The following is a 55132-nucleotide window of genomic DNA, read 5'->3' as shown; positions in this document are numbered from 1 at the left end:
CGCGGTCGACCGGCTTAAGGGGTTGAAAATGCGCGGATTATACGGTGCTGTGCGGCGATCTGGACGTCAAAAAGGCGGGGCGCATTCAAATTGCTGCGGCAGGCCGCTCACCGGGTGAGCAAAGGCGACCTGGGCCGCGTGCAGGAGCAGGCGCTCGGCCCGTTCGTAAGCGATCCCGCCATAGAGGTCGTCGCCCAGGATCGGGTGGCCGAGCGACATCATGTGCACACGCAACTGGTGCGAGCGGCCGGTCACCGGCTCAAGCTCGACCCGGGTGGTCTGGGTGGCGGGCGAACGCTCAAGCACGCGGTAGCGGGTGAGCGAGGGCTTGCCTCGCTCAAAGTCGACCATTTGCCGGGGGCGGTTTGGCCAGTCGCAGATCATCGGCAGGTCAATTTCGCCGACATCCTGCTCAACGATGCCCTGCACGACGGCGATATAGCGCTTGTCCACAGCCCGTTCGCGGAACAGCATCGAGAAGTGGCGCTGCATGGCCTCGCCCCGCGCCAGGATCAGCAGACCGGAGGTGGACATGTCGAGGCGATGCACGATGAGTGCTTCGGGATGGGTCTCCTGCACCCGGTGGATCAGGCAATCGTGCTTGTCCTCGCCGCGCCCGGGTACGGAGAGCAGGCCGGCGGGCTTGTCGGTGATCAGGAAAGCGTCGTCGGTGTATAGGACGGTGGAGCCGGTGGCCGGGGGCGGCGCGTAAACAGTCATCTCGGGAGGGCCCGGCGGTCGACCGGTGCAGAAAGGCAAAAATCCGCTTGCCAGAGGGCCTGCGGATCATGTACTGTACGGATATACAGTATTTGTACTGGGGATCAGACCACACTATACCGTGTCCGGGCCCCGAATGACGAATCAGGCAATTTCTATACCATCCGTGGCCCCTGTGCCATAATCCGCTCAAATTTTCGAGGACTCCCCCATGGACGACAACAAGGCAAAAGCGCTGGCAGCGGCGCTGCAACAGATCGAAAAGCAATTCGGCAAGGGCTCCATCATGAAGATGGGCGAAGCCGATGTCGAACAGGGCCTGCAGGTCGTGTCGACCGGCTCGCTCGGCCTGGACATCGCGCTTGGCGTCGGCGGCCTGCCGCGTGGCCGTGTGGTCGAAATCTACGGCCCGGAATCCTCCGGCAAGACCACCCTCTGTCTGCAAGTCGTTGCCGAAATGCAGAAACAGGGCGGTGTGGCGGCCTTCATCGATGCAGAACACGCGCTTGACCCCTCCTACGCCCAGAAACTGGGCGTCAATGTCGGCGAACTCCTGATCTCCCAGCCCGATACCGGCGAGCAGGCACTTGAAATCGCCGACATGCTGGTGCGTTCCGGCTCGGTCGACATCATCATCGTGGACTCGGTGGCTGCCCTCACCCCGCGCGCCGAAATCGAAGGCGAAATGGGCGACCAGATGGTCGGCCTGCATGCCCGCCTGATGTCCCAGGCCCTGCGCAAGCTGACCGCGAACATCAAGAAGACCAACACCCTGGTCATCTTCATCAACCAGATCCGCATGAAGATCGGCGTCATGTTCGGCTCCCCGGAAACCACCACCGGTGGTAACGCGCTCAAGTTCTACGCTTCCGTGCGTATGGACATCCGCCGTATCGGCGGCATCAAGAAGGGCGACGAGGTGATCGGCAACGAAACCAAGGTCAAGGTCGTCAAGAACAAGGTCTCGCCCCCGTTCCGTGAAGCGATTTTCGACATCCTGTACGGCGAGGGCATCTCCCGCGAAGGCGAAATCATCGAAATGGGCGTGGCTCACAAGCTGATCGACAAGTCGGGTGCCTGGTACTCCTACAAAGGCGAAAAGATCGGCCAGGGCAAGGACAATGTCCGTGAATTCCTGAAGGCCAATCCGGCCATCGCGCAGGAAGTCGAAGCCGGCATTCGCGAAGCCGCTGCAGTGACCGTGATCAAGCCGACCAAGGCTGCCGCTGCCGATGCCTGACCTCCGGGTCAAGGCGCTGCAACTCCTGACCCGGCGAGATCACAGCCGGGCGGAGCTGCACAAGAAACTGGCCCCGTTGGCCGAATCCGAGGACGCGCTGGAAGCCGTCCTCGATGCCTTGCAGGCGGAGCGCCTGCTCTCCGATTCCCGCTTTGCCAGCCAGCGCGCCAGCCAGCGCGGCAGCCGCTACGGCAATGCCCGTCTGCGTCAGGAACTGCGTCAGCAAGGCGTCAATGACGAAGACATTACCGAGGCACTCGATGGCGCGGGTGAAGAGGTGGAGCGCTGCCGTCAGGTGTGGGCCAAAAAATACGGTCGACCGCCGGAAAGTGCGGAAGAACGTGCCAAACAGCTCCGTTTCCTGCAATATCGCGGCTTTTCCGGCGACAGCATTCGCCGGGTGATCAGCGGAGCAGATGAATGAGCATTGCCGATAATGCCGCGACCCTGTCGGCCAACAACCTGAAAAAGCGCTACAAGGCGCGTACCGTCGTCGAAGATGTGTCCTTCCAGGTCCGCTCCGGCGAGGTCGTTGGCTTGCTCGGCCCCAACGGTGCCGGCAAAACCACCTGCTTCTACATGATCGTCGGTCTGGTGGCGGCCGATGGGGGCGAAGTCCAGCTCGACGACAGCCGTCTGACCCATCTGCCCATGCATGCGCGGGCCCGCCAGGGCGTCTCCTATCTGCCGCAGGAAGCCTCCGTCTTCCGCAAGCTCAATGTCGAAGACAACATCCGGGCCATCCTGGAGTTGCAAAACCTGTCCGCCAAGGACACCGACGAGCGTCTGGAAAACCTGCTGGCCGAACTGCACATCGCCCATGTCCGGCACGTCAATGCGGCGGCTCTCTCCGGTGGCGAGCGCCGTCGCTGCGAAATCGCGCGGGCCCTGGCCACCAACCCGCGCTTCATCCTGCTCGACGAACCGTTTGCCGGGGTCGACCCGATTGCCGTGCTGGAAATCCAGAAAATCATCCGTTTCCTGAAGGAGCGGGGCATCGGCGTTCTGATCACCGACCATAACGTACGCGAAACCCTGGGGATCTGCGACCACGCCTACATCATCAACGCCGGTCGCGTGCTGGCGTCTGGACGGCCGAACGAAATCGTCGATAATGAAAGCGTCCGCAAGGTTTACCTCGGCGAGCATTTCAAACTTTGATCCCTCCCCTCGCCTGACACCGACCCATCGATGAAACCTGCTCTCCAGCTCAAACTGTCCCAGCATCTGGCGCTGACGCCCCAGTTGCAGCAGTCGATCAAGCTGTTGCAGCTGTCCACCATCGAGATGAAGCAGGAAATCGAACGCTACCTGCTCGAAAATCCGATGCTGGAACGGGAAGACGATGGCGAGCTCGGCTTTGCCGGTGCCCAGCAGTTTGATGCCCCGGCTAACCGCGAGCAGGAAGCCGAACGGAGCGAGACACCGCCGGCCGGTGAAGAGCGGGAAAGCCTGCCGGAAGGCATGGGCGAAGTCGATGATGATCGTTGGACCAGCGATGCCGGCACCTATTCCGGGGCCGGTCGTGATGAGGACGATGACAGCGACGCCCACGACATTCATGCCGCCACGGTCAGCCTGCGCGACCATCTGGGCTGGCAGTTGGGCATGACTCAACTCTCGGAGCGCGACCGCAGTCTGGTGCGTTTTCTGATCGAAGCGCTGGACGACGACGGTTACCTTTCTGCCTCGCTCGAGGAACTGCTCGAAACCCTGCCGCCGGAATATGAAATCGAGCTTGAAGAGCTCGAAATCGCGCTGCGTCACATCCAGAATTTCGATCCGACCGGTATCGGCGCGCGTACGCCGGCCGAATGCCTGCGCCTGCAGTTGCTGGCCCGGCGCGATGAGCCGGCCTGTGATCTGGCCTTGGTCATCGTCGACAAGCATCTCGAATTGCTGGCAGGCCGTGATTTTGCCCGTCTGAAGAAGTTGACCGGCTGTGACGACGAGACCTTGAAGGCGGCCCACGCCTTGATCGTCAGTCTCGATCCGCGCCCCGGTGCGCCCTATGCCCAGGTCGAAGCCCGCTACATCACGCCGGATGTGATCGTGAAGAAGCTCAAGGGCAAATGGACCGCCTACATCAATCCGGATGCCTATCCGCGGTTGCGCATCAATCGCCTGTACGCCGAAATCCTGGCCAAGCAGCGTCGTGGCAACGGCAACATGACGGCGCAGCTCCAGGAAGCCCGCTGGCTGATCAAGAACGTCCAGCAGCGCTTCGATACCATTCACCGCGTGACCCAGGCCATTGTCGATCGTCAGCGCCAGTTCTTCGAACATGGCGAGGTTGCCATGCGTCCGCTGGTGCTGCGCGAGATTGCCGATATCCTCGGCCTGCACGAGTCGACCGTATCGCGCGTGACGAGTCAGAAATACATGGCGACGCCGCGCGGCATCTTCGAATTGAAGTATTTCTTCGGCAGCCATGTCGCCACCGATACCGGGGGCGCTTGTTCTGCAACCGCTATCCGGGCGCTGATCAAACAGCTGATCGCTGCGGAAGATGGCAAGAAGCCCTTGTCGGATAGTCAAATATCCGAAATACTAGGCCAACAGGGGATCGTTGTAGCGCGACGCACGGTAGCCAAATACCGCGAGTCCTTGAACATTCCGCCTGTTAATTTACGCAAGACCCTGTAGTGAGAGGAGAATTAAATGAATCTGCAGATCGCTGGTCATCACATCGAAGTCACGCCGGCTTTGCGCGAATATGTCGAAAACAAGCTCGACCCCGTTATTCGCCACTTTGACAAAGTTACCGGGGTGAACGTCGTTCTCTCCGTCGAAAAGCTGAAGCAGAAGGCGGAAGTGACCGTGCACGTACCGGGTAAGGACATGCATGTCGAAGAATCCGGTGACGATCTCTATGCTGCGATCGATGCCATGTTTGACAAGCTGGACCGTCAGGTTCAGAAGTACAAGCAGAAGGTGCAGGATCACCACCGCGGCGAAAAGGCCGCCCACCACATGGCTGACTAACAGCCGCCAGGCCGCGTTTCCTTTCGGAAATGCGGCCTTTGTGTTTCTTCGTAGCCCATGAATCCGTTGTCCAATCTCCTGTCGGTCTCCCAGGTTCTCCTTGATCTGGAAGCCGGTAGCAAGAAACGCGTCTTCGAACAGGCAGGTATCCTGTTTGAAACGCATCTCGGCATTGCCCGTTCGGTCATTTTCGACAGCCTGTTTGCCCGCGAAAAGCTGGGCTCCACCGGGCTGGGCCAGGGTATTGCCATCCCGCATGGCCGTATCAAGGGCCTGAAGCAGGCTGCTGGCGCCTTCATCCGTCTGCCAGCCCCGATTCCCTTTGATTCACCCGATGGCCGACCGGTCAATCTGCTTTTCGTCCTGCTGGTGCCGGAACAGGCGACCGAGCAGCATCTGCAGATTCTGTCCGAACTCGCTCAGCGCTTTTCCGATCGTGCCTTCCGTGACGCCTTGGCCGCAGCACCGGATGCCGACTCCATCGTGGCCCTTTTTTCCTGATTGACCTGCGTGCGCCATATTCGTCTCGTCCAGCTTTACGAGGACAACCGCGAAAAGCTCCTGCTCAACTGGATGCAGGGGCATGAATCCGACCGCAAGATCGAACTGCGGCACGCCAATATCTACGGTGCCGATGTCGTCGGGCACATCAACATCATCCACCCGGAACGTTTACAAGTCTTGGGCCAGGCCGAGTATGACTGGGCCTTGCGCATTGGCGAACGGCGCTTCGGACAGATGTTCAGCGACCTGCTTGCAGCGCAACCGCCGGCGGTGATCGTCGCAGACGGTATCGCTCCGCCGGAGTCCCTGGTCGAGGCATGCCGCCTCTCCAATACGCCCCTCCTCTATTCTCCGAAGCCGGCATCGGCCGTCATCGATCTGCTGCGTATTTACCTGTCGGCGCGCTTGGCGGATACGGTCAGTCTGCACGGTGTGTTCATGGACGTCTTGGGCATGGGCGTTCTGATCACGGGTGATTCCGGCGTCGGCAAGTCCGAGTTGGCGCTGGAGCTGATTTCCCGTGGTCATGGTCTGGTCGCAGACGATGTCGTCGAAATGGCCCGGATTGCCCCGACGACCATCGAGGGGCGCTGCCCGGGCATGTTGCGTGACTTCTTGGAAGTCCGTGGCCTGGGCCTGTTGAATATCCGCACCATCTTCGGCGAGACGGCGTCACGTCGGAAGATGAAGCTGAAACTCATCGTTCACCTGCAAAAAACCGTGGCCGGCAGCGATGCGCCGCGTTTGCCGCTGGATGCCCAAACCCAGGAAGTCCTCGGTGTCCCGGTCCGCAAGGTGGTCATACCGGTGGCGGCCGGTCGCAACCTGGCGGTGCTGCTGGAAGCGGCGGTACGCAATACCATCCTGCAATTGCGTGGCATCGACAGCATGCAGGACTTCATGGACCGTCAGCAGCGCATGATGCTTGACGAAGAAGGCTGATTTACCGATAGTCCTGTCGTTCCATCACCCAATTTCAGGAGATCTGTCATGAAGAAACTGCTCGTTTTGTTGGCAATGGCTGTGGCAACTTCGGCATCCTACGCAGCGGATGATTGTGCAGCCCGTGCTGCTGAGAAAAAGCTGGCCGGTGCGGCCAAGAACAGCTTCATGAAGAAGTGTGAGAAGGATGCGATGGGGCCGGCAGGTCAGGCCTGTGAAGCCAAAGCCAAGGAAAAGAAGCTGGCCGGCGCGGCCAAGAACAGCTTCATGAAGAAGTGTGTTGCGGATGCCAGCTGATTTCTGCTGACAGCGCGATGCCAAGACTGGCCACCTGCGGGTGGCCGGTTTCGTTTACGCCCTAACGGATTTCGAATTCCGCACCTTCGACTTCCGGATCGTGATGCGAGGTGCCGAAAGACAGGGTTCCCCGTCCGGTGAGAATATGCCGGTCACGCCGCAGCACGATCTCCGGTTGGCTGCGATAGCGGATGAAGCAGCCATTGGTGCTGGTGTCGATCAACTCGATGCCATGTTCGTGCCATTCGAGGCGCGCATGCATGCGTGAACTCTTGCGGTCGTTGAGGCGAAGCTGGCAACTTGGATCACGCCCGATGGTCAGCACCGGCTGATCGGCATCGATGGTGAACAGCTGCCCTTCGAAGAGCAAGGTCATGCGCCGTTCCCCCTCACTGGTCGTGGCGGGCGGCAGGGGAAGCCAAGGCAGCTGGAAGAGATGCAGCAACTGCTGGTCATCGCGAACCGTTCGCTGCAGGGGGTCGGGTTCGTTGCGCACAAGAGAATGAGCAGGCAGGTGCGCGATCAGTGCCGGGCTGCAAAGAATCTGGTCGCGTCGGGCCATGCCGGCGATACGGGCGGCACAGAGGACGGTGCTGCCGCTCGGTCCATGCGGGGTCATCTCCGTGCCGCCCACGTGCATGCCGACGCGGATACCAAATTGCACGCCTTTGAGCGGCGGGAGATCGGCAATGCGCTGCTGCATTTCAAGGGCTGCCTGGCAGGCATCCTCGGCTTCATCAAAGATCGCCAGCACTTCGTCACCGACCTGATGGGTGATGCTCCCGCCCATCCCCTCGATGACATTACGAATCCGCTTCAGGCAACGGTCGATACCGTGACCCAGGGTGGACTCGTCCAGCCGCTCGTATAGCCGCGCGCTGCCGGCAACGTCGGCAAACAGGATGGCGCAGGTGCGAGGCGTGGCGGTCATGGCGGCGGCAGATTTATCCCATCAGGTTAATCGGGATGGTACCGGACATTGGCATGTCTTCGCGATCAAAAGCAATATCCCCCTCTTCGACCTCGGTGTCGAGCGTGAGGTTGCGGAAGTCGAAGAGGGCGTTGTCGCCCAGGTGGGAGGGCACCACGTTCTGCATGGCGGTGAACACCGATTCCGTACGGCCGGGGAAGCGCTTGTCCCACTCCGCCATCATTTCCTTGATCTTCTGGCGCTGCAGGTTTTCCTGGGAGCCGCAGAGGTTGCACGGAATGATCGGAAACTCCATGCCGCGCGCGTATTTGGCGATATCGGCTTCCGCGCAGTAGGCGAGCGGACGGATGACCACATGGGCTTTGTCGTCGGTCACCAGCTTGGGCGGCATGGCCTTGATCTTGCCGCCGAACAGCATGTTCAGGAAAAGCGTGTGCACCATGTCATCGCGATGGTGGCCGAGGGCGATCTTGTTGCAGCCCAGTTCCTTCGCCGTCTTGTAAATGATGCCGCGGCGCAGGCGGGAGCACAGGGAGCAGGTGGTCTTGCCTTCCGGGATCTTCTCCTTGACGATGGAGTAGGTGTCCGCTTCAACGATCCGGAAGTCGATGCCCAGTCCGCCCAGGTACTGCGGCAGTACGTGTTCGGGGAAGCCCGGCTGCTTCTGATCCAGGTTCATCGCAATCAGGCGGAACTTCACGGGGGCGCGCTTTTGCAGCGCCATCAGCATGTCGAGCAGCGTGTAGGAATCCTTGCCGCCGGACAGGCAGACCAGAATGGAATCCCCCTCCTCGATCATGTTGTAGTCGCCAATGGCTTTGCCAACGCGGCCTTCGAGGAGTTTGCGGAGCTTCAGGAGGGTATTGGAGTGGGTCATGATGCGGATTCGCCGTGTTTTCGGCGGTCGACCGGAAAAAACGGCAAGTTTACCGTGTTTGCGCGGGCTAAAATTGACCTTTTTCCCGAAGCGCACCGATGTCCCTGCCCGACGCCACCCCCGACGCCCTTGCCCACAGTGCCCGTTTGACCGATCTGCTTCGGCGTGAGATCGCCGGCAACGGCGGCTGGCTGCCCTTCTCCCGTTTCATGGAAGGCCTGCTCTATGCGCCGGGCCTGGGCTATTACACGGCAGGGGCGCGCAAGTTTGGTGCGGCGGGCGATTTCGTCACGGCCCCGGGTATGACCGGCCTGTTTGGCCAGGCGCTGGCGCAACAGGTGGCGCAGGTGATGGCGGTATCGGTGCCGAGCGTGCTTGAGATTGGCGCCGGAACCGGACGACTGGCAGCCGACCTGTTGCTCGAACTGGAGCGTCTGGGGCAATTGCCGACCGAGTATTGCATCCTGGATCTGTCGGCCGATCTGCGTGAACGTCAGCAGGCGACGATCGCCGCGGCAGCGCCCCATTTGCTGGCCCGTGTGCGCTGGCTGGATGCGTTGCCGACCCGCTTCAGCGGCGTTGTCGTGGCCAATGAGCTGCTCGATGCCATGCCGGCGGACATCGTGGCCTGGCAGGAAACGGGTATCGCTGTGCGCGGCGTTGGGCTGGATGATGCTGGCGGATTCGTTTGGGCGGATCGTCCGGCCAGTGGCACCCTGCTGGCGGCCGCTGAAGAAATCGGCGCGCAGTGCCAGCTTCCGCCGGGTTTCGAGAGCGAGATCAGCCTGGCCGTGCGGGCCTGGGCGGCCGAATGGGGGCATCGTCTCGATTGCGGTGCCCTGCTGCTCATCGACTATGGTTTTCCGCGCCGGGAGTTTTACCATCCGCAGCGCGGCCGCGGTACGCTGATGTGTCACTACCGGCACCATGCGCATCCCGATCCCTTCTATCTGCCGGGCCTGCAGGATGTCACGGTGCATGTCGATTTCACGGCCGTCATTGCCGCCGCGCACGCCAGCGGCCTCGAATTGCTGGGCTACACGAATCAAGGCCAATTTCTGATCAACTGCGGCATTCTCGACTGCCTGGCCCAGATTCCGGTCGATACGCCGGATTACCTGCGCGCCTCGGCGGCCGTCGGCAAACTCCTGATGCCGCACGAGATGGGCGAACTGTTCAAGGTCATGGCCCTGGGTCGAGGGATTGAGACCAGCTTGCTGGGCTTCACGATGGGCGATCGCTGCGGTCGACTGTAAAAAGCCGGCCAATTTGCCTAAACCGGGTTTCCTGCCTAAAGTGAAAGCATCAACGCACGCAAGGACGCATCATGGACATCGCATCTGTTGGCAGCCTCAGTTCTGCCCTCTCACAAGCCCAGACCGGCGATGCGGTGGGCACGCTGGTCATGAAGAAGGCCCTGGACCAGCAGGCTCAGACAGCGCAGCAGTTGATTGATGCGCTGCCCAAGGTGCCGAGTAATCCGCCGAATCTCGGCAACAGCGTCGATATCAAGGTCTGACGCGCCTTACGCGCGCTGACTGGCAGGTAGCGTATCCAGCCAGTCCTTCAAGGTGGCCGCGACCAGCGGCCATTCTTTTTCGTGGGTCACGGCGTGACCCATCTCGCGGAAAATGTGTGCCGTCTTGCCGTAGGTCTGAGCGGCTGTCTGGACCAGAAAAGCGGGGACCAGCACATCGTGTTCGGCACCAAGAATGAGCATCGGCGGGCGATGCATGGCGGCCAGGTTGGGCAGGTTGAACATGGACATGTCCCAGAGCGCCCGATGCGATTCGGTCTGCATCTGGGTCAGCCAGGTGGCGAGCATGGTTTCATCGACCTCGCCGGCAAACAGGGCTTCGCGCAGGATTTCCGTGTCTGCGTAATTGCCGGCCATGATGCGGTTGATGTCCATGAACAGCTGCGGCTTCTGGAACAGCAGGTGGAACTGGGCGGCAATCAGGCCTTGCGGCGGCACCGAGCAGAGCAGGACGACACCGGCGGCGTGATGACGTTCCAGATATTTCTGAACGACAAAGCCGCCCATCGAGTGGCCAACCAGGACTGGCAGGCTGTCCAGCGTGGCGACGACGCGGTGCAGGTCGTCGACATAGTCGGCAATGGAGTGCCAGTCGATGCGGTCACGCCCGGCGCTGCCGCCATGGCCGCGCAAGGACAGGGCATGACAGGTATAGCCGGCCTGAGCAAGCCAGGGCATGAAGGTTTCCGTCCACATCCAGCCGCCGGCAAAGGCACCATGCACGAAAACAAGCGGCGGCTGGCCGTTGGGTTTGGCTGGATGGCAGGAAAAGACTTCGAGGCCGTCGATGGACTGCGTGGTGATCCGTGGTGTCATGGCGTTGGGGCGTGTTCTAATGGGTGTTTTTGGAAACGGGCCTGTGCATGCTGAAGTGGATCCTGACCCTGGTGATCGCCATTTTCGTGCTCGGCATGTTGAGCCCCCATCTGGCGCGCTTCATTCGTTTTGGACAATTGCCGGGTGATCTGGCCTGCCGGTTCAAGGGGCGTACCTATTATTTTCCCTTTGTCTCGGTCATTCTGTTTTCACTGCTGCTCTGGCTCATCGGCCGGCTGATTTAGCGCCGTCCGCACGGCGGTGATCCGGGCCTCACGGATGCGTTCCGGAATACGCCCGCGCTCTGTGGTGGATGCCGCGATTTTGCCTGCATCGACGCCGTTGACCGCCGCCAGGGCCTGACGCACCAGTGCGGGAGTCTCGTAAGCCTTGTTTTCCCAGCCCAGGCGCCCGGTGTAATCGCAGCGGCAAGCTTCCAGTAACTGTTCGAAGCGCGCTGGCCGGCGCAGGGCATCCGATTTTTCGAAGAGATCGACCAGGGTGGCCGCCCGCAGGGTATCCGCCCGATGAATCAAGCCGTGGTAGCGGGCCATGATCAAGGCCAGGTCGCGGCAGTCGTTGGGCACGCGCAGGCGGGCGCAGAGTGCCGTGCAGGCGGTGACGCTGCGTTCTTCATGGCCGAGGTGACGGGGCAGGATATCGGCGGGTGTGGTGGCCTTGCCGAGATCGTGCGTCAGGCCGGCGAAGCGCACGGGCAGGTCATAGCCATACTGAGCCGACTGATCGATCACCATCAGGGTGTGGATACCGGCGTCGATTTCCGGGTGATAGTCGGCCCGCTGCGGGACGCCGAACAGGGCATCGACTTCCGGCAACAGGCGGGCCAGGGCCCCGCACTCACGCAGCACGCTGATCATGCGCGACGGGCGGGTTTCCATCAGACCTTTGGCCAGTTCCTGCCAGACCCGCTCCGGGACCAGATGATCGACTTCGCCACACGCGACCATCTGGCGCATCAGGACCAGGGTTTCCGGGGCGACCGAAAAATCATGGAAGCGTGCGGCAAAGCGTGCCAGGCGCAGGATGCGGACCGGGTCTTCTGCAAAGGCCGGTCCGACATGGCGGAGGATTTTGCCCGCTAGATCGCGTTGACCGTCGAATGGGTCGACGATGCGTCCATCCGCGCCTTTGGCCATCGCGTTGATGGTCAGGTCGCGGCGGGCGAGGTCCTCGTCCAGCGTGACATCGGGGGCCGTATGGAAAACGAAGCCGTGGTAGCCATGCCCGGATTTGCGCTCGGTTCGGGCGAGCGCATATTCCTCATGGGTCTGCGGATGCAGGAAGACCGGAAAGTCCTTGCCGACCGGGCGATAGCCCGCGGCCAGCATGGCGTCCGGCGTGGCGCCGACGACGACATAGTCGCGGTCGGCGCTGTCACGGCCGAGCAGTTCGTCACGGACGGCGCCGCCGACGGTGTAGATCTGCACGACCGTTGCCCGGGGCGCTTAGCGCCCGGCGCGGAAGCGGAAGCTGTCCAGCTTGCCCTTCGGCGTGCTGCGTCCCACGTAGCTCGGCGCAATGGATTCCAGCGCCGTCGGACGCCAGTTGGCCGGTGCCAGGTTGGCGTTATCGGCCACGCTGTCGACCTGCATGGAGCGCAGGTTGTCCGGCGACAGGACGGGGCTCGGTGCCAGCCAGGCCAGACCGGCCTGCAGGTACGCCCAGCCTTCGGAGAGGGCGATGATGCGGGCCTTGCTGCCGCTCAGTTCGGCGGTGTAATCGACCAGCTCGCGCAGGGTGTAGGTCTTCGGGCCGACGAGTTCGTAAGTCTGACCGACGGTGGCGGCATTGAACAGCGCATCGACGAAGGCATCGGCCACGTCGGCGGCCCACACTGGCTGGAAGCGGGCATGACCGAAGCCGAGCGGGAAGACCGGCAGCTTCTTCAGGGCGCTGGCGAACAGCGACAGGAAGGAATCACCCAGACCGAAGATCACGGACGGGCGGAAGATGGTCACATCCAGAGCGCCCTGAGCGGCCTGCACGAGGGCTTCACCATCACCCTTGGAGCACAGGTACTCGGACGGACCGTTGCTGTCGGCCTTGAGGGCGCTCATGTGCACCAGGCGACGCACGCCGGTGGCCTTGCAGGCGGCGATGATCTTCTTCGGCAGTTCGACGTGGGCCTGAGCGAAATCGTCGCTGTACGGCAGCTTGACGTCGCGGCTGTGCAGGATGCCGACCAGATTGATCACGGCATCGTGACGGCCAACCAGCTCGGTCAGCGTGTCCGGGCAATGGATGTTGGCTTCGATCATCTCGACGCCCGGCTGGATGATCAGCGCCTTCGTGCGCTCGCGGCGGCGGGTCGGGATGGTGACCTCGATGCCACGTTGCGACAGTCGATTGGCGATGTAGGTACCGATGAAACCGCTACCCCCCAGCAACAAGACCTTCTTGATGTCCATGTGGAACCCCGGAAACTTTTATTCGAAAAACTTGAATTTTAAGGCAAATCGGCGTCCTTGGGCGTATCGGACGTGCGCGCCGCGACGACACCCAGGCGAGCCTTGAGCGAATCCGGCTTGCCGTTGAACAGGGCCGAGTAATAAACCGCGTTGCTGAGCACCTTCTTCACGTAGTCCCGCGTTTCGGAGAAGGGGATGGTTTCAGCGTAGATTGCGCCCTCCAGTGCCCAGTCGGCGCGCCATTTGCGGGCGCGACCGGGGCCCGCGTTGTAGGCCGCCGAGGCCAGGACCGGATGGTTATCGAGGTTTTCCAGGACCAGGCGCATGTAGCTGGTGCCAAGCAGCACATTGGTTTGCGTATCGTGCACCTGGCTGTGGTCGTAGTTTTTCAGGCCGATCTTTTTGGCTACCCATTTGGCGGTCGCCGGCATCAGTTGCATCAGGCCGGAGGCGCCCACAGTCGACTTGGCGCTGGTGATGAAGCGGCTTTCCTGGCGCATCAGGCCATAGACCCAGGCGTCGTCGACGGACTGATGGCGTGCCGCAGGCCGGACCTGTTCGCCGTAAGGGGCGAGGAAGCGCAGGGTGTAGTCGTGCTCGTTCTTGGTCCGGTCGGCGGTATTGATGGCGCGGTCCCAGATCTGGTTGGACTTGGCCAGTTGCGCGGCGGCCAGCAATTCGCGGTCGTTCATGCCGCGCAAGGCCCAGTTCCATTCGCGGACGGCTTCGGTTCGCATGTCGAGGCGGAAAAAGGCGAGTGCCCGCCGCAAAGCCGGATTGTCGCGGGCGGCGCGCTGTTCTTCGTTGCTGGGGGCGCTTGCCTTGGGCGGCGGCATGATGGCGCGGCCCAGTTCCTCATCGGCCAGGTTGCCGTAGAAATTGGCCTGGCCGGCGATTTTCTCGAACAGGGCATCGGCATCCGTGGTGCGACCGCCGGCCTTGTGGGCGCGGCCCAGCCAGTAGATCCATTCCGGCTGGCTGGCCAGCGCCGGCGGCATGGCTTCGATGGTGCGATGGACCACGCCCCATTCCTGATTGCGCAGGGCGGCCCGGACTTTCCATTGGGCAGCATCGTCGGAGAGCGGCGTCTTGCCGGCAGCGGCATACCAGGAAAGCGTTTCCGAGAGATGTTTCTTGGCGCCTTGAAGGGCAATCTGGCTCCAGGCCCACTGGCGCTCGCTGTCCTTGAGCTGGCCCTTGATCCGCTCCAGGATCTCGGCAGTGGCGCGAGGATCGCTGGCGGCCTGACGGGCCAGGGCGAAGGCGGTCAGTTCGCGTCCGGCGCGGGTGGCAGCCCAGTTGCTGCCGAGTTTGGCTAGATAGCTGGCCGGGCTGCTGGTGGCCTGTTCAAAGCTGCGGCCATCCGGAGCCTGGGCATCCGGCAGATAGGCCAGCGTGCTGCGGGCCTGGGCCGGGCGGTTGATTTCAATCTGCTTGCGGGCGCGGGTCCAGACATCATCGACGGACAGGCGCTGGGCATTGACCACGGCATCGAGCACCGGGCGGCAGGGTTCCGGGGTTTCCAGCTGGGTCGCCCAGAGCTTTTCTGCTTCATCGAGGACGCTGCGATCGTCGCGGGCCAGGCGGGCCTGCTGGGCGTAGCAGCTGACATCGGGTTCCGGCGCCAGCAGGCGGGGGTATTCCGTGTCGATTTCATTCCATGCCGCGCGCTTACCCAGCCAGCGGACCCAGTCGGCACGCAGCTTTTCGGCGACGTAGGTCTTGTCGTTGCGCTCGAGGAAGGCGCGCAGGCTGGCGCTGTCGCCCTGGTCCATCCACATGCGCAGGCGGTAGTTTTCGGCGTAGGGGGCCAGCTCGTGGTTGCCGAGCTGGCTGGTGGCCCGCTCCAGCTTGTTGCGGTCCCCTGCGCGGAAGGCATCGCGGGCCAGGAGGAAGGCCGTGTCGCGGCTGTCCTGAGCCAGGGTGGAGAACGAGGGCAGGGTCAGCAACAGACCCAGGCAGAGAACGCGATACTTCATGCTAGATTAGACCAATGACACATCTGGACGAGGATAACACGGCCTGGCGACAGGCGATGCGGCGCGAGATGGTGGCCCGGCGGGCCGCCCTCGCTGCGGCGGTGCATGCCGAGGTGTCGGCGCAGATCGTCGCCCATCTGCTGGTCAGCCTGCCCCGCCCTGCCTGTGTGGCCGTGTGCTGGCCGATCAAGCATGAGCCGGACGTGCGGGCCGTGCTCGCACCGTGGGCCCGCGCCGGTACGCTGGCCGCCTTGCCGGTGGTGGTCGAGGCGGCGCAGCCCCTGGCCTTTCGTGCCTGGACAGCAGAGACGACCCTGCAGCCGGATCGCTACGGCATCCCGACCCCGATCGATGGGCCGTTTGTGATCCCGGACCTGATACTCCTGCCCCTGAACGGTTTTGATGCAGCGGGCTATCGCCTGGGTTATGGCGGCGGTTTCTTCGATCGCACCCTGGCGGCCTTGTCGCCGCGCCCGCTCGCCGTGGGGGTGGGCTTCGAGATCAACCGCCTGCCCTCGATCCGGCCCGAGGCGCACGATCAGCGGCTGGACTGGCTGGTCACCGAGGCCGGCGCAGTCCGCATCGCCTGAGTCAGCTGTTGCGGCGCAGGGCGTAAAGCCCGAGCGCAGCACAGACGCCGCTCAGCGCGGCGAGGATGCTCTGGCGAAAATCGAACAGGCCGGTGCGTAGCGCCAGTTCAAAGGCGTAACCGTGCTGCAGGGTGAGCACCAGGCTGGCTACGAACAGGGCGAAGGCTGCAGCCCGGTGACGACCCCCCTTGCGGGTGGCGATGTCGAAGGCCTGGCCGGCTGCGATGGCCTGCCCGAAGAGGGCCGTGACCAGTGCAAACAAGCTCCACAGGTAGGCGTTCATGCGAGTGTGCTCATGCGGTGGCGGCGCGCCAGGCAATTTCCAGACGTTGCAGGGCGAGGTCCAGGGTGGCCTCGGTGCAGCCGAAATTGAGGCGTAGCCAACCCGGTGCGCCGAAATCCGCCCCGTCGGACAAACCGAGGCCGTGTGCCTCGAAATGGGCGTGCGGGTTGGGCAGATTCAATGCGCGCACATCGAGCCAGGCCAGGTACGTGGCTTCCAGCGGGCTCATTTTGATGCCCGGCAGGCGGTCGACCGTCGCCTGGATGCGGTCGCGATGGCGGCGCAGGGTGGCGATCAGTTCCCGGTGCCAATCGTCGCTGTCCCGGTAGGCGGCTTCGCAGGCCACCATGCCGAGCACGTTGACGTGCGGGATGATGCCGTCCATGACGCGCAGGAAGCGCCGGCGCAGGGCCGGATCGGGAATGACGGCGAAGGCGCAACCGAGACCAGGGATGTTGAAGGTCTTCGAGGGCGCCATCAGGGTGATGGTGCGCCGGGCCATGGCCGGGGACAGGCTGGCAAACGGGATGTGTCGCTGCCCTTCTTCCAGTACCAGGCCGCAATGAATCTCGTCGGAACACACCAGCAGGTCATGGGTTTCGGCCAGTTCGGCCAGGCGTTCGAGCTCCGGGCGCGACCAGCAGCGGCCCACCGGATTGTGCGGATGGCAGAGCATCAACAGGCGTTCACCCGCTGCCGTAGCGGGGGTCGGCTCGCCGACGGTCAACGCCGCGTTCAGGGCCGAAAAGTCCCAGTGCCAGCGGTGCTCCGCATCGCACACCAGATCGACCCGGCGCAAGGTCCGGCCGGCATGGCGCGGGGCGCTGAAAAAGGGCGGATAGACCGGGCCGGCGGTCAGCACCTCGCCTTGTCCGAGGCGGCAGGCGAGGTTGAACCCCGTCACGAGGCCGGGCAGCCAGACAATCCAGTCCGGCTCAATGGCCCAGTCGTAATGACGCTGCAGGTGATCGCGGACGGCCGCATTGGCAGCGGGCGAGCTTTGCCCGTAGCCGAAGACGCCATGGGCGACACGTGCCTGCAAGGCCGCCAGGACGGCCGGCGGGGCGGCGAAATCCATGTCCGCCACCCAGAGCGGCAGGATGTCGCGACCGGCGTACTTCCCCCATTTGATGGAGTCCGTGCCCTGCCGGTCGATCGGATCGGTGAACGATGACACCCGGCTCAGACCTCGAGATGCTGGTAGAGGGCGGTCGACAGGTAGCGTTCGCCGAAGGAGGGAATGATCACGACGATCAGCTTGCCGGCGTTTTCCGGGCGCTTGGCCAGTTCGAGTGCGGCGAAGGTGGCGGCGCCCGAGGAAATGCCGACGAGCAGGCCTTCTTCGGTGGCCATGGCGCGGGCGGTGGCGAAAGCGTCGTCGTTCTTGACGCGGATCACCTCGTCGTAGACGCCGGTGTTGAGCACGCCTGGCACGAAGCCGGCGCCGATGCCCTGGATCGGGTGCGGCCCCTTCTGGCCGCCGGAGAGGACCGGCGAGGCATCCGGCTCGACAGCCACGACCTGCACGCCCGGCTTTTTCGCCTTGAGCACTTCACCGACCCCGGTCACGGTACCGCCCGTGCCGACGCCGGCCACGAAGATATCGACCTGACCGTCGGTGTCGCGCCAGATTTCCTCGGCCGTCGTGTTGCGGTGGATTTCCGGATTGGCCGGGTTTTCGAACTGCTGCGGAATGAAATACTTGGCATCGCTCTCGGCCAGTGCCTTGGCCTTGGCGATGGCGCCGCCCATGCCTTCCGGACCCGGGGTGAGGATCAGTTCGGCACCATAGGCTTTCAAGAGCAGCTTGCGCTCACGGCTCATGGTTTCCGGCATCACGAACGCGGCCTTGATGCCGCGCGCGGCGCAGACCATGGCGAGGCCGATGCCCGTGTTGCCGGAGGTGGGCTCCAGCACCACGGTGTCCGGACCGATCTTGCCGGCGGCGATGGCGGCGTCGAGCATGGCCACGGCGATGCGATCCTTGACGCTGTGCCCCGGGTTGAAGAACTCCAGCTTGGCGACGACGCGGGCGCCGGTGCCTTCGGGCAGGCGGTTGATCTGGACAAGCGGGGTGTTGCCGACGAGTTCGGTGATGTTCTGAGCGATTTTCATGGTCGTGATGTCAGGGAATGAATGAAGTGCATTGTAGGGGAGTCAGAGCCGGCTGTGGGTGGTGCGGCAGCGTGATTCGGGCCGACCGATGAGCGGGCCGCAGGCGAGCCGGAAGCCGGCCTGGCGGAAGATGGCCAGATCTCCAGCGTGCAGGAGGCCGTTTGCGAGCCGTCTGGGAAGTGCTTGGGTGTTGCCCGCTGCACTTGCCCCGGCATCATGCACGACCTGATCGATGGGCACCCCGGCAGGGTATGGCCAGGGGGCGGAAATGCGGTAGCCCCGCTGTCGATAGTTGGCGAGCGCCTGCTGCACGGCGGGGGCGCTCAGATCGCTGCCGCGGACATCGAGCAGGATGTCTTCCGGTGCCAGGCCGCAGCGTTTGAGGATGGCTTCGAAAACCAGGCCATGGTCCTGGCGCACGGCGCTCAAGTGGCGCGGATGCACGGCGAGTTGCAGGAAGCCCCCCGCCCATTGGCGCTGGGCCAGGAAATTCAGGGCGTGGAGGGTGCGGCTCAGACGATCGAACTGAACCACGGCAGCGTCGGTTTCGAGCCGTGCGTAGGCGTCGACCGTCGGCACCGCTTGGCCGTCCGCATCGTGGGCGCTCAGGTGGGCGATATGCCCGACGATCTGCTCACGCTCGAGATCGGCCACCGGCTCGAACAGCGAGTGCAGGTGCAGGCCGCCAAACCAGGCGGCGACGTGGTCGCCTGTCTGGTAGAGGCTGCCCTCACCGGCCAGGCCGGTGAGATTGACGTGATGGATCAGGTCTTCGACCGGCATGGCAGGGTCCTTATTTCTTGAGATAAATCTGGTCGAAGGTGGCGCCATCGGCAAAATGGGCCTTCTGGGCCTGCTGCCAGCCGCCGAAGGTGTCGTCGATGGTCACCAGCTTGAGCTTGGGGAACTGCTTGGCGTAGGCTGCGGCTACCTTCGGGTGGGTCGGGCGGTAGTAGTGGCGGGCAGCGATCTGCTGGCCTTCTTCGGAATACAGATAGTCGAGATAGGCCTGTGCCGTCAGGCGCGTGCCGCGTTTTTCGACCACCTTGTCGATGACGGCGACCGGCGGTTCGGCGAGGATGGAGAGGCTGGGGTAGATGAGTTCGAATTTGTCCTTGCCCAACTCGTTGACCGCCAGCATGGCCTCGTTTTCCCAGGCAATCAGCACATCGCCCAGGCCGCGCTCGACGAAGGTCGTGGTGGCGCCCCGGGCGCCGGTATCGAGCACAGGCACGTTGCGGAAAATGCTGGCCAGGAAATCCTTGGCTTTTTGTTCGTTGCCGCCCGGTTGCTTCAATGCCCAGGCCCAGGCCGCCAGGTAGTTCCAGCGGGCACCGCCTGAGGTCTTTGGATTCGGCGTGATGACGCCGACGCCGGGTTTGGCGAGATCGCCCCAATCCTTGATGGCCTTGGGATTGCCCTTGCGGACCAGGAAGACGATGGTCGAGGTGTAGGGCGAGGCATTGTTCGGGAAACGTTTCTGCCAGTCGGCCGGGATCAGCTTCTTTTCGGCCAGGGCGTCGATGTCGTAGCCCAGGGCCAGCGTCACGACATCGGCCTCGAGGCCATCGGCCACCGAGCGCGCCTGTTTGCCGGAACCGCCATGCGACTGACGGACTTTGACATCCTGCCCGGTCTTGGCCTGCCAGTGCTTGTTGAAGGCGGCGTTGAAGTCCTTGTACAGCTCGCGCGTCGGGTCGTAGGAGACGTTGAGGAGCGTGGTTTGGGCGAGGGCCTGACCGAGGCCGAGGGCGGCGGTCAACGCGGTGATCAGGGCAATTTTGCGCATCATGTTCTCCAAAGGCGGCAACGAGAAGGGATGCGTGCAGTCTAGGAAAATCGAGTTATTCGGTAAAAGAATTGATTTTCACAAATTAATTTCCAAAAAGAATAACAGGCCTTGACTTGCCGCAAAGTGCTGCGGCATCAGCGGCGTAGAGTGAAGCCATGACGCCGTATTGTTGGCGGATCGTGATCAAGGAGGTCGCATCATGGCTGAATACATGAAAGCAGCGGTCGTCCATGCCTTCGGGCAGCCGCTGGTGATTGAATCTGTCCCCGTTCCCGAGGTGCCGCCCGGCCAGATTCTCGTCAAGATCGAAGCATCCGGCGTGTGTCACACCGACCTGCATGCCGCAGAAGGGGATTGGCCGGTCAAGCCGCCCCTGCCCTTCATTCCCGGCCACGAAGGCGTGGGCTATGTCGCCAAGGTCGGGGCCGGTGTGACCTGGGTCAAGGAGGGCGACCGCGTTGGCGTGCCCTGGCTGCATACGGCCTGCGGTCACTGCGAACATTGCATCACCGGCTGGGAAACCCTGTGCGACAGCCAGCAGATGACCGGCTACTCGGTGAATGGCGGCTATGCCGAATATGTCCTGGCCGATCCCGCTTATGTTGGCAAATTGCCGGACAGCCTGGCTTTCGAACCGGCGGCGCCGGTCCTGTGTGCCGGCGTCACCGTCTATAAGGGTCTCAAAGTGCTCGATTGCAAGCCGGGCGACTGGGTGGTGATCTCCGGCATTGGCGGCCTCGGTCACATGGCGGTGCAATACGCCAAGGCCATGGGCTTTCACGTGATCGCCGTCGATGTGACACCGGAAAAACTGGCGCTGGCGCGCAGTCTGGGGGCGGATGAGACGATCAATGCCCTGACCGATGATCCGGTGCAACAGGTGCAGAAGCAGATTCGCGGCGCGCATGGCGTGCTGGTGACGGCCGTTTCGCGGGCGGCATTCAACCAGGGCGTGGGCATGCTGCACAAGCGGGGGACGATGTCCCTGGTCGGCTTGCCGCCGGGCGGTTTCGAACTGCCGATTTTCGACGTGGTGCTGAACGCCAAGACCGTGCGGGGCTCCATCGTCGGGACGCGCAAGGATTTGCAGGAGTCGCTGATGTTTGCCGGTGAAGGCAAGGTGCAGGCGCACTACAGCATGGATCGCCTGGATAACATCAACGCCATTTTCGACCGCATGCGGGCGGGCGGCATCGATGGCCGGATTGTCGTGACCGTGTAGACGGATTGAGGGCCTGGGCGACGGTCGACCGCCGCCCAGGCCCCAAAATGGACTCCGGATGGTGCGGGCCCGGCCCGCGACAGATCAGCCGAGGAAGAGCTGGTACGCCGGGTTGGCGTTCTCGTCCCAGTAGGCGTAGCCCAGATCGTCGAGGAACTGGCGGAAGGCCGCCATGTCGTGCTCGGGCACCTGCATGCCGACCAGCACGCGACCGTAGTCGGCGCCGTGGTTGCGGTAGTGGAAGAGGCTGATGTTCCAGCCGGCACTCATGCGGTTCAGGAAATTCATCAGCGCACCCGGGCGTTCCGGGAATTCGAAACGGTAGATCAGCTCCTTCAGGCCGCTGGCCGGTTCGCCGCAGGCGCGCGGGGCATGCCCGCCGACCAGATGGCGCACATGGTTCTTGGCCATTTCGTCATCGGTCAGGTCGATGGTCGGGTAGCCGTGCTTTTGCAGGCTATCGACCAGCTTGTGCGTTTCCTTGCGGTCGGCAACCTGAATGCCGACAAAGATGTGTGCCGCGCGGTCGTCGTGGTAGCGGTAGTTGAATTCGGTGATGTTCCGGTTGCCGATCAGGGACAGGAACTTCTTGTAGGCACCCGGCTTTTCCGGCAGCGTGGCGGCAAAGACGGCCTCGCGCTGTTCGCCGATTTCGGCCCGTTCGGCGACGAAGCGCAGGCGGTCGAAGTTCATGTTGGCACCGGAGGTCACCGCTACCAGATTCTTGTCCTTCAGCTTGTGCTGACGGGCGTATTCCTTGGCCCCGGCAACGGCCAGCGCGCCCGACGGTTCGAGAATGGAACGGGTGTCTTCGAAGACATCCTTGATCGCGGCGCAGATGGCATCCGTATCGACCAGGATCACCTCATCGAGGAATTCCTTGCAGACCCGGAAGGTCTCTTCACCGACCATCTTGACCGCCGTACCGTCTGCAAACAGGCCGACCTGCTCCAGACGCACGCGTTTGCCTGCCGCCAGGGACTGACGCATTGCATCGGCATCGAAAGTCTCGACGCCGATGACCTTGATTTCCGGACGCAGGCGCTTGATGTAGGCCGCGACCCCCGCCGCCAGACCGCCGCCGCCGATGGCGCAGAAGACGGCATGAATCGGCCCGTTGTGGCGGGCGTGCTGGCGCAGGACTTCGAGGGCGACCGTGCCCTGGCCGGCGATCACTTCCGGATCGTCGAAGGGATGGACGAAGGTCAGCTTCTCGGATTTTTCCAGCTCCAGCGCTTTTGCATACGCGTCGTCGTAGGAGGTACCGGCCAGGACGACCTCACCGCCCCGGCGGCGCACGGCTTCGATCTTGATCGCCGGGGTGGTTTCCGGCATCACGATGACGGCGCGGCAGCCGATCTTGCTGGCCGAGAGGGCGACGCCTTGCGCGTGATTGCCGGCGGACGCACAGATCACGCCGCGCTTGAGCTTCTCGGCCGAGAGGCTGGCAATCTTGTTGTAAGCGCCCCGCAGCTTGAAGGAAAACACCGGCTGCATGTCCTCGCGCTTCAGCCAAATCTTGTTGTGCACGCGGGTCGAAAGGTTGGCGGCCAGGTCGAGCGGCGTTTCGACCGCCACATCATAGACCTGGGCATTCAGGACTTTTTCGAGATAATCCGGGTGCATCGTGCTGGCTCAACGTGAGGAAAAAAGGAGATTCTACGGGTGGAGTGGCTAAACGTCACGGCAGAACAAGGACTTGCCGGCCTGGTTTTGGCCAGTTTTCTCGCGTCGACCGTCCTGCCGGTCAGTTCGGAAGCATTGCTCTGGGCATTTCTCAGTCAGCATCCGGAACAGGTGAGCAGCGCCCTGTTGCTGGCGACGCTGGGCAACACGGCGGGCGGCATGGTCTCCTGGGCCTGTGGCCGCTACATGCCCCGCTGGCGGCGACTCGAGACCTTGCCTTACAAGGCACCGCTTGAACGTTGGGGGAGTGCTGCCCTGCTGCTTTCCTGGGTGCCCCTTGTCGGCGATGCCTTGTGCGTGGGCGCCGGCTGGCTGCGCCTGCATTGGCTGCCCTGCGCCGTGTTCATGCTGCTCGGCAAGGCCGCCCGTTACTGGCTGATCGCCCAGGCTGCCTTGCCGGCCTGATCAGCCCTTGCGCCGGACGTTGCGGACCAGGCGTTCGCGGATCAGCGGGGCCATGCGCGCCCCGGCCTGCTGCCCGGCCGCAATCAGGACCTTGCGGGCATTGAAATCGGTGCTCGGGATATGACCGATGGGCGGGCGGATGACCAGATCGGCCTGCGCCACATCGTGGGTGCGCAGCGATTGGCCCATGATCTCGAAAGAACGGAGGAGCAATCCATAGAGGCCCGGTGTGGCGCCCGGATTGGTTTCCGGGGTGGCGATATCGACCGCAACGATCAGTTCGGCCCCCGCCTTGCGGGCGGTTTGGACGGGGATCGGGCTGACCAGCCCGCCGTCCAGATATTCCCGCTGCCCATCGCTGGCCGGAATGAACACGCCCGGAATGGCACAGGAGGCCCGGACGGCAAAGCCGGTATCGCCGCGCGAGAAGGTGCTCATCTCGCCGCTCGGAAATTGTGTGGCGACGGCAATGAAACGGGTCGGCAGGGCTTCGATCGGGCGGTTTTGCACCTGACGATTGACGAAGTCCTGCAGGCTGCGGCCGGTGACCATGCCACGGGCGCCGGTGCCGGCCACCAGGTCGATGATCTCCTCGTCGCGCACCTTCAGGGCCAGGTCTTCCATCTGATTGCCGGTAAAGCCGGCGGCCCAGAGGGCGCCGATCAGCGAGCCGGCGCTGCAGCCGACGATGACGTCGGGGCGGAGTCCGGCTGCTTCGATGGCCTTGATCACGCCAATGTGGGCAAAGCCACGGGCCGAACCGCCGCCCAGGACAACGCCCAGGGTCGGCTTGCTGCCGCCTTCATGTTGCGCCAGGCCGACTGTCGGCAGCACGGCCGCGCCCAGCCCGGCCAGCAGGAGATGGCGTCGTTGATCGTTCATGACGGCTCGCGCTTCAGTTTGGCTTCCAGTTGATCGCGCAATTTGTCGAAAGCGGCTTCAAATGCGTTGGCCGGCTCGCCGCGCGTCAGGTTTTCCACTGTTTCGCCCAGGATGATCAGTTCGACACGGCGGTTGAGTTTGCGACCGAGCTCGCTGTCGTTCGGTGCAATCGGCTTCTCCTCGCCCAGGCCGGTCACCTGGGTGCGCTCTTTCGGCAGACCGCGGGCCAGCAGCGCATCGCGCACGACCGTTGCGCGCTTTTCCGACAGGGCCTTGTTGGCGGCGGCGCTGCCGACGCTGTCCGTGTGGCCTTCGAGCGCGACGTTATGCGTGGTCTTGTCCTTCAGAAGTTGCACAACACGGTCGAGGTAGGGGCCGGATTCGGTGGTGTTCAGGTCTGCCTTGCCGAAATCGAAGAGGACATTGTCGGGCAGCCAGATCATCACGCCGCGCTCGGTTTGGGCAATGGCCAGGCGGACGGCGGGGGGCGGCTCAGCCGGCTTGGGCGCGCTGGCACAGGCGGTGAGCAGCAGGGCGCTGGCTAGCAGGCTGGTAAAACGCAGGAAAAGAGAGCGGGTTGCAAGCATGAAAATCACCTGTTGGTGGGAAAACGCACGGGAGTGCCGACAGTAAAGCCTGTTTTTTGCGCTGTAAAGTCAATGTTTGTAAGGAATGAACCTTTCCTGAGGGCTTCCGGTCTACCCGGCCCCGCGTGTTGCGCCGCAATACGGTAAAATTCACCTTTTGACAGATCCCGGCTGCTGCCATGACTGCCCGCCTGCGCGAAATCCCCTACAACTACACCTCGTTTTCCGATCGTGAGATCGTCATCCGTCTGCTCGGCGCCGATAACTGGGCCGTGCTCGATGAGCTGCGCGCCGAGCGCGTCACCGGTCGCTCCGCCCGCATGCTGTACGAGGTCCTGGGCGACATCTGGGTCGTGCAGCGCAACCCGTATCTGGAAGACGATCTGCTGCACAACCGCGATCGCCGCGAAGCCTTGGTGACGGCCCTGCGCCATCGCCTGCGCGAAGTGGAAAAGCGCCGCGCCGAAAGCGAAGGCGAAGATGCGGAGCGCGCGGCCAAGGTCAAGCGCCTGGTCGATGCGGCACAGCAGGCTGTTAACCGCTTCGAAGCCCGCTTTGGCGAAACCCTGGATTTGCGCCGCAAGGTGCAGAAGGTCCTCGGCAAGCATACGCGCAAGGACAACATCGCCTTCGACGGCCTGGCCCGCGTTTCGCACGTGACCGATGCCACCGACTGGCGCGTCGAATATCCCTTCGTGGTTCTCTATCCGGATACCGAGGAAGAAATCGGCCATCTGGTGCGCGGCTGTATCGAAGCCGGCCTGACCATCATCCCGCGTGGGGGCGGTACCGGCTATACCGGCGGCGCCGTGCCGCTGACGCCCTACTCTGCCGTGATCAACACGGAAAAGCTGATCGACATGAGCCCGGTCGAGAATGTCGTTCTCCCGGGGCATACGGAAGCCTACGCCACCATCCGTACGGGTGCCGGCGTGGTCACCGACCGTGTCTCCGAAGCCGCCTCGCTGGCCGGCCGCGTCTTTGCCGTCGACCCGACCTCGGCCTCGGCCTCCTGTATCGGCGGCAACATTGCGATGAACGCCGGTGGCAAGAAGGCCGTGCTGTGGGGAACCGCGCTCGACAACCTGGCCTGGTGGAAGATGGTCGATCCGGACGGCAACTGGCTGGAAGTCGAACGCCTGAACCACAACTACGGCAAGATTCACGAGCAGGAAAAAGTCGAATTCCGCCTGAAGCGTTTCGACCCGAGCGGCAAGAAGCTGCTCAAGGAAGAAATCCTGACCATGCCGGGTGCGGCCTGCCGCAAGGTCGGTCTGGGCAAGGACGTTACCGACAAGTTCCTCGGTGGCGTGCCGGGTGTGCAGAAGGAAGGCACCGACGGCATCATCGTCGCGGCGCGCTGGGTGCTGCACAAGATGCCGCCTGTGGCGCGGACCGTCTGTCTGGAGTTCTTCGGCCAGGTTCGCGAAGCCGTGCCGGCCATCGTTGAAATTACCGATTACTTCAAGCCGGGCGGTGCCGGGCATGCGGCCGGCGTCCAGCTGGCCGGTCTGGAGCACCTCGACGAGCGCTATGTGAAGGCCGTCGGCTACGCGACCAAGGCCAAGCGCCACGGTCGCCCGAAAATGGTGCTGATCGGCGACATCGTCGGTCACGACGAAGACGCCGTGATGAAGGCCGCGTCGGAAGTCGTGCGCATGTGCAACCTGCGTGCCGCCGAGGGCTTCATTGCGGTCGACGCCGAAACGCGCAAGAAATTCTGGCTGGACCGTTCGCGGACTGCGGCCATTTCGCGTCACACCAACGCCTTCAAGGTCAATGAAGACGTGGTGATTCCGCTGCCGCGCATGGGCGAATATTGCGACGGCATCGAGCGCATCAACATCGAGCTGTCCACGCAGAACAAATTGGCCCTCTGCGACGCGTTGACCGTCTTCCTCTCGGCCGATCTGCCCCTGCATGAGGGCGATGCCAATGTCGACAAGAGCGTCCTGATCGGTGACCGCCGCCAGGCCGCCCTGGATTACGTCGCCGCCGTGCGCCGTCGCTGGGCCTGGTTGCTCGACAACCTGGATCTGCCGCTGGCCGAGGCCGAGGCGCAGTTTGCCGAATTCGGCGTGGCCGCTGGCGAACTGACCAACAAGGCTGCCGATCCCAAGCTCTTCCACCGTCTGCAGGACTTCTCCGTGCGCACCTCCTGGAAGCAGGAGTTGAAGGCCCGCCTGTCCAAGATTTTCGACGGTTCGCTCTATCGCCCGATTCTGGAGCGCATCGAGACCATACATAAGGATGTCCTGCGCGGCCGCGTTTTCGTCGCGCTGCACATGCACGCCGGCGATGGCAACGTGCACACCAACATCCCGGTCAACTCCGACAACTACGAGATGCTGCAAACGGCCCACAAGGCCGTCGATCGCATCATGCATCTGGCGCGGGGTCTGGATGGGGTGATTTCCGGTGAGCACGGGATCGGGATCACCAAGCTCGAATTCCTAACCGAGGCCGAACTGGCGCCTTTCCGCGCCTACAAGCAGAAGGTCGATCCGGAAGGCCGTTTCAACAAGGGCAAGCTGATGCCCGGCGGCGACATGGGCAATGCCTACACGCCGTCGTTCAGCCTGCTCGGCACCGAGTCGCTGATCATGGAGCAGTCCGAGATCGGCACGATTTCGGAGATGGTCAAGAACTGCCTGCGCTGCGGAAAGTGCAAGCCGGTCTGCTCGACCCACGTGCCGCGCGCCAACCTGCTCTACAGCCCGCGCAACAAGATTCTCGCCACGTCCTTGCTGGTCGAGGCCTTCCTGTACGAAGAACAGACCCGGCGCGGCATCTCGCTCAAGCATTTCGACGAGTTCAACGATGTCGCCGACCATTGCACGGTCTGCCATCGCTGCGTGAAGCCCTGCCCGGTCGATATCGACTTCGGTGATGTGTCGGTGGCGATGCGCAACTTCCTCCGGAAGCAGGACAAAAAGCGCTTCAGTCCGGGGACGGCCGCAGCCATGGCCTTCCTGACGGCCAAGGATCCGGCGACGATCAAGTTCATGCGCGCCGGCATGATGGAATTCGGTTTCAAGGCCCAGCGTCTGGCCCACAAGGCGGCCAAGGCTGTCGGCCTGGTGCAGGAAACGCGCAAGGCGCCGCCGGCCTCGCTCGGCGCACCGACCGTGAAGACCCAGATCATCCACTTCATGAACCGGCCGATGCCGGGCAACCTGCCCAAGCGTACCTCGCGCGGCCTGCTCGATATCGAAGACGACAAGGTCATCCCGGTCATCCGCAATCCCAAGAAGACGACGGAGGATTCCGATGCTGTCTTCTACTTCCCGGGCTGCGGTTCCGAGCGCCTGTTCTCGCAGGTCGGTCTGGCCACCCAGGCCATGCTCTATGAAGTCGGGGCGACCACCGTGCTGCCGCCGGGTTACCTGTGCTGTGGTTACCCGCAGACCTCGTCCGGCGATGAGGACAAGGGCCAGCAGATCACGACGGACAACCGCGTGCTCTTCCACCGTGTCGCCAATACGCTGAACTACCTCGACATCAAGACGGTGATCGTCTCCTGCGGCACCTGTATGGATCAGCTGCAGAAGTACCAGTTCGAGAAAATCTTCCCGGGCTGCCGCCTGCTCGATATCCACGAATATCTGATGGAAAAGGGCGTCAAGCTCGACGGCGTCAGCGGTACGCGCTACATGTACCACGACCCCTGCCACACGCCGATGAAGGCCTACAACCCGCTGGCCGTGACCAAGGCGCTCATGGGCCAGGAGGTGCCGCTCAACGACCGCTGCTGCGGCGATTCCGGTTCCTTCGCCTACTCGCGTCCGGATATCGCCACGCAGGTGAAATTCCGCAAGCAGCAGGAAATCGAGAAGGGGGCAGAAAAGCTCCGCGCTGACGGCTTCCAGGGGGATGTGAAGATCCTGACCTCCTGCCCGGCCTGTCTGCAGGGCCTGTCCCGTTATGACGATGATGCCGGCACGCAGGCCGACTACATCGTGGTCGAAATGGCCAAGCGCCTGCTTGGCGACAACTGGATGGCTGATTACGTTGGCAAGGCCAATCAGGGTGGGATTGAGCGCGTTTTGCTCTGATTTTTGAGGTTGACCGTCGGGAAGTTACCAAATTTAACGATTTGGCAGCTTCCCGACAGCTTCTTACGGTGTAATCTTGGGCTGAAACAACCCGAAACACCGTCAAGATGGACCTTTCCTGCGAACTGTGCCGCGAACCCGGCGGCGAACTCCTCTGGCAATCCGAGCGCTGCCGCATCATCCGCGTTGCGGACCCTGCTTATCCCGGTTTTTGCCGGGTGATCTGGCACGATCATGTGCGGGAAATGAGCGATTTGTCGCCGCACGACCGCCAGCAGCTGATGGAGATCGTGCTCATCGTCGAGTCCGTGGTCCGCAGCCTGTTCCGGCCTGACAAGATCAACCTTGCGGCGTTTGGCAACATGGTGCCGCATCTGCATTGGCACATCATTCCCCGTTGGCGGGACGACAAACATTTCCCGGAACCGATTTGGGGCAAGGTCGCCCGCCCGGATGCGCGGCCGGCGGTCGACGCTGTATCGAGCCCGGTTTTGGCGGATCGCCTGAAAACGGCGCTGGCGGATGCCGGCTACGGAGCACGTTGACATGGCCGACGTGCCGGTGATCCCGAACGCGCAGGCCGGGCTGGCCTATTTGGCCAGCCTCGAACTCAGCCAGCCGGCGCAGGCCTGTGATGATTTGCGTCTCCTGCTCGAGACCCTGTGCCGAACACCGCCGGCAGCACCGGAGTTGTTCGCGATCCTGGAACAGGCGCGTTCCACCGTCGCTTATCTGACCACGGAGCTGGGGCGCTACTATCGCGACCGGCCCCTGCCATTGGCGCCCTTTGAAGTCCAGATGTTCCTGCGCATCGTCGGCCTTCAGGACATGATGGCGCGCGGCTATGCCTTGTGCGCCCAACTGGTTGACCCCAATCCGGACGATCCGGCACTGCCGCTCGTCCTGGCAACCCTGGTACAACGGTGTATCGGCTATTTTTCCGAAGTGTTTTACGAACATTTCCGGGCCCACCAGAGTATTCCTGCCGGCTTGTGGCAAGAAGTGAATGGCTATTTTGCGTCGGCTGAGTCCCTGGGCATTGCCCGGATTACGGTTCAGGACGAGGCTCAGACGGCGAGTTGCTTCACCACCTACCTGACGCTCTTGCTCGTGGATATCGCCAATCCCTATGCGCTCGGTGCACGCCGGGTCGGGCAGACCATCCTGCTCGCCCGCAAATGGGCGGGGCTGTGCCAAATCATTCCCCCGGGCAAAGCGGCGCGTCAGGGCTACGTACTCGATCTGGCCGCAGACCATGGCGTGGCGCGCTTGCCGGAGGACGCGGCGCAGCGTTGGCAGGAGCACGAGCGTCTCGTCGACACCTCGCCCCTGGAGCAGCAACTGCGGCATCACTATGCATTGCTGCGTCAGGGCGAATCGGCTGCCTCTTTGGGCCTGCCGGATGAAACACCGCACCAGCTGGGCCGCCTGCTCAAGCGCCTGCTCCATCCGTGGCGCTTGAAAGGCTTGCCTCGTCGCTATCGCCGTCACATGACGTCCACAACGATCCAGGTTGCCGTGGGCTTCGAGAATATGTACGCCGCTATTGCCGGTCAGCCTTTTGTCGACCCGGAAACGGCCTTGGTGACCCGGCGCGATTTCGATGCCCTATTCACCTTCCGTGATCGGGTGGACAGCGAAGTCAAGGCGGTGCCAAAGCCAGACATTCGTGTTGGCACAGCGTGGCCCGTTGTCGATCATTCCGTGAGTGGTTATTGCCTGCAATGTCCGGTCGGCGGGGCTGAACGGGTGGCATTCGGCCAGTTGCTCGCCTTGCATCTGCATGACGGCGAACATTTCATGCTGGCAACGGTGGCCTGGATTCAACAATCCGAGCAACGGGTCACCCTCGGGGTCGAGATGTTGCCCGGCAAACCTGAGGCCGTCACTTTGCGCACCCTGGAAGGCCCGACACTACCCAGTTCCCCGGCTTTCTTACTGCCGCCTATTCCGACGATTGCCCAGGAGGCTTCGCTGATCGCCCAAAGCGGCATCTATCAGGGAGGGCGTCGCCGTGAAATTTTTGTCGGCGGACGCTGGCAAGCGATTCGCCTGGCACATATCCAGCATCACGGATTCGACTTCGATCGCATCAGTTACGAAACCCTTTGACCTGTCTCAGCGTCAGAGTGGGGTGAGTACGGTAAACTATCGCCCCAACTGCGGAGGTCATCATGGCGGGTATTGATCGGGACACCCCGATTCCGAACGAAATCAAGCTGCACCAGAAGTCGCGCAAGCTTGAGCTTATCTATGAACAGGACGAGCGTTACGAACTCGACTTCGAGTTCCTGCGCGTGTACACCCCGTCTGCCGAGGCGCGTGGACATGGACCCGGTCAGGAAGTCCTGCAAACCGGCAAGCGTCATGTCGATATCGAGCGCATCGAACCGGTCGGCACTTACGCCTTGCGGTTGATCTTCTCGGATGGGCACGATAGCGGCCTGTATTCCTGGGATCTCCTGTACAACTTCGGAAAGCACCGCGACGCCCTCTGGCAGGAATATCTGCAGCAAATCGAGGCCCAGGGCCTTTCCCGTGACATCGATACGACTTCCCGCCCCGCTGCGACTGGCGGGTGCGGCCATCACCACTGAGATCATGACTCAAGACCACACCACCCATTTTGGCTACGAAACCGTCGCCGAGCAGGAAAAGGCCCGTCGCGTTGCCGACGTCTTTGATTCCGTTGCCAGTCGCTATGACCTGATGAACGATCTGATGTCCGGTGGCATGCATCGCCTCTGGAAAGCATTCACCATCCAGCGTAGCGGCGTGCGCGAAGGTTCGCGTGTGCTGGACGTGGCAGGCGGGACGGGTGACCTCTCCCTGGCGTTTGCCAAGCGGGTGGGTAAGAGCGGTCAGGTTTGGCTGACAGACATCAACAACGCCATGCTGGCCCGGGGGCGTGACCGTCTGCTGGACAAAGGCTACCTGTTGCCGACCGCGCAATGCGATGCCGAAAAGCTGCCTTTCCCGGACGATTGGTTCGATTGCGTGACGGTGGCCTTTGGCCTGCGCAACATGACCCACAAGGAATCGGCGCTGGCCGAGATGTACCGGGTGCTGCGCCCCGGCGGTCGACTGCTCGTTCTGGAGTTTTCCCAGGTCTGGAAGCCCCTTGCACCGGTCTATGACTTCTACTCTTTCCAGGTCATTCCGCGTATCGGCAAACTGGTGACCAACGATTCGGACAGCTACCGCTACCTGTCTGAATCCATTCGCATGCATCCGAGCCAGGAGGAGCTGAAAGGCATGATGTCCTCGGTTGGCTTCGAGAAAGTCGAATACTTCAACATGGCGCTGGGGGTTGTGGCACTCCACCGCGGTTTCAAGTTCTGAGGCGACGCGGATGGGGATGCTGGAGCGCCTGCTCTGTCAGCCGCTGAATCACCTTTTGGTGCAGTCGGAATGGGCCGTGGTGCGTCTGCGCCCGTTTACAGGGGCGCGGGTGCGGATGGCCGTGGGCACGCTGTTTGTGCATCTTTGCATCACGGAGACCGGCACATTTGAGGCCTGTGATCCTGCCGAAATGCCGGACGTGAGCATCACCTTGCCTTCGGATACCGTGCTGCGTGCCGTGACGGATCGCCAGAGTATCTTTCAGGCGGCAAAGCTCTCGGGATCTGCCGATCTTGCGGAAGCGCTGGGATTTGTATTCCGTCACCTGCGTTGGGATATGGAAGCCGATCTGGCCCGCGTGCTGGGCGATATTCCGGCCCGCCGCCTTGCGTTGCTCCAGCAATCCCTGCAAGCCCAAGGCAGCGCAGCGCTACGCAGGGTGGCAGACAATGCCAGCGAATATTTGATCGAAGAGGCCGGCATGCTGGCCACGCGGACAGAAATCGAGGCCTTTAATGATGGTGTCAGCGCACTGAGGGATGACCTGGCCCGCCTGGAAAAGCGTTTGCAGCGACTTTAATCCACTTTTCTGCGCCAGGGCTGTGGGCACGCGCCCATCATGCGAGATGTGCGCAAGCAAATAAAAAGGGCAGCCGAAGCTGCCCTTTTTGTCGTCGTTTAAGACGCCGCTTAGTGCACCGACTTGCGCAGGCGCTGGATGGCCTGGAGCTGAGCGATGGCCTGGGCCAGTTCAGCTTCTGCCTGAGCGTAGTCGACTTCAGCCTGGCGGTTGGCCAGGGCTTCTTCGGCACGCTTCTTGGCTTCCAGAGCCTTGGCTTCGTCGAGGTCATGAGCACGGATGGCCGTATCAGCCAACACGGTGATCATGTTAGGTTGCACTTCGAGCATGCCACCCGAGACATACACCAACTCGAACTCGCTCTGTTCCGGCAACTTCAGACGAACGGTGCCGGGCTTGATGCGGGTGAGCAGCGGGGTGTGTTGCGGCAGAATGCCGAGTTCCCCGGCTTCGCCGGGAAACACCGCCATTTCGACCAGACCGGAGAAGATGGACTCCTCGGCGCTGACAACGTCACAATGAACAGTCATTACCATCGCTGGCTCCTAACGGTGCCGCTGCATTACTGCAGCGTCTTGGCCTTCTCGACGGCTTCTTCGATGCCACCGACCATGTAGAACGCTTGTTCCGGCAGGTGATCGTATTCGCCAGAGACGATGCCCTTGAAGCCCTTGATGGTTTCCTTGAGCGGGACAAACTTGCCCGGGGAACCGGTAAAGACTTCAGCAACGTGGAACGGCTGGGACAGGAAGCGCTGGATCTTACGAGCACGAGAAACGGCCAGCTTGTCTTCCGGAGACAGTTCGTCCATACCCAGAATCGCGATGATGTCACGCAGTTCCTTGTAGCGCTGCAGGTTCATCTGCACGGCACGGGCAACGGAGTAGTGCTCTTCGCCCACGATCTGCGGATCGAGCTGACGCGAGGTGGAGTCGAGCGGATCAACGGCCGGGTAGATACCCAGAGCAGCGATGTCACGCGACAACACGACGGTGGAGTCCAAGTGCAGGAAGGTGGTCGCCGGGGACGGATCGGTCAAGTCATCAGCAGGCACGTAGACGGCCTGGATGGAGGTGATCGAGCCAACCTTGGTCGAGGTGATACGCTCTTGCAGACGGCCCATTTCTTCGGCCAGCGTCGGCTGGTAGCCCACGGCGGACGGCATACGGCCCAGCAGCGCGGACACTTCGGTACCGGCCAGGGTGTAACGGTAGATGTTATCCACGAAGAACAGGATGTCACGACCGTCGTCACGGAAACGCTCGGCCATGGTCAGACCGGTCAGCGCGACGCGCAGACGGTTGCCCGGGGGTTCGTTCATCTGACCGAACACCATGGCGACCTTGTCCAGAACGTTGGAGTCCTTCATTTCGTGGTAGAAGTCGTTCCCTTCACGGGTACGCTCGCCCACGCCAGCAAACACGGACAGACCGGAGTGCTGCTTCGCGATGTTGTTGATGAGCTCCATCATGTTGACGGTCTTGCCCACACCGGCGCCGCCGAACAGACCGACCTTACCGCCCTTGGCGAACGGACAGATCAGGTCGATCACCTTGATGCCGGTTTCCAGCAGATCCACGGAGGAGGACAGCTCGTCGAACTTCGGAGCGGGCTGGTGAATGGCACGCAGCTCGTCGGATTCGATCGGACCGGCTTCGTCGATCGGGCGACCGAGCACATCCATGATGCGGCCCAGGGTGCCCATACCGACCGGCACGGAGATGCCAGCACCGGTGTTGTTGATCTTCATGCCGCGGCGCAGGCCGTCGGACGAACCCATGGCGATGGTACGAACCACGCCGTCACCCAGCTGCTGTTGCACTTCGAAGGTCAGGCCGGTTTCCACCATGCCGTTTTCTTCGGATGCATCCAGTTTGAGGGCATCGTAAACCTTCGGCATCGCGTCGCGTGGGAACTGAATGTCCACAACGGCGCCGATACACTGAACGATGGTACCTTGACTCATATTGAAATCCCCAAATATAAAAACTGCGCGCTAACGTCAGACAGCGGCTGCGCCGCTCACGATTTCCGAAAGTTCCTTCGTAATCGCGGCCTGACGGGCCTTGTTATAGACCAGCTTCAATTCGCCGATGACGTTCTTGGCGTTGTCGGAGGCGGACTTCATCGCGACCATACGAGCAGACTGCTCGGAGGCCATGTTTTCAGCCACTGCCTGATAGATCAACGCTTCGACGTAGCGAATCAGCAGATCGTCGATAACGGCCTTGGCATCCGGTTCGTAAACATAGTCCCAGCCAGCGTGCTTTTCAGCAGCGACTTCGCCCTTCAGGGGCAGAACCTGTTCGAAAACCGGCTCCTGCTTCATCGTGTTGATGAAGCGGGTGTAGCCAATATAAAGCGCGTCGATTTCGCCATTCATGTAGGCGTCGAGTTGAACCTTGACCGGACCGATCAGCTTTTCAAGGTGCGGGGTGTCACCCAGGCCCACGACGTGCGAAGCAACCTTCGCGCCGAGGCGCTGCATGAAACCAAAACCCTTGTTACCGATGCAGGTTGCCTGGATCTTGGTACCCTGGGCGTCGAGTTCCTTCATCTTATTCACCACGAGGCGAAGGACGTTGGAATTCAGACCGCCGCACAGGCCCTTGTCCGAAGTCACCAGCACCAGCCCGACGTTCTTCTGCTCACGCGACTGCAAGAACGGGTGCTTGTACTCGGTCAGTGCATTGGAGAGGTTTGCTGCAACGCGCCGGATCTTTTCACCGTAGGGACGGGCAGCACGCATCCGGTCCTGCGCCTTGCGCATTTTGGATGCAGCCACCATCTCCATGGCTTTGGTGATCTTGCGCGTGTTCTCCACGCTCTTGATCTTGTTGCGAATTTCCTTGCCGCTAGGCATGGCGTTCTCCTAAGATCAGGCCCAGGTGCTCTTGAAAGCCTGGATGCCGGCGGCCAGTGCCTTTTCCGTATCACCGGAAAGGTCAGCGGACGACTCCATGGTGTTCATGACGTCGGCGCAGTTGGCCTTGAGGTAGCTGATCATGGCCTTTTCGCATTCGAGGGCGCGCTTCACTTCGACGTCGTCAAAGTAGCCCTTGTCGGCTGCGTACAGCGTAACGGCCATTTCGGAGATGCTCATCGGGGAGTACTGCGGCTGCTTCATCAGCTCGGTCACCAGACGGCCACGCTCCAGCTGCTTGCGGGTTGCTTCGTCGAGATCGGAAGCAAACTGGGCAAACGCTGCGAGTTCGCGGTACTGAGCCAGAGCCAGACGGACGCCACCACCGAGCTTCTTGATCAGCTTGGTCTGAGCAGCACCACCGACGCGGGACACGGAGATACCGGCGTTGATCGCGGGACGGATACCAGCGTTGAAGAGGTCGGTTTCCAGGAAGATCTGACCGTCGGTAATGGAAATCACGTTGGTCGGAACGAAAGCGGAAACGTCACCAGCCTGGGTTTCGATCACCGGCAGGGCGGTCAGAGAACCGGTCTTGCCCTTGACTTCACCATTGGTCAGCTTCTCGACCCAGTCAGCGGAAACGCGAGCGGCGCGCTCCAGCAGGCGGGAGTGGAGATAGAACACGTCGCCCGGGTAGGCTTCGCGGCCCGGCGGACGGCGCAGCAGCAGGGAAACCTGACGGTAGCCCCAAGCTTGCTTGGTCAAGTCATCGTAAATGATCAGGGCATCTTCGCCACGGTCACGGAAGTACTCGCCCATCGTGCAGCCGGCGTACGGAGCCAGGTACTGCAGTGCAGCGGATTCCGAAGCGGAAGCAGCAACCACGATGGTGTATTCCAGCGCGCCGTGCTCTTCGAGCTTGCGAACCACGTTGGCGATGGTGGAGGCCTTCTGGCCGACCGCAACGTAGATACAGAAGAGGTTCTTGCCCTTCTGGTTGATGATGGCGTCGACAGCAACGGCGGTCTTGCCGGTCTGACGGTCACCGATGATCAGTTCGCGCTGGCCGCGGCCAACCGGCACCATGGAGTCAACGCACTTCAGACCGGTTTGGACCGGCTGAGAAACGGACTGACGCCAAATAACGCCCGGGGCAACCTTTTCGATCTTGTCGGTTTGCTTGGCGTTGATCGGGCCCTTGCCGTCGATCGGACGACCCAGGGAGTCAACCACACGACCCAGCAATTCCGGGCCAACCGGCACTTCGAGAATGCGACCGGTGGTCTTGACGACGTCGCCTTCGGAGATGTGATTGTATTCGCCGAGGATAACGGCGCCGACAGAGTCACGCTCCAGGTTCAACGCCATACCGATGGTGTTGCCCGGGAATTCGAGCATTTCACCCTGCATGACGTCCTGCAAGCCATGCACGCGGCAGATACCGTCGGTGACGGAAACCACGGTGCCCTGCGTACGCACTTCCGATGCGCCTTGCAGGTTCTGGATCTTGCTCTTGATCAGTTCAGAAATTTCGGAAGGATTCAACTGCATGAAATTCTCCTAGTTGTTCAGTGCCACGGCCATGGCATCGAGTTTGCCGCGGACTGAAGCATCCAGCACCTGGTCACCCACGGCGACCCGAACACCGCCAATCAGGCTCGGGTCGATTGCAACGCGAGCGTTCAGGCGGGTACCGAAGCGGGCTTCCAGCTCCTTGAGCAAGGCGGCCACTTGGCTGTCGTCAATGGGGAATGCGGAATGCACCACCGCCTCCTGGACCCCTTCTTCCTGGCCCTTGGCCAGATCGAAAAGCCGGGAAATCTCCGGCAGGAGTGAGAGACGCCGGTTTTCTGCGAGGGTACGAACAAAGTTGCCCAGCACCGGATCATTGTCTTCGCACAGCGAAATGACCAGGTTGGCAATCTGTTCAGCGGAGAGCTGGGGATTGCCCATGACGGAAGCCATGTCCCCGTCCTGGGCAATCAGCGCGAGCTTTTGCAGGCGCTGGGACCAGGTGCCCTGAGCCCCGGCTTCTTTGGCCACGCGATAGGCGGCCTCAGCGTAGGGGCGAGCGATGGTGACGGATTCAGCCATAAGCTTTACAGATCCTGTTTGATCGTAGCCAGAATGTCGGCATGAGCCTGGGCATTGATCTCGCGACGCAGAATCTTCTCTGCACCGGAAACGACCAGGGTCGCCACCTGTTCGCGCAGTTGTTCCTTGGCGCGGACAGCTTCCTGTTCGATTTCAGCCTTCGCACCGGCAACGATGCGGTCAGCTTCCGCCTTGGCGGAGAGCTTGGCTTCTTCGATCAGCTGAGCAGCACGCTTTTCAGCGTTGCCGATCAGTTCGGCGGCCTTTTCCTTGCCTTCACGGAGAGCATCCGTGGAGCGCTTGGTGGCCAGTTCGAGATCCTGCTTGCCGCGTTCGGCAGCAGCCAGACCATCCGCGATCTTCTTCGCACGCTCGTCGAGCGCCTTCACAATGGGCGGCCACACGAATTGCATCGTGAACCACGCCAGAATGAAGAACACAACGAGCTGTGCAAACAGCGTTGCGTTCAGATTCACGGTCTATTCCTCTTCTAAAGGGTTAATGGGAAGAGGATCGATTAGACCAGCTTGAACGGGTTGGCGAAGGCAAACATCATGGCGATACCAACACCGATCAGGAAGGCGGCGTCGATCAGACCGGCCAGCAGGAACATCTTGGTCTGCAGGGCGTTCATCAGTTCCGGCTGACGAGCAGACGCTTCAATGTACTTGCCGCCCATCAGGCCGATACCGATACAGGCACCGATAGCGCCCAGACCAATGATCAGGCCAGCAGCCAGAGCAACAAAACCGAGAACGTGTTCCATGACAACTCCTTGCAAAAGTTAAAGTAAGTAAAACAAAAAGAAACTACAAAGAAATCGGGGTACTGCTTAGTGTGCTTCGTGAGCCTGGCCGATGTACACCAGGGTCAGCATCATGAAGATGAAGGCCTGGAGGGCAACGATCAGGATGTGGAAGATCGCCCAGATCGAACCGGCGATGACGTGGCCGGCAAACAGGAACACGCCAGTGGCGGTGCCTGCCCAGGCTGCGCCCATCAGCGCGATCAGCATGAAGACGAGTTCGCCGGCGTACATGTTGCCGAAGAGTCGCATGCCGTGGGAAACGGTCTTGGCCAGGAATTCGATCATCTGCATGGCGAAGTTCACCGGGTAGAGCAGCGGGTGGCTGCCGAACGGGGCGGTGAAGAGTTCGTGCATCCAGCCACCGAAGCCCTTGATCTTGATGTTGTAGTACAGGCAGACGAGCAGCACGCCGAGAGACATGCCCAGGGTGCCGTTCAGGTCGGCGGTCGGCACGATACGCAGGTAAGCGTGATGGTCGCCGGTGATGGCTTGCCAGATGTTCGGGAAGACGTCGAGCGGCAGGAAGTCCATCGAGTTCATCAGGAAGATCCAGACGAAAACGGTCAGGGCCAGCGGGCCGACGGCCTTGCGGGATTCTGCGCTATGGACGATGCCCTTGGCCTGGTCGTTGACCATTTCGAGGAGAATTTCAACGGCAGCCTGCATGCGGCCCGGGACGCCGGAGGTCACGCTCTTGGCGACGCGCCACATGGCGAAGAGGCCAATTACACCCATCAGGATGGAGAAGAACAGGGTATCGACGTTGATGATGCTGAAGTCGATGATGTCCTTCTGGGCATGGCCCGTGCTGTTGAAGTGGGTAAGGTGGTGAACGATGTATTCGCCTGCGGTCGGCGCGTTCGCTGCTGCTTCGTGGCCTGCTGTAGACATGGTTAGGATTTCTTCCAAAACGCTAAAAAACCAGCATGTAAAACAACCGCGAGGCCAATCAAAAGACTCGGCCAGTGCATCTCGGGATACCCCTTGATGGCGATTGCCAAAATTCCAATCGTGGCTGCAATTTTCAGGAACTCGCCGAGGAAGAAATTCGCCGCGTACGATGCGCCGGGGCGTTGATTCACCATCGACAAACGGATGGCAAAGAGAAGGTTGGGAAGTAGCGCAGCCACTGCTGCGATCCCGACCGAAACAAGCCCCCGCGTTCCGACAATTGCTCCGGCCCCAAGCGCTGTTATAAGTGCTGCACCGAATTGCAGAAAAATGGCTCTGTACATGGTGCGTTACGCTCGTTGACCGGTTTGCCAAACAGCTCTAAATGATACAAGAGCTTGTTACAGTCCGTCAATGAAAAGTACGGGTTTTCCCGTAAGTTACCTTGTTCGTCAACGGCTTAGCGCAATCTGCCGAGAATTCCCTCGAGCTGATCCAGATCGCCAAATTCAATCGTAATTTTTCCCGCCCCTTTTTTGTTCGAGCGGATGGCCACGGCAGCGCCGAGTTGGTCGGAAATTTCCTCCTGCAGGCGCAGCAGGTCACGGTCAACCGGCGCCGGGGCTGCTTTTTTGGGCGGCTGCATGATCTGCTGGACCAGGCGCTCTGCTTCGCGTACGGACAGATTTTTCTGAACGATACGTTGGGCGATCGCAATTTGCTGTGCGCCGGGCAGTGGCAGCAGCGCACGGGCGTGCCCCATGTCGAGCTTGCCGCTCATCAGCAGGTCCTGGACGGCAGCGTTCAATTGCAGCAGGCGCAGCAGGTTCGAAGCAGCTGGGCGGGAACGGCCGACGGCATCGGCAGCCTGCTGGTGAGTGAGGCCGAATTCATCGATCAGGCGTTGCAGGCCAAGGGCTTCTTCCAGCGGGTTCAGGTTTTCGCGCTGGATGTTCTCGATCAGCGCCATCGCCAGGGCCTGCTCGTCCGGGATGTCGCGGACCAGCACCGGCACATCGCTCAGCCCAGCCAGTTGCGAGGCGCGCCAGCGGCGTTCGCCGGCGACGATCTCGTAACGTTCGGCGCCCGGTGTGCGGTCGATCGGGCGGACCAGGATGGGCTGCATGATCCCCTGGGCCTTGATCGAGGCGGCCAGTTCGGCCAGCGAGACCTCGTCCATCTGGGTGCGCGGCTGGTATTTGCCCGGTTTCAGACGGTCGACCGGCAGTTTGCGCTGTTCATCGCCTTGCGGGCGGTCGCTCCCGGCCAGCAGTGCGTCGAGGCCGCGGCCCAGTCCCTTCATCTTGATCATCAGGCAACCCTTTCGAGAATTTCTTTGGCGAGCGCCACATACGCCTGTGCGCCCTTGGAGCCTTTGTCGAAGGCGATGACCGGCTTGCCGTAGGACGGGGCCTCGGCGAGGCGCACATTGCGCGGCACGATGGTCTGGTACACCTTGCTGCCGAAATGGCTTTCCAGTTCGTTCGAGACCTGTTGGGTCAGCGTGCTCTGGCCGTTGAACATGGTGCGCAGCAGGCCTTCGATTTCCAGGCGCGGATTCAGGTGATGGCGCACCTTGCGCAGCGTTTCGACGAGGTCGGAGAGGCCTTCCAGGGCGTAGTACTCGCACTGCATCGGAATCAGGACGGAATCGGCCGCCACCAGGGCGTTGACCGTCAGCATGTTGAGCGCAGGCGGACAATCGATGAGGACGAAGTCGTATTGGTCGCGATTCGCGTGCAGGGCGTTCTTCAGGCGGAATTCGCGCTGCTCCAGCTCGACCAGCTCCACCTCCGCGCCGGCCAGTTCGCGGTTGGCAGGCAGCACATCGAAATCGAAGGGGGTGTTCCAGCACACCTCGGTCAGCGTCGCCGCGCCGATCAGCAGCTGATAGACCGTAGGCAGGGCTTCTTTCTTGGTGATGCCGGCGCCGGTCGTGGCGTTGCCCTGCGGGTCCATGTCGATGAGCAGGACACGCTTGCCTTCGGCAGCCAGCGAGGCTGCCAGATTGACCGCGGTCGTCGTCTTGCCGACGCCGCCCTTCTGGTTGGTGATGGCGAGTACTTTCATGAGCCCGCTTTCAGGAGGATGAGGTGTCGTTCGGCGTCGAGGCCGGGCACGTGCAGCGGAATGATCTGCTCGACGATGATATCGGAGGGCAGGGCGGCGATTTCGTCATCAGGACGGACGCCCTTCATGGCCAGCCAGCGGCCGCCGGGGGCCAGCAGGTGGCGGGTCAGGTCGGTAAAGAGCTTGAGTTCGGCAAAGGCGCGCGAACTGATCTGGGTGTATTGCCCCGGCAACTGTTCGACCCGCGCATGGTAGGCCGTGACGTTCTTCAGGCCGAGCTGGATGGCCGCCTGTTGCAGGAAGGTGGCCTTCTTCTGGACCGTATCGACCATGCTGACCGACAGCGTCGGCCGCGTGATGGCGAGCGGGATGCCGGGCAGACCGCCACCGGAGCCCACATCGAGCAAGGGGCCGTCGCCGACGTGCGGCAGGATGGCCAGAGAATCGAGCAGATGGTGCGAAATGGCCTGTGCAGGATCGCGCAAGGCGGTCAGGTTGTAGGTCTTGTTCCACTTCAGCAGCAGGTCGCGGAAGGCGAGCAGTTGTGCCTGCGTCGTCTCCGGCAGATCGATGCCGAGTTGGGCGAGGCCGGTGGCGAGGTCGATGCTCATGCGTGGTCTGCCAGACGATGGCGTTTCAGGTGGATGAGCAGCAGCGAAATGGCGGCCGGGGTGATGCCCTGGATGCGGGAGGCCTGGCCGATGGTCTGCGGCTTGTGCTGGCTGAGCTTCTGTTTCACTTCGTTGGACAGGCCGGCCACCGTGGTGTAGTCCAGATCGCTGGGCAGGACGGTGTTTTCCAGCGTGGCAGCCTTGGCCACTTCTTCAGCCTGGCGGTCGATATAGCCCTGATACTTGGCCGAGATTTCCAGCTGTTCGATGATGGCGGCGTCAATGGCCGAAGCGTGCTCGCCGCGTTCCTGTGCCTGCCCGTCGATCTCCAGGGAGACGAGGGCATCGTAGGTCACTTCCGGCCGGCGCAGCAGTTCGAAGAGGTTGTACTCGTGCTCGATGGTTTTGCCGAGCACGCGCTCGCAGGCTTCGGCTGCAACGATCTTCGGGTTGATCCAGGTGCGCTTCAGGCGCTCCTGCTCGGCGGCAATGGCGTCGCGCTTGCGGCAGAAGGCATCCCAGCGCACATCGTCGACCAGGCCCAGCGCCCTTCCCTGCTCGGTCAGGCGCAGGTCGGCGTTGTCTTCGCGCAGGCTCAGGCGGTATTCGGCACGGCTGGTAAACATCCGGTAGGGATCGGAAACGCCGCGCGTGATCAGGTCGTCGACCAGCACGCCGAGGTAGGCCTCGTTGCGCTTCGGGCACCAGCCCTCGCGGCCCTTGACGTAATTCACCGCATTGATGCCGGCGAGCAGGCCCTGCGCCGCCGCTTCTTCGTAGCCGGTCGTGCCGTTGATCTGGCCGGCGAAAAAGAGGCCGTTGATCGCCTTGGTTTCCAGCGTGTCCTTGAGACCGCGCGGGTCGTAGAAATCGTATTCGATCGCGTAGCCGGGGCGCAGGATGTGCACGTTCTCCATGCCGCGGATCGAGCGGACCAGCGCCAGTTGTACATCGAAGGGCAGGCTGGTGGACACGCCGTTCGGATAGATCTCGTGCGTGGTCAGGCCTTCCGGCTCGAGGAAGACGTTGTGCTGGTTCTTGTCGGCAAAGCGGTGGATCTTGTCTTCGATCGACGGGCAGTAACGCGGGCCAACGCCTTCGATGACGCCGGTGTACATCGGCGAACGGTCCAGGCCGCTGCGGATGATGTCGTGCGTCTTCTCGTTGGTTTCGGTGATCCAGCAGGGCAACTGCTTCGGGTGCTGGGCGGCATTGCCGAGGAAGGAAAACACGGGCATCGGGTTATCCGAATGCTGTTCTTCCATCACCGAAAAGTCGATGGTCTTGCCGTCCAGGCGCGGCGGCGTGCCGGTCTTCAGGCGGCCTTGCGGCAGGTTCAGTTCTTTCAGGCGGGCAGCCAGCGATACCGAGGGCGGATCGCCCATGCGACCGCCGGTGTAGTTCTCCAGCCCGACGTGGATCTTGCCGTTGAGGAAGGTCCCGGCGGTCAACACCACTGCATCGGCCAAAAAGCGGATACCGAGCTGGGTCACCGCGCCACAGACCTTGTCGCCTTCGACGATGAGGTCGTCGCAGGCCTGGGCAAAAATGGTCAGGTTGGGCTGGTTTTCCAGGCGCATGCGGATCGCCTGCTTGTACAGCACCCGGTCGGCCTGCGCGCGGGTGGCGCGGACGGCCGGACCTTTGGAGGCATTGAGGATGCGGAACTGAATGCCGGCCTCGTCGGTGGCCGCCGCCATGACGCCGCCCAGAGCATCGACCTCGCGCACCAGATGCCCCTTGCCGATACCGCCGATCGAGGGGTTGCAGCTCATGGCCCCGAGGGTATCGAGGTTGTGCGTTAGCAAGAGCGTGTTCGCACCCGCCCGCGCCGCGGCCAGCGCAGCTTCTGTGCCGGCATGTCCGCCGCCGACAACGATGACATCAAAACGGGTGGGATAGAGCATGGAAATCGCGTGTTGCAGTGCAGTATCGGACCGCGGATTTTACGTCAGGGCGCTGAAAAATCGAAGTTTTTCCGGTTGTCTTGATGCTGCGGGCGTTCTGACGTATGTTGCCGGGATGATTTCGAGTAATCCTGTGAATGCCGCTGCGCTCGACAACGAGGAAATGCTGCTCATCCTGCAGCAGTCCCTGACCAAGAAGCGCGTCCTGATTGTTGACCGTCATTCCCCGGCGCGGGATTCCCTGCGCCTCATGCTGAGTGCCCTCGGTGTGACGGCTGTCCATGGTGCGGGCAACTCGGCCGAGGTGATCCGGCAGGTCAAAAGCAACCGTTTCGACATCATCCTTTCCGACTTCGTGCTCGATGACGGGCGCGACGGCCAGCAACTGCTCGAAGAGTTGCGCCACGCCCACCTCATTCCGCTGGCGACGGTCTACATGATCATCACCAGCGAGCGCAGCTACACCAATGTGGTGGCGCTGGCCGAACTGGCGCCGGACGACTACCTGATCAAGCCTTTTACGGGCGAACAACTGCAGGCACGCCTGATCCGGGCCATCTTCAAGAAGCACATTCTCCGGAAGATCTACGACAACATCGAGCGCGGGGCTTTGCAGGAAGCCGTCGAGGCCTGTGACCGCGTGATTCGCCAGCAGCCGGCCTTCACCTACGACGCCCTGCGTTTCAAGGGCGAGTTGCTGAACAGCCTGGGCAAGGTGCGCGAAGCGGAAGAAGTGTTCCGCAGCGTGCTGGCCGGTCGGGCCGTGCCCTGGGCCAAGATGGGCCTGGCCCAGGCCTTGCGCGAGCGCGGTGCGCTGGATGAAGCAGAACAACTGGCCGAGCAGGTGACGCAGGAAACACCGGAATTCCTCAGCGCCTATGATTTTCTGGCCGCCGTGCGCGAGGCCCAAGGCCGGTTGCAGGATGCGCAGGAGGCCTTGCAGAAGGCGGCGGATGCCTCGCCGCACAATACCCTGCGCCAGCGCCTGGTCGGCGATGTGGCGGTGCGCAACAAGGACATGCTGGCGGCCGAAAAGGCCTATGGCAAGGTGCTGCAGCGTAGCGTCGGGTCCAGCCTGCGTACCGTGGACGACTTTGCCAATCTCTCCCGCGTGCTGCTGGAGCGCGGCAACGTCGAGGCATCGCGCAAATTGACCGGGGAACTGCAGCGCAGTTTCCGGGGGGACAAGCAGGCTGAACTCGCCGTGTTGGTGAATGAAGCCCTCTGTCTCGAAAAGGAAGGCACGCCGGACAAGGCGGCCGCCCTGATCGACAAGGCAGTGGCCCTGCAGCAGGAAGTGCGGACCGACGCCCAGGAGAAAGGCCGCCATGCCTCGCATCGCCTGACCGTCGATCTGGCGCATGCCTGTTTTGCCACGGGCAAGGAAGAGGCCGGGCAGTCCCTGATGCGCCAGGCCGCTGCCGAAAATCACGATGACCCGCATCTGCTGGAGCACATCGGCACGGTGTTCGAGAAAACCGGCCAGGCCGAGGCCGGCAAGGCCTTGCTTGATGCGGTGAACAAGGAAATCATCGAACTCAACAACCGCGGCGTGCTGGCGGCGCGCAGCGGCGATCTGGAGGGCTCGGTCCAGTTGCTGATCCAGGCTGCGGAACAGGTGCCCAATCTGCAGTTCCTGATCAATGCCGCCAAGGCGATCTTTACCCTGCTCGATCAGAAAGGTTGGGATGCCGATCTGGCCGCGCGGGGTCAGAATTACCTGCAACGCGCCATGCGCAAGGACCGCAAGAATCCGAAGGTCGCGTCAGCCCGGGAACTGTGTCTGACCGTGGCGCGCAAGAACGGGGTGGTGATCGTCAATCTGTGAATTTCGGGCGCCGGACTGGCGCCTTGGCTAACATGAAAAAAGCCGCTGTCCGACGGTCGACCGTCGGACAGCGGCTTTTTTGGCGTTCACCTTAACCGCTCAGTGCGCCTTGTTGCCCAGACCGAGATAGGCTTCGACGACGCGGCTGTCGGCGGCCAGTTCGGCGCTCGGGCCGGCCAGGGTGACTTCGCCGGTTTCCAGCACATAGCCGTAATCGGCGATCTGCAAGGCGGCGCGGGCATTTTGTTCGACGAGCAGGATGGCCACGCCGGTTTGCTTCAGTTCGCCGATGATGCGGAAGATTTCCTTGATGATCAGCGGTGCCAGGCCCAGGCTCGGTTCATCGAGCATCAGCAGCTTGGGCTTGGCCATCAGCGCCCGGCCCATGGCGAGCATCTGGCGTTCGCCGCCGGAGAGCGTGCCGGCCAGCTGGTTGCGGCGCTCTTCCAGGCGCGGGAAGAGCTCGAAGACCTCGTCCATGGTTTCCAGATGATCGCGATGACCGGTCCGGTAACGGTCGAAGGCGCCGAGGATCAGGTTGTCTTCGACACTCATCTCGGCGAACAGCTCGCGCTTCTCCGGCACCAGGGTCATGCCCTGACGGACCAGGGTTTCCACCTGGCGTTCGCCGGTTTGGCCGTGGCCCATGTAGATGATGTCGCCGCTGGCCGGCAGCAGCCCCATCAGCGCGGAGAGCAGGGTCGTCTTGCCGGCGCCGTTGGGACCGATCACGGTGATGATCTCGCCGCGCCGGATGGTCAGGTCGACGCCATGCAGGGCCTCGACCTTGCCGTAGGCGACGCGCAGGTTCTTCACGTCGAGGATGACCTCGTGGTCGTGCAGGTGGGCGTGTTTGCTCATGATTCGACCCCTCCGAGGTAGGCTTCCAGGACTTTTGGATCTTTCTGGATGGCCTCCGGCAGACCCTCGGCGATTTTCTCGCCGAACTCCATGACGACGATGCGATCAGCGAGGCCCATCACGAAGTCCATGTCGTGTTCGACGAGGAGAATGCCCATGCCTTCGGCGCGCAGCTTTCTCAGCAACTCGGCGAGTGCCTGTTTTTCACGGTAGCGCAGGCCGGCGGCCGGTTCGTCGAGGAGCAGCAGGCACGGGTCCGAGGCCAGGGCGCGGGCGATTTCGACAATGCGCTGCTGGCCGAGCGCAAGGCTGCCAGCCGGCTCGAACATCTGGTCCTTGAGGCCAACACGTTCGATCTGACGGGCGGCTTCGGCGAGCAGGCGGGCCTCCTCGGCGCGATCCAGGCGCAGGGCCGAGGCGATCACGCCCTTGCTGCCGCGCAGGTGGGCACCGATGGCGACGTTTTCCAGTACCGACATCTGCGGCAGCAGGCGCACATGCTGGAAGGTCCGGCTCATGCCGCGCCGGGCGATGTCGCGCGATTGCAGCGCGGCGGTCGACTCGCCCAGAAAGGCGATTTTGCCCTCGGTCGGCGGGTTGACCGCCGAGATGCAGTTGAACATCGTGCTCTTGCCGGCGCCGTTCGGGCCGATCAGGGCCATCACCTCGCCCGCCTTCACGGAGAGCGACATGGCGTTGTTGGCAACCAGACCGCCAAAGCGCTTGGTCACTGCCTGGGCATCGAGCAGCAGGCTGCCGCTGTGCATCGGCTGGCGTTTCGCCAGGGTGTCCGCTACCGGGATCGCACGGGCTTGGCGGTGCGTCGGGAAGCGGCGCAAAATCACCGGCCAGAGGCCGCTGCGGGCGCGCTGGAGGATGAGAATCATGGCAATGCCGAAGACGATCACCTCGAAATTGCCGCTTTGCCCCAGCAGCTGCGGCAGCCAGTCCTGCAGCCACTGCTTGAGGACGGTGACCAGCCCGGCACCGAGGACGGCGCCCCAGACATGCCCGACACCGCCGACCACGGCCATGAACAGGTACTCAATCCCGATGTGGATGCCAAACGGCGTCGGATTCACGAAGCGCTGCAGGTGGGCATAGAGCCAGCCGGAGAGGCTGGCCAGCAAGGCCGCGATCAGGAAGATGATGATCTTCGCCTGCGGCGTATTCACGCCCATCGCCTCGGCCATCACCGTGCCGCCCTTGAGCGCGCGGATGGCACGGCCCATGCGCGAGTCGAGCAGGTTGCGGATGCCGAGCATGGCGAGCAGGACAACGGCCCAGATGAAGTAGAAGAACTGCTCGCCCGACTTCAATTCCAGCCCGAACAGATTGATCGTCGGGATGCCGGTGATGCCGGTGTGGCCGCCCAGAAATTCGACGTTGCCGAACAGGTAGTACAGGCTGATCCCCCAGGCAATCGTGCCGAGCGGCAGGTAATGCCCGCCCATGCGCAAGGTGATGAAGCCCAGCGACAGCGAGACGGCTGCGGTCAACGCCAGACCGATGCCCAAAGTCAGCCAGGGCGATAGGCCGTAGCTCGTCGTCAGCCAGGCGGTTGTGTAAGCGCCCAGGCCGACGAAGGCCGCTTGCCCGAAGGAAGTCAGGCCGCCCACGCCGGTCAGCAGGACCAGGCCGACCGCGACGATGGCGTACAGCCCGATGTAGTTGAGCAGGGTGATGCTGAATTCCGGCAGCACCAGCGGCGCGCTGGCCAGCAGGGCAAGGAAGGCAGCAATCGGCAGATAACGCAGCCAGGCACCGCCCTTGCCTGCCCCGTCGGCCTGGCTGGTCGGGCCTTCTTCGCCGTGTTCTTCTTCCTCATCGGTGTGACGGGCCGTGAGCGAGCGCCAGAGCAGGACCGGGATGATCAGCGTGAACACGATCACTTCCTTGAAGGCGCTGGCGTAGAAGGAGGAGTAGGACTCCAGCAGGCCGACCAGAATGGCCCCGAAGGCGGCGAGCGGATAGGAAACCAGCCCCCCGATGATGGCGCCGACGAAGCCCTTGAGGCCGATCAGGAAGCCGGAGTCGTAGTAAATGGTGGTGATCGGGGCGATCAGCACGCCGGAAAAGGCACCGATGGCGGCGGCAAAAGTCAGACACAGTTTGCCGGCCAGGATGGGCGGAATGCCCATCAGGCGGGCGCCAGTCCGGTTCATGGCCGTGGCCCGCAGGGCCTTGCCGTAGAGCGTGCGCTCAAAGAAGAAATAGAGGCCGATGATGAGCAGGGCGGACGCCACGACCACCAGAATGGTCTGGCCCTGCAGCGGCGCGCCGGCCAGTTCGAAACTGAGGTCGGTGAAGGTGGGCGTGCGCGAGCCTTCTGCGCCGAAGAAAAGCAGGCCGAGACCGATCATCGCAGTATGCACAGCCACCGACACGATCAGGAGCACCAGCACCGAGGCGCCGGCCAGCGGCTGGTAGGCAATGCGGTAAATCATCGGCCCCATCGGTACAACGAGCAGCAGGGAAACGATCACCTGCAACCAGAGCGGCAACTCGGACGGCGGCAGGGCGAAGAGCGCCGCTGCGGCAAGGAGCGGCAGACCGATATTCAGGATGAGCAACGCGGGCAATTTGCCGAGGCGCCCCTCGCGGATGTACTGAATGCCATCCATCAGGGCGACGGTCGTGCCCAGTGCGAGCAGCAGCCAGACGGTGCCGGGCACCTTGCCGGCTTGCAGGCTGGCGAGGGTCAACGCCCCGTAGGCAACGAATTCCCCTTGCGGAATGAAAATGACGCGGGTGACGGCGAAGACCAGCACCAGAGCAAGGGCGAGAAGGGCGTAGATGGCACCGTTGGTGATGCCGTCCTGGCCGAGCAGAAGAAGAATTTGGAGGTCCATGCGGAACCGGCCTCGGTAAAGCGAAACGCCGACGCGCGGAAGAGCCGCACGTCGGCGTCGGGTGGATCAGATTACTTGACGAGCTTCCAGGTGCCGTTTTCGATGGTCACCATGACGCGGGCGCGTTGGTCAAAACCCTGGTGATCGTTCGGCGTCAGGTTGAAGATGCCGTGGGCTGCCGGGGCATTCTTGACGCCTTCCAGCGCATCGCGCAGGGCGCGACGGAACTCGACAGAACCCGGCTTGGCCTTCTTGAGCGCGCTCGGCACGGCGGCATTGAGGAGGACGCCGGCATCCCAGGCGTGGCCGCCGAAGGAGCTGACGCTGCCCTTGCCGTGGGCGGCTTCATATTTGGCCACATAGTCCAGCGCCGATTTCTTGACCGGGTTGTCGGCCGGCAATTGGGCGGCGACGACCATCGGACCGACCGGCAGGAAGGCCCCTTCGACATCCTTGCCGCCAACGCGCAGGAAGTCGTTGTTGGCAACCCCGTGGGTCTGGTAGATCAGGCCCTTGAAGCCTTTTTCCTTGAGGGACTTCTGCGGCAGCACAGCCGGCGTGCCAGCACCGCCGATCAGCACGGCATCCGGCTTGGCGGCGAGGATCTTGAGGATCTGGCCGGTCACGGAGGTGTCGTTACGCTGATAGCGCTCATTGGCGACGATCTTCAGCTTGCGGGCTTCGGCAATCTTGGCGAACTCTTTGTACCAGCCATCGCCGTAGGCATCCGCGAAGCCGATGAAGGCCACGCTCTGCACGTTCTTGTCGGTCATGTGCTGGACGATGGCGGTGGCCATGTGGGCGTCGTTCTGGGCTGTCTTGAACACCCACTTGCGCTTGGCGTCCATCGGCTCGACGACGATGGCGGAGCCGGCCATGGAAATCAGCGGCGTTTCGTTGTCGACCGCGACATCCATCATGGCCAGGGAGTTCGGGGTGGTGGTCGAGCCAATTACCACGTCGACCTTGTTTTCAGCGATCAGCTTCTTGATGTTCTTGGTGGCTGCGGTCGGGTCGGTGGCATCGTCCAGCACGATGTAATTGACCTTCTCGCCGCCAATGCTGGTCGGCAACAGGGCAATGGTGTTCTTTTCCGGGATGCCCAGGGAGGCGGCCGGGCCAGTCGCCGAGACGGAGACACCAACGTTAATATCGGCCAGAACGGCAGAAGAGAAGGCAGCCAGAACAGCCAGGGCCAGCTTTTTGGACATGGAACGCTCCCGGTAAAGAGGGTTGAGAATGAACCTGCGAGTTTAGCATGCCCCCATACGGCGCCGTACTGCCGGGTGCCGTGATAGAGTCGCCGTTTTCATCGTGTTGTGGATGCTGTCATGTTTTCTGGAATCATTGCCTCGGTCGGCCGCATTGTCGACATCACGCCGCGCGAAGTGGGCTGCCGCCTGCATGTCGATGCCGGCAAGCTCGGTCTGGACGACGTCGCCCTGGGCGACTCCATTGCGCATAATGGGGTATGTCTGACGGTGGTGGCGATTGAAGGCAATACCTTCGCGGTGGATGTCTCGCCGGAAACGCTGTCCTGTACCGTCGGCCTGGGCGAACCCGGCCCGGTCAACCTCGAAAAAGCCCTGCGTCTGGCGGACCGCCTGGGTGGCCATCTGGTCTCCGGCCACGTCGATGGTGTGGGCGAGGTACTGCGCTTTGATGCCATCGGCGACAACCGCCTGCTCGAAATCCGCGCTCCGCAGACCCTGGCGAAGTACATCGCCCGCAAGGGGTCGATCACGATCAACGGCACCAGCCTGACGACCAATGACGTGAATGCCACCGATTTCACGATCAACCTGATCCCGCACACGCTGGAAAACACCACGCTGCAATTCCTCAAGCCCGGAAGCAAGGTCAATCTCGAAGTCGATCTGATCGCCCGTTATGTTGAGCGGATTCTTGCAGTGTCCAACGATGCCTAGATCGATATTGATTTCAAAGAATAAATAGTCATCTTGTGGTCTTTGGTGGGCTAATGTAGTCCACCATAATCTACGGTATTTGACGGTAAGCAATGCGGTATACTTCGTGTACCGCATCTGGTTTACCGTCATGCTCTCCGATACCAAGCTCAGAACGCTCAAGCCCAAAGACAAGGCCTTCAAACTCGCTGACTACGATGGCTTGTACATTTACGTGACCCCTACGGGCGGTCGCTCATGGCGGTTTGACTACCGCTATCAAGGGAAGAGATATACCCAGACACTGGGGAAGTATCCTGATGTGTCTCTGGCCGATGCCCGCTCACGCTTGCGTGATGCAAGAAGCGTGTTGGCATCTGGAAAAAATCCCCATCAGGAGAAGCAGAAGGAAAAAATTCTGCAACGAGAGGCTTCTACCAACACCTTTGGGGCAATTGCCGATGAGTGGTATGGAGCTAAAGAAAAGCTTCGATCACATGCTTGGAGGGAAGCAAATGCTTTGTACCTCCGACGAGACCTGAAGCCGGAAATCGGTAGCTTGCCTATCACCGAAGTTAGCGGCCCTCTGTTGCTCTCTGTAATCAAGAAAATAGGTGACAAGCACGGCGTCAAAACCGCAGAACGTGTTCGCCAAACTGCGGGCCAAGTGTTTGAGTATGCAATTCGTCAGTTTAAGGCCACTGCGAATCCGGGACGTGCCCTCGCTCAATGGACAGAGATTCCAGCAGCAGAGCATCGTCGCCCGCTGACACCGAAAGAAATTCCAGGTTTTATTGACGCCGTTGGGCGATACCCAGGACTTCCATCAACGAAAAACGCTGTTCGGTTGATCTTGCTCACCTTTGTCAGGAAATCAGAAGCAACCGATGCAACTTGGGACGAGTTCGATTTCGACAACTCGCTCTGGATTATTCCCAAAGAGAGAATGAAGATGCAGAAGCCGCACATCGTTCCCCTTAGCAGACAGGCAATTCAGATTCTTGAGTCGATGAAGCCCATATCAGGCGAGTCGAAGTATGTATTCCCGAGCAATAGCACCCTCGAAAAGCCAATGAGCGGGTCGTCCATCAATGTCATGTTCCAGAAAATGGGCTACGGCGGGTCGTTCACCCCACACGGTCTGCGTTCAACAGCCAGCACAATCCTGAATGAACTTGGCTTCGGTCGTGATCCAGTAGAGAGGCAACTTGCCCACACTGAGCGCGATGAAATTCGAGCGGCTTATAACCATGCTGACTATCTACCCGAGCGGAAAAAGATGATGCAGGCGTGGGCAGACTACCTCGATAAACTCTGCGGGCTTAAAACGGCCAAGAAAAAGCAACCCTCCCCCTAAACTTGGTTTTGGGGTGAGAGTTGCACTAGATGCAGCGGATGAACTATCTGCAACCAATGGATAGACCTGGCAGCGCCTTCTCAATCTGCTCGGCTACCCACTCAGCAAGCTCCTGGAAGTTCATCGGCTCAGTCATCATCATGCTGTCCTCCATATCGAGGCTGGCAGTGAAGTGTGGATCGTTGGCCGCTTCCCAATACTGCTCGCCCAGCCTTTCCTGAAGCTTCTCGAACAGCGGCAACGGCAACGACGTGTCGTGTCGAATCATCATTTCCAGTTCCAGTCCCTCTGTCCAAGGTGACTGCCGAATCGTAGCTGATGTTGTGCCCGGCACCTTTTCCCCGAATAGGGAGCGATCCGGCTGAATGGTCAGGCCCGCCTCACTGAAGCGCAGCTTCTCCGGTGAATCGAGAATCAGTCGCCAGTTGAAGTCCTGCAATACTTCCTCGCGCAGCCGTTCCTCCAGGCCCGCCTTCAGCATGTTCCAGGCAATCAGCCGCATCCCCGGTCTATCGTCGGCCATACCCAGGCGTCCCCAATACCACACGGTCACATCCACCGTCGCCATCGACTGCCCCACCAAGGGTGCGATTTGGCTAATGGCATCGACCAACACCTTTTCCGATACCCGCCTGCCGATCACGCGCTTGCCGAAGTTCAAAACATGTACGTCCGGCTTCACAGAATCGACGTGACAGCGAATCTGTAGCCAATGGAAAACGGCGATGCCCAAGCCCTTCACGCGATCCTTGAAGTCCCGCTCGAAGGTAGAGCGAGCAGCCCAGGCATGAAGGCTGGCCTGATCGGTGACGCCAACCGACTCGAAGAAAACCATCAGTTTTCGCAGCAGGGCGATGCGCGTCCACATGAAATTGCCCCACAGGAATTGGCTGGCGGCTTTGTTGCCCACTTCATCGTCGGGAAACCGAGCCAGCACCGCCTTCAGGTCATCATGTGTGTAAATTTGGTGCTGTTGCTGCACCTGAACGCGGAAGTAGCCCAGTGAAGAGAGCACCACCTCCACGCGAACGTGGAAGTTGATGACGGTTTCCATCAAATCGAGCATGTAATCGGCAGGCGCACGGTTCGGTTTCACAAAAGGCAGATCAGTAACGGCGTTTGCCAGTGCCGAGAAGTCTTCGGGCGACAGTTCGTTTTTTTTCATTTTTCAGGCTCCATAAAAGAGAACGGCCAGCGCGATGACTGGCCGGTGTTGCTTGGTATTGCTGGATTCGGTTGAGTCGTCAGTCAATGTCGAGGTCCATTTCCTCGATGCTTGGCAGCAAGCACACCGCATCGGAGAGATGCACCTTGGCCCGACCTGCTGGGGTGTCGTAGTTGTGCCAGCCCCGGCGACTGGGATTGAGGGATAACGTGGCATTCCACGGCATCATCGAGAACGGAGGGAAGTTCGGGTCAAGCAGCAGTAGCTTCTCGTCTCCCGGAATGCCTTCCTGACCACCGATGCCGACCGCCAGGCTCCAGTGATCGAAGCTGTCGTTTTGAACTCCGACAATTGCCAAGCCATCGGCGTGAAGGGTTCGCCGAATCTCATCGGGTAAATCCTTGAGGACGACCCGGCTGCTGACGGCATGGCGATACGGTTTGAAAAACGACGCCAGCTTGTTCGGCTTGGTGCCGACGAAGTAGTGTGGTCTGGCCGATTTCCAGAATGCTGATAAAGCCTTCTTTGGCTTGCCTTCCAGATCATCCCGAGTCACTTCGCCAAACAGCATCAGCGCCATCAGTGCTGAGTGCTGACCACAGGCACCGTCGAGGTCGGACTGTTGCAGGTGTAAGGGTGACTTGCCCACCATCGGGCCGTCGATCCCTGCGGTCAGTCTGGGATGCCAGCGATACACTTGGCTCATCTTGTTTTCTCCAGGCAATAGGAGGCCCCGGCACTGTTCAGCAGCGCCGAAGCTCTCCGTCAGTTGGGAAGTAGGCTCAGGAAATTTTCAGGCGCTTGCCTTTTTCCAGATGGCAGCCGGGAATGATTTCACCGTCGTCGAGCATGGCTCTCCGTAGTGCATCCTTGCGGATCGTGACGACGGTTTCCTCTTCCTTGTAATCGCCAGGAATGGCCTCCTCATCATCGAGAATGACCTTGGGTGGGTTGTCGCACACCTTGACCACGAATTCCGGCGAAGCCAGTTCGTTGATGCCGGTGCGAATCATGTTCACCAGCAGGTAGTTGCGTAACCAGTCAGCCCGGCCTTCCAGGTTCTTGCGACGAGCCACGATGCGCTTTTCGACGGTGCGAACCATCTCCGCCTCGCCCTCG

57 protein-coding genes and 1 pseudogene (1 of these 58 running past the window's edge) are annotated in these 55132 nt (G+C 61.8%); 23 read left to right on the top strand and 35 right to left on the bottom strand.

All coding sequences use genetic code 11. The features are described 5' to 3' along the window. Nucleotides 1-66: 66 nt before the first annotated feature. Entirely contained in the window at nucleotides 67-720 is a 654-nt protein-coding gene (locus AACO21_RS01385) for an RluA family pseudouridine synthase (protein ID WP_346190682.1), read from the bottom strand. Nucleotides 721-931: 211 nt separating this feature from the next. On the opposite strand from AACO21_RS01385, the gene recA reads away from it, so the two are divergent. The 8 genes from recA to AACO21_RS01345 are packed head-to-tail and all read left to right on the top strand — an operon-like array spanning nucleotide 932 to nucleotide 6688. Then, complete coding sequence (gene recA, locus AACO21_RS01380) at nucleotides 932-1960, top strand: recombinase RecA (protein WP_346190681.1); 1029 nt, start codon at nucleotides 932-934, stop codon at nucleotides 1958-1960. Beyond that, on the top strand, nucleotides 1953-2384 hold the full coding sequence (gene recX, locus AACO21_RS01375; RefSeq protein WP_346190680.1) for a recombination regulator RecX: 432 nt from the start codon (nucleotides 1953-1955) through the stop codon (nucleotides 2382-2384). The genes recA and recX overlap by 8 nt, the downstream gene beginning before the upstream one ends. Continuing rightward, the gene (gene lptB / locus AACO21_RS01370) at nucleotides 2381-3121 is read left to right on the top strand and encodes an LPS export ABC transporter ATP-binding protein (protein ID WP_346190679.1); all 741 of its coding nucleotides are present in this window, start codon (nucleotides 2381-2383) and stop codon (nucleotides 3119-3121) included. Before recX ends, lptB begins: the two co-directional genes overlap by 4 nt. A 30-nt stretch (nucleotides 3122-3151) precedes the next feature. Further along, nucleotides 3152-4606: an RNA polymerase factor sigma-54 gene (locus AACO21_RS01365; RefSeq protein WP_346190678.1), complete on the top strand. Its 1455-nt coding sequence runs from the start codon at nucleotides 3152-3154 to the stop codon at nucleotides 4604-4606. A gap of 15 nt (nucleotides 4607-4621) precedes the next feature. Next, nucleotides 4622-4945: a ribosome-associated translation inhibitor RaiA gene (gene raiA, locus AACO21_RS01360; RefSeq protein WP_346190677.1), complete on the top strand. Its 324-nt coding sequence runs from the start codon at nucleotides 4622-4624 to the stop codon at nucleotides 4943-4945. 57 nt (nucleotides 4946-5002) lie between these two features. Beyond that, nucleotides 5003-5446, top strand: coding sequence for a PTS IIA-like nitrogen regulatory protein PtsN (gene ptsN / locus AACO21_RS01355; RefSeq protein WP_346190676.1), 444 nt, complete (start codon nucleotides 5003-5005; stop codon nucleotides 5444-5446). A 9-nt stretch (nucleotides 5447-5455) separates the two neighbouring features. Next, a complete protein-coding gene (hprK, locus tag AACO21_RS01350; protein WP_346190675.1) occupies nucleotides 5456-6391 on the top strand; it encodes an HPr(Ser) kinase/phosphatase in 936 nt (311 codons plus the stop codon). 48 nt (nucleotides 6392-6439) lie between these two features. Continuing rightward, the gene (locus AACO21_RS01345; RefSeq protein WP_346190674.1) at nucleotides 6440-6688 is read left to right on the top strand and encodes a hypothetical protein; all 249 of its coding nucleotides are present in this window, start codon (nucleotides 6440-6442) and stop codon (nucleotides 6686-6688) included. 61 nt (nucleotides 6689-6749) lie between these two features. On the opposite strand, the gene AACO21_RS01340 is transcribed toward AACO21_RS01345, so the two are convergent. Next, the gene (locus tag AACO21_RS01340) at nucleotides 6750-7619 is read right to left on the bottom strand and encodes an adenylate/guanylate cyclase domain-containing protein (protein ID WP_346190673.1); all 870 of its coding nucleotides are present in this window, start codon (nucleotides 7617-7619) and stop codon (nucleotides 6750-6752) included. A 13-nt stretch (nucleotides 7620-7632) separates the two neighbouring features. Beyond that, a complete protein-coding gene (gene ttcA, locus AACO21_RS01335) occupies nucleotides 7633-8496 on the bottom strand; it encodes a tRNA 2-thiocytidine(32) synthetase TtcA (protein WP_346190672.1) in 864 nt (287 codons plus the stop codon). Between the two features lie 98 nt (nucleotides 8497-8594). On the opposite strand from ttcA, the gene AACO21_RS01330 reads away from it, so the two are divergent. After that, nucleotides 8595-9752 carry an SAM-dependent methyltransferase gene (locus tag AACO21_RS01330; protein WP_346190671.1) on the top strand — a complete coding sequence of 386 codons (1158 nt, stop codon included), beginning with the start codon at nucleotides 8595-8597 and terminating at the stop codon, nucleotides 9750-9752. A 71-nt stretch (nucleotides 9753-9823) separates the two neighbouring features. Further along, nucleotides 9824-10015, top strand: a complete 192-nt coding sequence (locus AACO21_RS01325; protein ID WP_346190670.1) for a YjfB family protein — start codon at nucleotides 9824-9826, stop codon at nucleotides 10013-10015. Between the two features lie 6 nt (nucleotides 10016-10021). On the opposite strand, the gene AACO21_RS01320 is transcribed toward AACO21_RS01325, so the two are convergent. After that, a complete protein-coding gene (locus AACO21_RS01320; RefSeq protein WP_346190669.1) occupies nucleotides 10022-10849 on the bottom strand; it encodes an alpha/beta hydrolase in 828 nt (275 codons plus the stop codon). A gap of 47 nt (nucleotides 10850-10896) precedes the next feature. On the opposite strand from AACO21_RS01320, the gene AACO21_RS01315 reads away from it, so the two are divergent. After that, nucleotides 10897-11094, top strand: coding sequence for a DUF2905 domain-containing protein (locus AACO21_RS01315; protein WP_346190668.1), 198 nt, complete (start codon nucleotides 10897-10899; stop codon nucleotides 11092-11094). Here AACO21_RS01315 and AACO21_RS01310 read toward each other — a convergent pair. Genes AACO21_RS01310 through AACO21_RS01300 form a run of 3 tightly spaced genes read right to left on the bottom strand, consistent with a single transcriptional unit; the run spans nucleotide 11059 to nucleotide 15257 of the window. Then, on the bottom strand, nucleotides 11059-12297 hold the full coding sequence (locus tag AACO21_RS01310; RefSeq protein ID WP_346190667.1) for a multifunctional CCA addition/repair protein: 1239 nt from the start codon (nucleotides 12295-12297) through the stop codon (nucleotides 11059-11061). The genes AACO21_RS01315 and AACO21_RS01310 overlap by 36 nt on opposite strands. Nucleotides 12298-12315: 18 nt before the next feature. Continuing rightward, nucleotides 12316-13278 (bottom strand): complex I NDUFA9 subunit family protein, encoded by a 963-nt coding sequence (locus tag AACO21_RS01305; protein WP_346190666.1) that lies wholly within the window; start codon nucleotides 13276-13278, stop codon nucleotides 12316-12318. 38 nt (nucleotides 13279-13316) lie between these two features. Beyond that, nucleotides 13317-15257 carry a transglycosylase SLT domain-containing protein gene (locus AACO21_RS01300; RefSeq protein ID WP_346190665.1) on the bottom strand — a complete coding sequence of 647 codons (1941 nt, stop codon included), beginning with the start codon at nucleotides 15255-15257 and terminating at the stop codon, nucleotides 13317-13319. 14 nt (nucleotides 15258-15271) lie between these two features. Here AACO21_RS01300 and AACO21_RS01295 point away from each other — a divergent pair, with 14 nt between their 5' ends. Then, entirely contained in the window at nucleotides 15272-15847 is a 576-nt protein-coding gene (locus AACO21_RS01295) for a 5-formyltetrahydrofolate cyclo-ligase (RefSeq protein WP_346190664.1), read from the top strand. A gap of 1 nt (nucleotide 15848) precedes the next feature. Here the strand turns inward: AACO21_RS01295 and AACO21_RS01290 are convergent, their stop codons facing one another. From AACO21_RS01290 to AACO21_RS01270, 5 genes are read right to left on the bottom strand one after another with little or no spacing between them, the layout of a single operon-like run. Further along, the gene (locus tag AACO21_RS01290; protein ID WP_346190663.1) at nucleotides 15849-16130 is read right to left on the bottom strand and encodes a hypothetical protein; all 282 of its coding nucleotides are present in this window, start codon (nucleotides 16128-16130) and stop codon (nucleotides 15849-15851) included. 10 nt (nucleotides 16131-16140) lie between these two features. Further along, the gene (locus tag AACO21_RS01285; RefSeq protein ID WP_346190662.1) at nucleotides 16141-17307 is read right to left on the bottom strand and encodes a PatB family C-S lyase; all 1167 of its coding nucleotides are present in this window, start codon (nucleotides 17305-17307) and stop codon (nucleotides 16141-16143) included. Between the two features lie 5 nt (nucleotides 17308-17312). Then, nucleotides 17313-18245: a cysteine synthase A gene (cysK, locus tag AACO21_RS01280; RefSeq protein ID WP_346190661.1), complete on the bottom strand. Its 933-nt coding sequence runs from the start codon at nucleotides 18243-18245 to the stop codon at nucleotides 17313-17315. Between the two features lie 42 nt (nucleotides 18246-18287). Then, complete coding sequence (locus AACO21_RS01275) at nucleotides 18288-19028, bottom strand: hypothetical protein (protein WP_346190660.1); 741 nt, start codon at nucleotides 19026-19028, stop codon at nucleotides 18288-18290. A 10-nt stretch (nucleotides 19029-19038) separates the two neighbouring features. After that, entirely contained in the window at nucleotides 19039-20034 is a 996-nt protein-coding gene (locus tag AACO21_RS01270; RefSeq protein WP_346190966.1) for a sulfate ABC transporter substrate-binding protein, read from the bottom strand. Nucleotides 20035-20236: 202 nt separating this feature from the next. Here AACO21_RS01270 and adhP point away from each other — a divergent pair, with 202 nt between their 5' ends. Next, nucleotides 20237-21259 carry an alcohol dehydrogenase AdhP gene (gene adhP / locus AACO21_RS01265; protein WP_346190659.1) on the top strand — a complete coding sequence of 341 codons (1023 nt, stop codon included), beginning with the start codon at nucleotides 20237-20239 and terminating at the stop codon, nucleotides 21257-21259. Between the two features lie 84 nt (nucleotides 21260-21343). Here the strand turns inward: adhP and ilvA are convergent, their stop codons facing one another. Further along, entirely contained in the window at nucleotides 21344-22885 is a 1542-nt protein-coding gene (gene ilvA / locus AACO21_RS01260; protein ID WP_346190658.1) for a threonine ammonia-lyase, biosynthetic, read from the bottom strand. Nucleotides 22886-22924: 39 nt separating this feature from the next. Between ilvA and AACO21_RS01255 the strand changes: the two genes are divergently transcribed. Then, nucleotides 22925-23350, top strand: a complete 426-nt coding sequence (locus tag AACO21_RS01255; protein ID WP_346190657.1) for a DedA family protein — start codon at nucleotides 22925-22927, stop codon at nucleotides 23348-23350. On the opposite strand, the gene AACO21_RS01250 is transcribed toward AACO21_RS01255, so the two are convergent. Continuing rightward, on the bottom strand, nucleotides 23351-24232 hold the full coding sequence (locus AACO21_RS01250) for a patatin-like phospholipase family protein (RefSeq protein WP_346190656.1): 882 nt from the start codon (nucleotides 24230-24232) through the stop codon (nucleotides 23351-23353). Next, nucleotides 24229-24819: an OmpA family protein gene (locus AACO21_RS01245; protein ID WP_346190655.1), complete on the bottom strand. Its 591-nt coding sequence runs from the start codon at nucleotides 24817-24819 to the stop codon at nucleotides 24229-24231. Before AACO21_RS01245 ends, AACO21_RS01250 begins: the two co-directional genes overlap by 4 nt. 179 nt (nucleotides 24820-24998) lie before the next feature. On the opposite strand from AACO21_RS01245, the gene AACO21_RS01240 reads away from it, so the two are divergent. The 6 genes from AACO21_RS01240 (at nucleotide 24999) to AACO21_RS01215 (ending at nucleotide 32796) form a co-directional block, all read left to right on the top strand. Then, nucleotides 24999-28874 (top strand): DUF3683 domain-containing protein, encoded by a 3876-nt coding sequence (locus AACO21_RS01240; RefSeq protein WP_346190654.1) that lies wholly within the window; start codon nucleotides 24999-25001, stop codon nucleotides 28872-28874. A gap of 107 nt (nucleotides 28875-28981) precedes the next feature. Beyond that, on the top strand, nucleotides 28982-29419 hold the full coding sequence (locus tag AACO21_RS01235) for an HIT family protein (RefSeq protein ID WP_346190653.1): 438 nt from the start codon (nucleotides 28982-28984) through the stop codon (nucleotides 29417-29419). A 1-nt stretch (nucleotide 29420) separates the two neighbouring features. Further along, nucleotides 29421-30986 carry a hypothetical protein gene (locus tag AACO21_RS01230; protein WP_346190652.1) on the top strand — a complete coding sequence of 522 codons (1566 nt, stop codon included), beginning with the start codon at nucleotides 29421-29423 and terminating at the stop codon, nucleotides 30984-30986. Nucleotides 30987-31048: 62 nt separating this feature from the next. Beyond that, nucleotides 31049-31471, top strand: coding sequence for a DUF971 domain-containing protein (locus tag AACO21_RS01225; RefSeq protein WP_346190651.1), 423 nt, complete (start codon nucleotides 31049-31051; stop codon nucleotides 31469-31471). Nucleotides 31472-31475: 4 nt separating this feature from the next. Beyond that, the gene (gene ubiE, locus AACO21_RS01220) at nucleotides 31476-32216 is read left to right on the top strand and encodes a bifunctional demethylmenaquinone methyltransferase/2-methoxy-6-polyprenyl-1,4-benzoquinol methylase UbiE (protein ID WP_346190650.1); all 741 of its coding nucleotides are present in this window, start codon (nucleotides 31476-31478) and stop codon (nucleotides 32214-32216) included. A 10-nt stretch (nucleotides 32217-32226) separates the two neighbouring features. Then, entirely contained in the window at nucleotides 32227-32796 is a 570-nt protein-coding gene (locus AACO21_RS01215; protein ID WP_346190649.1) for a hypothetical protein, read from the top strand. A 110-nt stretch (nucleotides 32797-32906) separates the two neighbouring features. On the opposite strand, the gene AACO21_RS01210 is transcribed toward AACO21_RS01215, so the two are convergent. The 13 genes from AACO21_RS01210 to mnmG form a co-directional block, all read right to left on the bottom strand. Then, nucleotides 32907-33332, bottom strand: a complete 426-nt coding sequence (locus AACO21_RS01210; protein WP_346190648.1) for a F0F1 ATP synthase subunit epsilon — start codon at nucleotides 33330-33332, stop codon at nucleotides 32907-32909. A 26-nt stretch (nucleotides 33333-33358) separates the two neighbouring features. Beyond that, nucleotides 33359-34762 (bottom strand): F0F1 ATP synthase subunit beta, encoded by a 1404-nt coding sequence (gene atpD / locus AACO21_RS01205; protein ID WP_346190647.1) that lies wholly within the window; start codon nucleotides 34760-34762, stop codon nucleotides 33359-33361. Nucleotides 34763-34798: 36 nt separating this feature from the next. Next, nucleotides 34799-35659: a F0F1 ATP synthase subunit gamma gene (atpG, locus tag AACO21_RS01200; protein ID WP_346190646.1), complete on the bottom strand. Its 861-nt coding sequence runs from the start codon at nucleotides 35657-35659 to the stop codon at nucleotides 34799-34801. Between the two features lie 15 nt (nucleotides 35660-35674). After that, complete coding sequence (gene atpA / locus AACO21_RS01195; RefSeq protein ID WP_346190645.1) at nucleotides 35675-37213, bottom strand: F0F1 ATP synthase subunit alpha; 1539 nt, start codon at nucleotides 37211-37213, stop codon at nucleotides 35675-35677. Nucleotides 37214-37222: 9 nt separating this feature from the next. Beyond that, entirely contained in the window at nucleotides 37223-37756 is a 534-nt protein-coding gene (locus AACO21_RS01190; RefSeq protein ID WP_346190644.1) for a F0F1 ATP synthase subunit delta, read from the bottom strand. Between the two features lie 5 nt (nucleotides 37757-37761). Beyond that, on the bottom strand, nucleotides 37762-38232 hold the full coding sequence (locus tag AACO21_RS01185) for a F0F1 ATP synthase subunit B (RefSeq protein WP_346190643.1): 471 nt from the start codon (nucleotides 38230-38232) through the stop codon (nucleotides 37762-37764). Between the two features lie 41 nt (nucleotides 38233-38273). Beyond that, entirely contained in the window at nucleotides 38274-38522 is a 249-nt protein-coding gene (gene atpE / locus AACO21_RS01180) for a F0F1 ATP synthase subunit C (RefSeq protein WP_027457100.1), read from the bottom strand. Between the two features lie 66 nt (nucleotides 38523-38588). Next, nucleotides 38589-39455, bottom strand: coding sequence for a F0F1 ATP synthase subunit A (gene atpB, locus AACO21_RS01175; RefSeq protein WP_346190642.1), 867 nt, complete (start codon nucleotides 39453-39455; stop codon nucleotides 38589-38591). Nucleotides 39456-39457: 2 nt separating this feature from the next. Then, nucleotides 39458-39799, bottom strand: a complete 342-nt coding sequence (locus tag AACO21_RS01170) for an ATP synthase subunit I (protein ID WP_346190641.1) — start codon at nucleotides 39797-39799, stop codon at nucleotides 39458-39460. A 116-nt stretch (nucleotides 39800-39915) separates the two neighbouring features. After that, complete coding sequence (locus AACO21_RS01165) at nucleotides 39916-40770, bottom strand: ParB/RepB/Spo0J family partition protein (protein ID WP_346190965.1); 855 nt, start codon at nucleotides 40768-40770, stop codon at nucleotides 39916-39918. Then, nucleotides 40767-41525, bottom strand: a complete 759-nt coding sequence (locus AACO21_RS01160; RefSeq protein WP_346190640.1) for an AAA family ATPase — start codon at nucleotides 41523-41525, stop codon at nucleotides 40767-40769. Before AACO21_RS01160 ends, AACO21_RS01165 begins: the two co-directional genes overlap by 4 nt. After that, nucleotides 41522-42136: a 16S rRNA (guanine(527)-N(7))-methyltransferase RsmG gene (gene rsmG / locus AACO21_RS01155; RefSeq protein ID WP_346190639.1), complete on the bottom strand. Its 615-nt coding sequence runs from the start codon at nucleotides 42134-42136 to the stop codon at nucleotides 41522-41524. Before rsmG ends, AACO21_RS01160 begins: the two co-directional genes overlap by 4 nt. Beyond that, a complete protein-coding gene (mnmG, locus tag AACO21_RS01150; RefSeq protein ID WP_346190638.1) occupies nucleotides 42133-44043 on the bottom strand; it encodes a tRNA uridine-5-carboxymethylaminomethyl(34) synthesis enzyme MnmG in 1911 nt (636 codons plus the stop codon). The genes rsmG and mnmG overlap by 4 nt, the downstream gene beginning before the upstream one ends. A gap of 133 nt (nucleotides 44044-44176) precedes the next feature. Here mnmG and AACO21_RS01145 point away from each other — a divergent pair, with 133 nt between their 5' ends. Further along, on the top strand, nucleotides 44177-45871 hold the full coding sequence (locus tag AACO21_RS01145; RefSeq protein ID WP_346190637.1) for a response regulator: 1695 nt from the start codon (nucleotides 44177-44179) through the stop codon (nucleotides 45869-45871). A 99-nt stretch (nucleotides 45872-45970) separates the two neighbouring features. On the opposite strand, the gene AACO21_RS01140 is transcribed toward AACO21_RS01145, so the two are convergent. The 4 genes and pseudogenes from AACO21_RS01140 to AACO21_RS01125 form a co-directional block, all read right to left on the bottom strand. Then, nucleotides 45971-46732: an ABC transporter ATP-binding protein gene (locus AACO21_RS01140; protein WP_346190636.1), complete on the bottom strand. Its 762-nt coding sequence runs from the start codon at nucleotides 46730-46732 to the stop codon at nucleotides 45971-45973. Then, on the bottom strand, nucleotides 46729-48489 hold the full coding sequence (locus tag AACO21_RS01135; protein ID WP_346190964.1) for a branched-chain amino acid ABC transporter ATP-binding protein/permease: 1761 nt from the start codon (nucleotides 48487-48489) through the stop codon (nucleotides 46729-46731). Before AACO21_RS01135 ends, AACO21_RS01140 begins: the two co-directional genes overlap by 4 nt. 60 nt (nucleotides 48490-48549) lie before the next feature. Continuing rightward, nucleotides 48550-49584: pseudogene (locus AACO21_RS01130) on the bottom strand (branched-chain amino acid ABC transporter permease); the annotation flags it as partial. Nucleotides 49585-49655: 71 nt separating this feature from the next. Continuing rightward, nucleotides 49656-50795, bottom strand: a complete 1140-nt coding sequence (locus AACO21_RS01125) for an ABC transporter substrate-binding protein (RefSeq protein WP_346190635.1) — start codon at nucleotides 50793-50795, stop codon at nucleotides 49656-49658. 120 nt (nucleotides 50796-50915) lie between these two features. Between AACO21_RS01125 and AACO21_RS01120 the strand changes: the two genes are divergently transcribed. Both AACO21_RS01120 and AACO21_RS01115 read left to right on the top strand, forming a co-directional pair. Continuing rightward, the gene (locus tag AACO21_RS01120; protein ID WP_346190634.1) at nucleotides 50916-51512 is read left to right on the top strand and encodes a riboflavin synthase; all 597 of its coding nucleotides are present in this window, start codon (nucleotides 50916-50918) and stop codon (nucleotides 51510-51512) included. A gap of 106 nt (nucleotides 51513-51618) precedes the next feature. After that, nucleotides 51619-52848 carry an integrase arm-type DNA-binding domain-containing protein gene (locus AACO21_RS01115; RefSeq protein ID WP_346190633.1) on the top strand — a complete coding sequence of 410 codons (1230 nt, stop codon included), beginning with the start codon at nucleotides 51619-51621 and terminating at the stop codon, nucleotides 52846-52848. Between the two features lie 43 nt (nucleotides 52849-52891). Here the strand turns inward: AACO21_RS01115 and AACO21_RS01110 are convergent, their stop codons facing one another. The 3 genes from AACO21_RS01110 to AACO21_RS01100 all read right to left on the bottom strand — a co-directional run. Further along, complete coding sequence (locus AACO21_RS01110; RefSeq protein ID WP_346190632.1) at nucleotides 52892-54013, bottom strand: hypothetical protein; 1122 nt, start codon at nucleotides 54011-54013, stop codon at nucleotides 52892-52894. 79 nt (nucleotides 54014-54092) lie between these two features. After that, nucleotides 54093-54719, bottom strand: a complete 627-nt coding sequence (locus tag AACO21_RS01105) for a hypothetical protein (RefSeq protein ID WP_346190631.1) — start codon at nucleotides 54717-54719, stop codon at nucleotides 54093-54095. A 76-nt stretch (nucleotides 54720-54795) separates the two neighbouring features. Beyond that, a protein-coding gene (locus AACO21_RS01100; protein WP_346190630.1) for a siphovirus Gp157 family protein crosses the window boundary here: on the bottom strand, nucleotides 54796-55132 show its 3' portion. Its footprint extends 164 nt past the window's final position; the window shows 337 of its 501 coding nt (coding positions 165-501); its start codon lies beyond the right edge, outside the window; its stop codon occupies nucleotides 54796-54798.

This window comes from Dechloromonas sp. ZS-1 (genome assembly GCF_039649255.1).
Taxonomy (GTDB): domain Bacteria; phylum Pseudomonadota; class Gammaproteobacteria; order Burkholderiales; family Rhodocyclaceae; genus Azonexus.
The sequence above is the reverse complement of the archived record's forward strand: the minus strand, read 5'-3'. Positions and strand labels throughout refer to the sequence as shown.

Excerpts from the sequence above, each read along its gene's own strand:
- AACO21_RS01385 (WP_346190682.1), bottom strand. The coding sequence starts at position 720 with ATGACTGTTTACGCGCCGCCCCCGGCCACCGGCTCCACCGTCCTATAC.
- recA (WP_346190681.1), top strand. The coding sequence starts at position 932 with ATGGACGACAACAAGGCAAAAGCGCTGGCAGCGGCGCTGCAACAGATC.
- recX (WP_346190680.1), top strand. The coding sequence starts at position 1,953 with ATGCCTGACCTCCGGGTCAAGGCGCTGCAACTCCTGACCCGGCGAGAT.
- lptB (WP_346190679.1), top strand. The coding sequence starts at position 2,381 with ATGAGCATTGCCGATAATGCCGCGACCCTGTCGGCCAACAACCTGAAA.
- AACO21_RS01365 (WP_346190678.1), top strand. The coding sequence starts at position 3,152 with ATGAAACCTGCTCTCCAGCTCAAACTGTCCCAGCATCTGGCGCTGACG.
- raiA (WP_346190677.1), top strand. The coding sequence starts at position 4,622 with ATGAATCTGCAGATCGCTGGTCATCACATCGAAGTCACGCCGGCTTTG.
- ptsN (WP_346190676.1), top strand. The coding sequence starts at position 5,003 with ATGAATCCGTTGTCCAATCTCCTGTCGGTCTCCCAGGTTCTCCTTGAT.
- AACO21_RS01345 (WP_346190674.1), top strand. The coding sequence starts at position 6,440 with ATGAAGAAACTGCTCGTTTTGTTGGCAATGGCTGTGGCAACTTCGGCA.
- AACO21_RS01340 (WP_346190673.1), bottom strand. The coding sequence starts at position 7,619 with ATGACCGCCACGCCTCGCACCTGCGCCATCCTGTTTGCCGACGTTGCC.
- ttcA (WP_346190672.1), bottom strand. The coding sequence starts at position 8,496 with ATGACCCACTCCAATACCCTCCTGAAGCTCCGCAAACTCCTCGAAGGC.
- AACO21_RS01330 (WP_346190671.1), top strand. The coding sequence starts at position 8,595 with ATGTCCCTGCCCGACGCCACCCCCGACGCCCTTGCCCACAGTGCCCGT.
- AACO21_RS01325 (WP_346190670.1), top strand. The coding sequence starts at position 9,824 with ATGGACATCGCATCTGTTGGCAGCCTCAGTTCTGCCCTCTCACAAGCC.
- AACO21_RS01320 (WP_346190669.1), bottom strand. The coding sequence starts at position 10,849 with ATGACACCACGGATCACCACGCAGTCCATCGACGGCCTCGAAGTCTTT.
- AACO21_RS01315 (WP_346190668.1), top strand. The coding sequence starts at position 10,897 with ATGCTGAAGTGGATCCTGACCCTGGTGATCGCCATTTTCGTGCTCGGC.
- AACO21_RS01305 (WP_346190666.1), bottom strand. The coding sequence starts at position 13,278 with ATGGACATCAAGAAGGTCTTGTTGCTGGGGGGTAGCGGTTTCATCGGT.
- AACO21_RS01300 (WP_346190665.1), bottom strand. The coding sequence starts at position 15,257 with ATGAAGTATCGCGTTCTCTGCCTGGGTCTGTTGCTGACCCTGCCCTCG.
- AACO21_RS01295 (WP_346190664.1), top strand. The coding sequence starts at position 15,272 with ATGACACATCTGGACGAGGATAACACGGCCTGGCGACAGGCGATGCGG.
- AACO21_RS01290 (WP_346190663.1), bottom strand. The coding sequence starts at position 16,130 with ATGAACGCCTACCTGTGGAGCTTGTTTGCACTGGTCACGGCCCTCTTC.
- cysK (WP_346190661.1), bottom strand. The coding sequence starts at position 18,245 with ATGAAAATCGCTCAGAACATCACCGAACTCGTCGGCAACACCCCGCTT.
- AACO21_RS01275 (WP_346190660.1), bottom strand. The coding sequence starts at position 19,028 with ATGCCGGTCGAAGACCTGATCCATCACGTCAATCTCACCGGCCTGGCC.
- AACO21_RS01270 (WP_346190966.1), bottom strand. The coding sequence starts at position 20,034 with ATGCGCAAAATTGCCCTGATCACCGCGTTGACCGCCGCCCTCGGCCTC.
- adhP (WP_346190659.1), top strand. The coding sequence starts at position 20,237 with ATGGCTGAATACATGAAAGCAGCGGTCGTCCATGCCTTCGGGCAGCCG.
- ilvA (WP_346190658.1), bottom strand. The coding sequence starts at position 22,885 with ATGCACCCGGATTATCTCGAAAAAGTCCTGAATGCCCAGGTCTATGAT.
- AACO21_RS01250 (WP_346190656.1), bottom strand. The coding sequence starts at position 24,232 with ATGAACGATCAACGACGCCATCTCCTGCTGGCCGGGCTGGGCGCGGCC.
- AACO21_RS01245 (WP_346190655.1), bottom strand. The coding sequence starts at position 24,819 with ATGCTTGCAACCCGCTCTCTTTTCCTGCGTTTTACCAGCCTGCTAGCC.
- AACO21_RS01240 (WP_346190654.1), top strand. The coding sequence starts at position 24,999 with ATGACTGCCCGCCTGCGCGAAATCCCCTACAACTACACCTCGTTTTCC.
- AACO21_RS01235 (WP_346190653.1), top strand. The coding sequence starts at position 28,982 with ATGGACCTTTCCTGCGAACTGTGCCGCGAACCCGGCGGCGAACTCCTC.
- AACO21_RS01230 (WP_346190652.1), top strand. The coding sequence starts at position 29,421 with ATGGCCGACGTGCCGGTGATCCCGAACGCGCAGGCCGGGCTGGCCTAT.
- AACO21_RS01225 (WP_346190651.1), top strand. The coding sequence starts at position 31,049 with ATGGCGGGTATTGATCGGGACACCCCGATTCCGAACGAAATCAAGCTG.
- ubiE (WP_346190650.1), top strand. The coding sequence starts at position 31,476 with ATGACTCAAGACCACACCACCCATTTTGGCTACGAAACCGTCGCCGAG.
- AACO21_RS01215 (WP_346190649.1), top strand. The coding sequence starts at position 32,227 with ATGGGGATGCTGGAGCGCCTGCTCTGTCAGCCGCTGAATCACCTTTTG.
- AACO21_RS01210 (WP_346190648.1), bottom strand. The coding sequence starts at position 33,332 with ATGGTAATGACTGTTCATTGTGACGTTGTCAGCGCCGAGGAGTCCATC.
- atpD (WP_346190647.1), bottom strand. The coding sequence starts at position 34,762 with ATGAGTCAAGGTACCATCGTTCAGTGTATCGGCGCCGTTGTGGACATT.
- atpG (WP_346190646.1), bottom strand. The coding sequence starts at position 35,659 with ATGCCTAGCGGCAAGGAAATTCGCAACAAGATCAAGAGCGTGGAGAAC.
- atpA (WP_346190645.1), bottom strand. The coding sequence starts at position 37,213 with ATGCAGTTGAATCCTTCCGAAATTTCTGAACTGATCAAGAGCAAGATC.
- AACO21_RS01190 (WP_346190644.1), bottom strand. The coding sequence starts at position 37,756 with ATGGCTGAATCCGTCACCATCGCTCGCCCCTACGCTGAGGCCGCCTAT.
- atpE (WP_027457100.1), bottom strand. The coding sequence starts at position 38,522 with ATGGAACACGTTCTCGGTTTTGTTGCTCTGGCTGCTGGCCTGATCATT.
- atpB (WP_346190642.1), bottom strand. The coding sequence starts at position 39,455 with ATGTCTACAGCAGGCCACGAAGCAGCAGCGAACGCGCCGACCGCAGGC.
- AACO21_RS01170 (WP_346190641.1), bottom strand. The coding sequence starts at position 39,799 with ATGTACAGAGCCATTTTTCTGCAATTCGGTGCAGCACTTATAACAGCG.
- AACO21_RS01160 (WP_346190640.1), bottom strand. The coding sequence starts at position 41,525 with ATGAAAGTACTCGCCATCACCAACCAGAAGGGCGGCGTCGGCAAGACG.
- rsmG (WP_346190639.1), bottom strand. The coding sequence starts at position 42,136 with ATGAGCATCGACCTCGCCACCGGCCTCGCCCAACTCGGCATCGATCTG.
- mnmG (WP_346190638.1), bottom strand. The coding sequence starts at position 44,043 with ATGCTCTATCCCACCCGTTTTGATGTCATCGTTGTCGGCGGCGGACAT.
- AACO21_RS01140 (WP_346190636.1), bottom strand. The coding sequence starts at position 46,732 with ATGAGCAAACACGCCCACCTGCACGACCACGAGGTCATCCTCGACGTG.
- AACO21_RS01125 (WP_346190635.1), bottom strand. The coding sequence starts at position 50,795 with ATGTCCAAAAAGCTGGCCCTGGCTGTTCTGGCTGCCTTCTCTTCTGCC.
- AACO21_RS01120 (WP_346190634.1), top strand. The coding sequence starts at position 50,916 with ATGTTTTCTGGAATCATTGCCTCGGTCGGCCGCATTGTCGACATCACG.
- AACO21_RS01110 (WP_346190632.1), bottom strand. The coding sequence starts at position 54,013 with ATGAAAAAAAACGAACTGTCGCCCGAAGACTTCTCGGCACTGGCAAAC.
- AACO21_RS01105 (WP_346190631.1), bottom strand. The coding sequence starts at position 54,719 with ATGAGCCAAGTGTATCGCTGGCATCCCAGACTGACCGCAGGGATCGAC.